At 72.8% G+C, this 54,421-nt stretch carries 56 protein-coding genes; 29 read left to right on the top strand and 27 right to left on the bottom strand.

The features are described from left to right. The first annotated feature begins 34 nt into the window (after positions 1-34). Entirely contained in the window at positions 35-991 is a 957-nt protein-coding gene (locus ACFV46_RS26525; RefSeq protein ID WP_385499997.1) for a helix-turn-helix transcriptional regulator, read from the top strand. Between the two features lie 16 nt (positions 992-1,007). On the opposite strand, the gene ACFV46_RS26520 is transcribed toward ACFV46_RS26525, so the two are convergent. Both ACFV46_RS26520 and ACFV46_RS26515 read right to left on the bottom strand, forming a co-directional pair. Further along, positions 1,008-1,745 (bottom strand): GAF domain-containing protein, encoded by a 738-nt coding sequence (locus ACFV46_RS26520; RefSeq protein WP_385499995.1) that lies wholly within the window; start codon positions 1,743-1,745, stop codon positions 1,008-1,010. A 52-nt stretch (positions 1,746-1,797) separates the two neighbouring features. Continuing rightward, positions 1,798-2,562, bottom strand: a complete 765-nt coding sequence (locus ACFV46_RS26515; protein WP_385499994.1) for a GAF and ANTAR domain-containing protein — start codon at positions 2,560-2,562, stop codon at positions 1,798-1,800. Between the two features lie 258 nt (positions 2,563-2,820). Here ACFV46_RS26515 and ACFV46_RS26510 point away from each other — a divergent pair, with 258 nt between their 5' ends. From ACFV46_RS26510 to ACFV46_RS26500, 3 genes are all read left to right on the top strand, one after another. After that, the gene (locus ACFV46_RS26510) at positions 2,821-3,561 is read left to right on the top strand and encodes an SOS response-associated peptidase (RefSeq protein ID WP_376727754.1); all 741 of its coding nucleotides are present in this window, start codon (positions 2,821-2,823) and stop codon (positions 3,559-3,561) included. A 48-nt stretch (positions 3,562-3,609) separates the two neighbouring features. After that, a complete protein-coding gene (locus ACFV46_RS26505; RefSeq protein ID WP_385499993.1) occupies positions 3,610-4,587 on the top strand; it encodes a threo-3-hydroxy-L-aspartate ammonia-lyase in 978 nt (325 codons plus the stop codon). Positions 4,588-4,721: 134 nt separating this feature from the next. Further along, positions 4,722-5,078, top strand: coding sequence for a cupin domain-containing protein (locus ACFV46_RS26500; RefSeq protein WP_361932911.1), 357 nt, complete (start codon positions 4,722-4,724; stop codon positions 5,076-5,078). Between the two features lie 20 nt (positions 5,079-5,098). Here ACFV46_RS26500 and ACFV46_RS26495 read toward each other — a convergent pair whose 3' ends face one another. Next, on the bottom strand, positions 5,099-6,076 hold the full coding sequence (locus ACFV46_RS26495) for an NAD(P)-dependent alcohol dehydrogenase (protein ID WP_385499991.1): 978 nt from the start codon (positions 6,074-6,076) through the stop codon (positions 5,099-5,101). Between the two features lie 221 nt (positions 6,077-6,297). Here ACFV46_RS26495 and ACFV46_RS26490 point away from each other — a divergent pair, with 221 nt between their 5' ends. Continuing rightward, positions 6,298-6,999, top strand: coding sequence for an SDR family oxidoreductase (locus ACFV46_RS26490; RefSeq protein ID WP_361932916.1), 702 nt, complete (start codon positions 6,298-6,300; stop codon positions 6,997-6,999). Here ACFV46_RS26490 and ACFV46_RS26485 read toward each other — a convergent pair whose 3' ends face one another. Together ACFV46_RS26485 and ACFV46_RS26480 are read right to left on the bottom strand one after the other, a co-directional pair. After that, the gene (locus ACFV46_RS26485) at positions 7,000-8,358 is read right to left on the bottom strand and encodes a VWA domain-containing protein (RefSeq protein ID WP_376727750.1); all 1,359 of its coding nucleotides are present in this window, start codon (positions 8,356-8,358) and stop codon (positions 7,000-7,002) included. Beyond that, positions 8,355-9,212, bottom strand: a complete 858-nt coding sequence (locus tag ACFV46_RS26480; RefSeq protein WP_361932920.1) for a MoxR family ATPase — start codon at positions 9,210-9,212, stop codon at positions 8,355-8,357. Before ACFV46_RS26480 ends, ACFV46_RS26485 begins: the two co-directional genes overlap by 4 nt. 124 nt (positions 9,213-9,336) lie before the next feature. On the opposite strand from ACFV46_RS26480, the gene ACFV46_RS26475 reads away from it, so the two are divergent. Next, complete coding sequence (locus tag ACFV46_RS26475; protein ID WP_376727749.1) at positions 9,337-9,906, top strand: TetR/AcrR family transcriptional regulator; 570 nt, start codon at positions 9,337-9,339, stop codon at positions 9,904-9,906. 15 nt (positions 9,907-9,921) lie between these two features. Here the strand turns inward: ACFV46_RS26475 and ACFV46_RS26470 are convergent, their stop codons facing one another. The 6 genes from ACFV46_RS26470 to rhaI form a co-directional block, all read right to left on the bottom strand. Continuing rightward, entirely contained in the window at positions 9,922-10,563 is a 642-nt protein-coding gene (locus ACFV46_RS26470) for a lactate utilization protein C (RefSeq protein WP_385499990.1), read from the bottom strand. Beyond that, on the bottom strand, positions 10,560-12,038 hold the full coding sequence (locus tag ACFV46_RS26465; protein WP_376727748.1) for a LutB/LldF family L-lactate oxidation iron-sulfur protein: 1,479 nt from the start codon (positions 12,036-12,038) through the stop codon (positions 10,560-10,562). The genes ACFV46_RS26470 and ACFV46_RS26465 overlap by 4 nt, the downstream gene beginning before the upstream one ends. Then, the gene (locus ACFV46_RS26460; RefSeq protein WP_385500055.1) at positions 12,035-12,790 is read right to left on the bottom strand and encodes a (Fe-S)-binding protein; all 756 of its coding nucleotides are present in this window, start codon (positions 12,788-12,790) and stop codon (positions 12,035-12,037) included. Before ACFV46_RS26460 ends, ACFV46_RS26465 begins: the two co-directional genes overlap by 4 nt. Before the next feature lie 71 nt (positions 12,791-12,861). After that, a complete protein-coding gene (locus tag ACFV46_RS26455; RefSeq protein WP_385499989.1) occupies positions 12,862-14,322 on the bottom strand; it encodes a rhamnulokinase family protein in 1,461 nt (486 codons plus the stop codon). After that, complete coding sequence (locus ACFV46_RS26450) at positions 14,319-16,355, bottom strand: bifunctional aldolase/short-chain dehydrogenase (RefSeq protein WP_385499988.1); 2,037 nt, start codon at positions 16,353-16,355, stop codon at positions 14,319-14,321. Before ACFV46_RS26450 ends, ACFV46_RS26455 begins: the two co-directional genes overlap by 4 nt. Positions 16,356-16,469: 114 nt before the next feature. Then, entirely contained in the window at positions 16,470-17,630 is a 1,161-nt protein-coding gene (gene rhaI / locus ACFV46_RS26445) for an L-rhamnose isomerase (protein ID WP_385499986.1), read from the bottom strand. 282 nt (positions 17,631-17,912) lie between these two features. On the opposite strand from rhaI, the gene ACFV46_RS26440 reads away from it, so the two are divergent. The 9 genes from ACFV46_RS26440 (at position 17,913) to ACFV46_RS26400 (ending at position 27,154) form a co-directional block, all read left to right on the top strand. Continuing rightward, positions 17,913-19,430, top strand: a complete 1,518-nt coding sequence (locus ACFV46_RS26440; protein WP_385499985.1) for a sugar ABC transporter ATP-binding protein — start codon at positions 17,913-17,915, stop codon at positions 19,428-19,430. Beyond that, the gene (locus ACFV46_RS26435; RefSeq protein WP_361932940.1) at positions 19,427-20,467 is read left to right on the top strand and encodes an ABC transporter permease; all 1,041 of its coding nucleotides are present in this window, start codon (positions 19,427-19,429) and stop codon (positions 20,465-20,467) included. The genes ACFV46_RS26440 and ACFV46_RS26435 overlap by 4 nt, the downstream gene beginning before the upstream one ends. After that, a complete protein-coding gene (locus tag ACFV46_RS26430) occupies positions 20,460-21,452 on the top strand; it encodes an ABC transporter permease (RefSeq protein ID WP_361932942.1) in 993 nt (330 codons plus the stop codon). Before ACFV46_RS26435 ends, ACFV46_RS26430 begins: the two co-directional genes overlap by 8 nt. A gap of 37 nt (positions 21,453-21,489) precedes the next feature. After that, complete coding sequence (gene rhaS, locus ACFV46_RS26425; RefSeq protein WP_385499984.1) at positions 21,490-22,572, top strand: rhamnose ABC transporter substrate-binding protein; 1,083 nt, start codon at positions 21,490-21,492, stop codon at positions 22,570-22,572. A 30-nt stretch (positions 22,573-22,602) separates the two neighbouring features. Continuing rightward, positions 22,603-22,923 (top strand): L-rhamnose mutarotase, encoded by a 321-nt coding sequence (locus ACFV46_RS26420; protein WP_283292211.1) that lies wholly within the window; start codon positions 22,603-22,605, stop codon positions 22,921-22,923. A 142-nt stretch (positions 22,924-23,065) separates the two neighbouring features. Next, a complete protein-coding gene (locus ACFV46_RS26415; protein WP_361932947.1) occupies positions 23,066-24,091 on the top strand; it encodes a LacI family DNA-binding transcriptional regulator in 1,026 nt (341 codons plus the stop codon). Between the two features lie 102 nt (positions 24,092-24,193). Beyond that, positions 24,194-25,498 (top strand): alpha/beta fold hydrolase, encoded by a 1,305-nt coding sequence (locus ACFV46_RS26410; protein WP_385499982.1) that lies wholly within the window; start codon positions 24,194-24,196, stop codon positions 25,496-25,498. A 28-nt stretch (positions 25,499-25,526) separates the two neighbouring features. Next, positions 25,527-26,273: a PIG-L deacetylase family protein gene (locus ACFV46_RS26405; RefSeq protein ID WP_385499981.1), complete on the top strand. Its 747-nt coding sequence runs from the start codon at positions 25,527-25,529 to the stop codon at positions 26,271-26,273. Positions 26,274-26,323: 50 nt separating this feature from the next. After that, a complete protein-coding gene (locus tag ACFV46_RS26400) occupies positions 26,324-27,154 on the top strand; it encodes a pentapeptide repeat-containing protein (protein WP_385499980.1) in 831 nt (276 codons plus the stop codon). On the opposite strand, the gene ACFV46_RS26395 is transcribed toward ACFV46_RS26400, so the two are convergent. Beyond that, a complete protein-coding gene (locus tag ACFV46_RS26395; protein ID WP_385499979.1) occupies positions 27,116-28,627 on the bottom strand; it encodes a cytochrome P450 in 1,512 nt (503 codons plus the stop codon). The genes ACFV46_RS26400 and ACFV46_RS26395 overlap by 39 nt on opposite strands. 108 nt (positions 28,628-28,735) lie before the next feature. On the opposite strand from ACFV46_RS26395, the gene ACFV46_RS26390 reads away from it, so the two are divergent. Both ACFV46_RS26390 and ACFV46_RS26385 read left to right on the top strand, forming a co-directional pair. Then, complete coding sequence (locus ACFV46_RS26390; protein WP_385499976.1) at positions 28,736-29,344, top strand: TetR/AcrR family transcriptional regulator; 609 nt, start codon at positions 28,736-28,738, stop codon at positions 29,342-29,344. A gap of 88 nt (positions 29,345-29,432) precedes the next feature. Beyond that, positions 29,433-30,155, top strand: coding sequence for a DUF2470 domain-containing protein (locus ACFV46_RS26385; protein ID WP_385499975.1), 723 nt, complete (start codon positions 29,433-29,435; stop codon positions 30,153-30,155). Here ACFV46_RS26385 and ACFV46_RS26380 read toward each other — a convergent pair. The 3 genes from ACFV46_RS26380 to ACFV46_RS26370 form a co-directional block, all read right to left on the bottom strand. Continuing rightward, complete coding sequence (locus ACFV46_RS26380) at positions 30,123-31,334, bottom strand: beta-propeller fold lactonase family protein (RefSeq protein WP_385499973.1); 1,212 nt, start codon at positions 31,332-31,334, stop codon at positions 30,123-30,125. The genes ACFV46_RS26385 and ACFV46_RS26380 overlap by 33 nt on opposite strands. Before the next feature lie 101 nt (positions 31,335-31,435). Beyond that, positions 31,436-32,686, bottom strand: coding sequence for an aromatic acid exporter family protein (locus ACFV46_RS26375; protein ID WP_361932967.1), 1,251 nt, complete (start codon positions 32,684-32,686; stop codon positions 31,436-31,438). A gap of 174 nt (positions 32,687-32,860) precedes the next feature. After that, positions 32,861-33,355, bottom strand: a complete 495-nt coding sequence (locus tag ACFV46_RS26370; RefSeq protein WP_361932969.1) for an FBP domain-containing protein — start codon at positions 33,353-33,355, stop codon at positions 32,861-32,863. A gap of 192 nt (positions 33,356-33,547) precedes the next feature. On the opposite strand from ACFV46_RS26370, the gene ACFV46_RS26365 reads away from it, so the two are divergent. After that, positions 33,548-34,822 carry an ROK family transcriptional regulator gene (locus tag ACFV46_RS26365; RefSeq protein ID WP_361932972.1) on the top strand — a complete coding sequence of 425 codons (1,275 nt, stop codon included), beginning with the start codon at positions 33,548-33,550 and terminating at the stop codon, positions 34,820-34,822. A gap of 56 nt (positions 34,823-34,878) precedes the next feature. Further along, a complete protein-coding gene (locus ACFV46_RS26360) occupies positions 34,879-35,124 on the top strand; it encodes a hypothetical protein (RefSeq protein WP_361932975.1) in 246 nt (81 codons plus the stop codon). A gap of 20 nt (positions 35,125-35,144) precedes the next feature. Here the strand turns inward: ACFV46_RS26360 and ACFV46_RS26355 are convergent, their stop codons facing one another. From ACFV46_RS26355 to ACFV46_RS26345, 3 genes are all read right to left on the bottom strand, one after another. Further along, on the bottom strand, positions 35,145-36,173 hold the full coding sequence (locus ACFV46_RS26355; RefSeq protein WP_376727733.1) for an SDR family oxidoreductase: 1,029 nt from the start codon (positions 36,171-36,173) through the stop codon (positions 35,145-35,147). Between the two features lie 66 nt (positions 36,174-36,239). Further along, on the bottom strand, positions 36,240-37,202 hold the full coding sequence (locus ACFV46_RS26350; protein ID WP_385499972.1) for an SDR family NAD(P)-dependent oxidoreductase: 963 nt from the start codon (positions 37,200-37,202) through the stop codon (positions 36,240-36,242). 291 nt (positions 37,203-37,493) lie between these two features. After that, entirely contained in the window at positions 37,494-38,519 is a 1,026-nt protein-coding gene (locus ACFV46_RS26345) for a PHP domain-containing protein (RefSeq protein ID WP_385499971.1), read from the bottom strand. Between the two features lie 90 nt (positions 38,520-38,609). On the opposite strand from ACFV46_RS26345, the gene ACFV46_RS26340 reads away from it, so the two are divergent. Continuing rightward, positions 38,610-38,846 carry a hypothetical protein gene (locus tag ACFV46_RS26340; protein WP_151787351.1) on the top strand — a complete coding sequence of 79 codons (237 nt, stop codon included), beginning with the start codon at positions 38,610-38,612 and terminating at the stop codon, positions 38,844-38,846. Between the two features lie 9 nt (positions 38,847-38,855). Here ACFV46_RS26340 and ACFV46_RS26335 read toward each other — a convergent pair whose 3' ends face one another. The 3 genes from ACFV46_RS26335 to ACFV46_RS26325 all read right to left on the bottom strand — a co-directional run bounded on the left by ACFV46_RS26335 (position 38,856) and on the right by ACFV46_RS26325 (position 41,606). Further along, complete coding sequence (locus tag ACFV46_RS26335; protein WP_376727730.1) at positions 38,856-40,088, bottom strand: ricin-type beta-trefoil lectin domain protein; 1,233 nt, start codon at positions 40,086-40,088, stop codon at positions 38,856-38,858. 176 nt (positions 40,089-40,264) lie between these two features. Next, positions 40,265-40,846 (bottom strand): VanZ family protein, encoded by a 582-nt coding sequence (locus ACFV46_RS26330; protein ID WP_361932989.1) that lies wholly within the window; start codon positions 40,844-40,846, stop codon positions 40,265-40,267. Positions 40,847-40,943: 97 nt separating this feature from the next. Beyond that, a complete protein-coding gene (locus ACFV46_RS26325; protein ID WP_385499968.1) occupies positions 40,944-41,606 on the bottom strand; it encodes a DUF4230 domain-containing protein in 663 nt (220 codons plus the stop codon). A gap of 175 nt (positions 41,607-41,781) precedes the next feature. On the opposite strand from ACFV46_RS26325, the gene ACFV46_RS26320 reads away from it, so the two are divergent. Next, a complete protein-coding gene (locus tag ACFV46_RS26320) occupies positions 41,782-42,732 on the top strand; it encodes a ribose-phosphate pyrophosphokinase (RefSeq protein WP_361932995.1) in 951 nt (316 codons plus the stop codon). Positions 42,733-42,739: 7 nt separating this feature from the next. Here ACFV46_RS26320 and ACFV46_RS26315 read toward each other — a convergent pair whose 3' ends face one another. Both ACFV46_RS26315 and ACFV46_RS26310 read right to left on the bottom strand, forming a co-directional pair. Next, positions 42,740-43,120, bottom strand: coding sequence for an anti-sigma factor antagonist (locus ACFV46_RS26315; protein ID WP_225994560.1), 381 nt, complete (start codon positions 43,118-43,120; stop codon positions 42,740-42,742). A 217-nt stretch (positions 43,121-43,337) separates the two neighbouring features. Continuing rightward, on the bottom strand, positions 43,338-44,288 hold the full coding sequence (locus ACFV46_RS26310) for an NADP-dependent oxidoreductase (protein ID WP_385499967.1): 951 nt from the start codon (positions 44,286-44,288) through the stop codon (positions 43,338-43,340). 71 nt (positions 44,289-44,359) lie between these two features. Between ACFV46_RS26310 and ACFV46_RS26305 the strand changes: the two genes are divergently transcribed. Beyond that, positions 44,360-45,331: a GlxA family transcriptional regulator gene (locus ACFV46_RS26305; RefSeq protein ID WP_385499966.1), complete on the top strand. Its 972-nt coding sequence runs from the start codon at positions 44,360-44,362 to the stop codon at positions 45,329-45,331. A 91-nt stretch (positions 45,332-45,422) separates the two neighbouring features. Next, a complete protein-coding gene (locus tag ACFV46_RS26300) occupies positions 45,423-45,815 on the top strand; it encodes a VOC family protein (protein WP_361933004.1) in 393 nt (130 codons plus the stop codon). Between the two features lie 40 nt (positions 45,816-45,855). On the opposite strand, the gene ACFV46_RS26295 is transcribed toward ACFV46_RS26300, so the two are convergent. Together ACFV46_RS26295 and ACFV46_RS26290 are read right to left on the bottom strand one after the other, a co-directional pair. After that, the gene (locus tag ACFV46_RS26295) at positions 45,856-46,164 is read right to left on the bottom strand and encodes a DUF4235 domain-containing protein (RefSeq protein ID WP_361933007.1); all 309 of its coding nucleotides are present in this window, start codon (positions 46,162-46,164) and stop codon (positions 45,856-45,858) included. 22 nt (positions 46,165-46,186) lie between these two features. Continuing rightward, on the bottom strand, positions 46,187-47,200 hold the full coding sequence (locus ACFV46_RS26290) for a glutathione S-transferase C-terminal domain-containing protein (RefSeq protein WP_361933010.1): 1,014 nt from the start codon (positions 47,198-47,200) through the stop codon (positions 46,187-46,189). Positions 47,201-47,384: 184 nt separating this feature from the next. On the opposite strand from ACFV46_RS26290, the gene ACFV46_RS26285 reads away from it, so the two are divergent. After that, positions 47,385-48,356 carry a cation diffusion facilitator family transporter gene (locus tag ACFV46_RS26285; RefSeq protein WP_376727726.1) on the top strand — a complete coding sequence of 324 codons (972 nt, stop codon included), beginning with the start codon at positions 47,385-47,387 and terminating at the stop codon, positions 48,354-48,356. A gap of 66 nt (positions 48,357-48,422) precedes the next feature. Here ACFV46_RS26285 and ACFV46_RS26280 read toward each other — a convergent pair whose 3' ends face one another. Both ACFV46_RS26280 and ACFV46_RS26275 read right to left on the bottom strand, forming a co-directional pair. Beyond that, positions 48,423-48,872 (bottom strand): nitroreductase family deazaflavin-dependent oxidoreductase, encoded by a 450-nt coding sequence (locus ACFV46_RS26280; RefSeq protein ID WP_361933014.1) that lies wholly within the window; start codon positions 48,870-48,872, stop codon positions 48,423-48,425. 148 nt (positions 48,873-49,020) lie between these two features. Next, the gene (locus ACFV46_RS26275; RefSeq protein WP_376727880.1) at positions 49,021-49,644 is read right to left on the bottom strand and encodes a LysE family transporter; all 624 of its coding nucleotides are present in this window, start codon (positions 49,642-49,644) and stop codon (positions 49,021-49,023) included. Between the two features lie 320 nt (positions 49,645-49,964). Here ACFV46_RS26275 and ACFV46_RS26270 point away from each other — a divergent pair, with 320 nt between their 5' ends. From ACFV46_RS26270 to ACFV46_RS26250, 5 genes are all read left to right on the top strand, one after another. Next, the gene (locus tag ACFV46_RS26270; protein WP_385499964.1) at positions 49,965-51,173 is read left to right on the top strand and encodes a cytochrome P450; all 1,209 of its coding nucleotides are present in this window, start codon (positions 49,965-49,967) and stop codon (positions 51,171-51,173) included. Positions 51,174-51,227: 54 nt separating this feature from the next. Next, positions 51,228-51,449, top strand: coding sequence for a ferredoxin (locus tag ACFV46_RS26265; protein WP_225994669.1), 222 nt, complete (start codon positions 51,228-51,230; stop codon positions 51,447-51,449). 34 nt (positions 51,450-51,483) lie between these two features. Continuing rightward, positions 51,484-52,026, top strand: a complete 543-nt coding sequence (locus ACFV46_RS26260; RefSeq protein WP_361933020.1) for a flavoprotein — start codon at positions 51,484-51,486, stop codon at positions 52,024-52,026. 41 nt (positions 52,027-52,067) lie between these two features. Beyond that, a complete protein-coding gene (locus ACFV46_RS26255) occupies positions 52,068-53,036 on the top strand; it encodes an aldo/keto reductase (protein ID WP_376727724.1) in 969 nt (322 codons plus the stop codon). A gap of 400 nt (positions 53,037-53,436) precedes the next feature. After that, positions 53,437-54,421: RNA polymerase sigma factor (locus ACFV46_RS26250; RefSeq protein ID WP_385499961.1), on the top strand; the 985-nt coding region annotated here is incomplete at its 3' end.

The raw sequence follows: 54,421 nt of genomic DNA, 5'->3' as shown, positions 1-54,421 counted from the left end.
GGTGGCGGCGTCGATTCGGGGCAGAAGTTCTCTCATGGGTTCGCTGATCTTCGACAGTGACGACCTCGAGGCGACCGAGGAGTTCCTCTGCCGCGCCTACGCCCGGATGCGCATCGGCAGCAGCACCCCCGGGTCCAGCAGGGCGCGCGTCCGCCGCGACGCCGGTGAATCGATGAGCGTGGACGAACTCGAGCTCGACTTCGAGATGACCTACTCGGTGGCCCCGCTCGGCCGGATCTGCCTGTGCGTCGTCCACGAGGGCACCGTCCGCGACCACGTCTTCCAGGGCGTCCGGGACGACTTCGGTCCGGGTGACGCGGTGCTGTTCGCGCCGCCGGACCTGTCGTTCGCGGGCCGGGTCGACAACGCCCGCTACAACATCACCATGCTCGACCCCGGCCTGCTCGACCAGGTCGCCGCCGGGTCCGGGAAGACGCTGCTCGAGCCCGTCCGGCTCACCGGGCACCGGCCGCACACCCCGGCCGTCGCCGAGCGGCTCAAGCGCACGATCATCTACCTGCGCGACCATGTGCTGAGCGACACCGACGCCGCCGCGGAACCGCTGGTCGTGTCGGCCGGCGCCCAGCTGCTCGCCGCGAGCGTCCTTGCGGCCTTCCCGAACAACGCGCGCACCGACCCCACCGCCCAGGACCGCGCGGACGCCCACTCCGCGACCCTGCGGCGTGCCGTCGCCTACATAGACGACCACGCGCACGAGCCGATCACCGTCGCCGACATCGCGGCCGCCGCCCACGTCACCATCCGGACGCTGCAGTACGCGTTCCGCCGGCATCTGGACACCACGCCGCTCGGCTATGTGCGTCAGGTCCGGCTCAGCCACGCCCACCGCGACCTGCTCGCCGCCGGACCGGGCGACGACACGTCGGTGGGTGCGATCGCCGCCCGCTGGGGCTTCCCGCACCCCGGGCGTTTCGCCTCCCTCTACCGCGCCATGTACGGCACCAGCCCGTCGCGTACGCTGCGCGGCTGAGCGGCGGCCGGGAGGGTCAGGCCAGGCGCTGGCCCTCGACGATGTCGGACAGCTCCAGCTCCCGTGCGACGAGGGCGTGCGCGGTGTCGGTGAGGCGGTACCGTCTCCGGGTCACGTAGGCGTTGAGCAGCCGTGCGGCCTCGGCGACGCTGACGTCCGCGTGCTGCGCGAGCATCCCCCGGGCGATGTCCAGCGTCGCCTTGGCGGCGATGACGCTCTGGACGCGGGTGATGACGTCGTCGCTCCGGGCGGGCTCGGTGGACCAGTGCATCAGCCCCAGGGTGGCCGAGTCCGCGAGGGCCTGCGCGAGGTGCACGTCGTTCTCGGGGAGGCGCCCGGTGCGGCCGCGCAGCAGGGTGAGGACGCCGATGGGGCGGTCGTGCAACGGCATCGGGACCGCCTGCAGGGAGCCGTAGCCGGTCTCCAGCATGACGCCGACCAGCTTCGGCCAGCGCGCGTACTCCACGGCGATGTCCGGGACGGACACCGGGCGGGCGGTGCGGTAGGACTCCATGCAGGGCCCCTGGCCGGTCTGCACCTGCAGCACCTCGATGAAGGCGGCCTCCTCGTCCGTGGTCGCCATCGTCTTGAGATGACCGCGCGCGTCACCGATCATCACGGCCGCAGCGTCCGTCTCCAGCAGGTCCACGCAGGCGTGCACCAGGCGCTGGAACAGCCGCAGCGGGTCGAACTCCGCCGCGTAGGTGTCGGACAGGGCGACGAACGTCTGCGCCAGTTCCCGCTCGCGGTTCATGCGCGCCTCCCCGGCGTGGTTCTCTCGGGCACTGATCATCGGTTCGGTCCGGTCAGTCGTCTCGCAGATCGAGGGAGCGGTTCAGAACGGCACGCGCGACCTCCACGGCCGTGCTGCTCTGGGCGAATGCCCGCGCCCGCAGACGGAGCAGCGCCTCCTCCGCGCTGACGCCGAGCTGGACCATGATCATGCCGGTGGCCTGATACACCTCCTCGCGGTCGGTCTCCGCTCCTGACAGCCACGTTACGACTCCTTCGGGGTCAGGCGAAGCGTGGTCGAGGGCGATCACCGTCAACGTGACCGCGTCGGCGACCAGAAGGGCGGTGCGCACCCGGTCCACGGGCAGGGAACCCGGCACGTCACGGTAGAGATCCAGAGTGCCCAGAGCCGCCCCGGCGCCCGTGAGGGGCAGCGAGAAGGCGGCCGCCGCGCCGGCTTTCGCGGCCTGCACGGAGAACAGGGGCCAGCGGCGTGTGTCGGGAGGTGTGCCCAGATCGGTGGCGAACACCGGGGCCCGCAGCCGGACCGCCTCCAGGCTGGGGCCCTCGCCGAGGGTGTACTGGATCTCCGCCAGGCGGGAGGCGACCTCGTCGCTGGCGCACAGCAGCACACCGGTGGAGGTGCCGGTGCCGAGGACCGACACCGACAGACCCGACATCTCGGGCAGCAGGGCGGCGCAGGCCCCGCACAGGGCCTCCGGCACGGCGGACGCCGGCAGGCCGTGCACCCGGCCGATGAGTTCGTGAGCGATCCGCGTCCGCTCGACGTCCATCGCCCGCTCGGCGTCCCCGTCCCCGAGGAGACCGTCATCGGCCACGACCCTCACCTCCCCGCGGCCGTGCTGGACAAGGCTTGTCCGATCTTGGCACAGGGAACTCCTCCCTCGTACCGCCCGACACCACGGCCCGCACCCGGCGGCCCGGTCCGCTCGCGTCGGTGCGGGGCGGTGGGAAGCTCCGGCGGTCGGCCCCGGCACGGTCAGCCGGGTTTCCTCGACGCGCCGGAGGGAAACGCGCGCCGCGGCCCCGTGAGCCGTTCGGCTCATCCGAGCCGCGACCCGTGGCACAGTGGCCCCATGTGCGGCCGTTACGCCTCCACCCGCAGCCCCCAGGACCTGGCCCAGCTGTTCCAGGTCGCCGAGTGGCACCCGCAGGAGGCTCTGGAACCCAGCTGGAACGTGGCCCCGACCGACGACGTGTGGGCCGTCCTGGAACGCCGGCCGCGCGGCGCCGGCGAGGACGCCCCGGCGCCGCGCGCACTGCGGCCGATGCGCTGGGGCCTGGTGCCGTCCTGGGCGAAGGACGTGAAGACCGGAGCCCGGCTGATCAACGCGCGCGTGGAGACCGTCCACGAGAAGCCCGCCTTCCGCCGCGCCTTCGTCAAACGCCGCTGCCTGCTCCCGGCGGACGGCTTCTACGAGTGGGAGCAGGTCCGCGACGACACGTCGGGGAAGGTCCGCAAGCAGCCCTACTTCATCCACCCCGAGGACGGGAGCGTCCTGGCCCTCGCCGGGCTGTACGAGTTCTGGCGCGACCCGGCCGTCAAGGACGACGACGACCCGGCGGCCTGGCTGCTGAGCTGCACCATCATCACCACCGAGGCCACGGACGCCGCCGGGCGCGTCCACCCCCGGATGCCGCTGGCCCTCCCGCCCGACCACTACGACGCCTGGCTCGACCCGCGGCACGAGTCGACGGACGGCCTGCGCGCCCTGCTGGTCCAGCCGGCGGAGGGCCACCTGGCCGCCCGCCCCGTCTCCACGGCGGTGAACAACGTCCGCAACAACGGCCCCCAGCTCCTGGAGGAACGGACGTAGGGTCGGGGACGCCGGGCACGACCGACCTCACCCCGCTGGAGGGCACGCGTGACGACCACCACCCCGACGGTCACCCTGGACGACGTCCGTGACGCGGCCGAGCGGCTCGCCGGCGTCGCCCACCGCACGCCGGTGCTGCGCTCACGCGTCCTCGACGCACGCGTCGGCGCCGAGGTCTTCCTGAAGTGCGAGAACTTCCAGCGGGTCGGCGCCTTCAAGTTCCGCGGCGCCTACAACGCAGCGTCCCGGCTGACCCCCGGGCAGCTCGCGCGGGGCATCGCCGCCTACTCGTCCGGGAACCACGCCCAGGCCGTCGCGCTGGCCGCCCGCGAACTCGGGACGACCGCGGTGATCGTCATGCCCGAGGACGCCCCGCCGTCGAAGCGGGCCGCGACCGAGGGCTACGGCGCCGAGGTCGTCACCTACGACCGCTACACCGGGGACCGGGTGGCGATCGCCGAGGCGCTGGCCGCGGAGCGGGGCCTGACCGTGATCCCGCCGTACGAGCACCCGCACATCATGGCCGGGCAGGGCACCGCCGCTCTCGAACTCCTCGAGGAGACCGGTGAGCTGGACATGCTGCTGGTGCCGGTCGGCGGTGGCGGGCTGATGGCCGACAGCGCCACGGCGGCCAAGGCCCTGTACCCGGGCATCCGGATGACCGGGGTCGAGCCGGAGGCCGGGGACGACACCCGGCGGTCGCTCGCCGAGGGGCGGCGCGTCACCGTCCCGGTGCCCCGCACCATCGCCGACGGGCAGGCCGTGCACACGCCGGGGGAGCTCACCTTCGCGGTGAACCGGCGGCTCGTCGACGACATCGCGCTGGTCGGCGACGACGAGATCCGCGACGCGATGCGGTTCGCCTTCGAACGCCTGAAGATCGTGGTCGAGCCGAGCGGCGCCACCCCGCTCGCCGCCCTCCTCTCCGGCCGGACCGGACCGCTCCCGCGCCGGGTCGGTGTGATCGTCTCGGGCGGCAACGTGGACGCCGGCCGGTTCGCCGCGCTGTGCGGGGCGGAGGGCTGACTCCCGGCTGGCGGGCCCCGGTGGCCGGGCGGACCATGGAGTGGTACAGGGGCCGGCCGTCGACGGCGGTGCCCAGGGCCGCTGGGAGACCGGCCCGGCCGCGTGCGCGGGACGCGGCCCGAAGGGAGCGCGCCATGCTGGAAGTGAAGATGCTCGAGAAGCCGGACGAGCGGCGTGATTTCCCCCGCGGCCACATCGAGGCGGTCCATCTGAGCGATCTGGACTTCGCCGTGGCCACCCTGGAGCCGGGCTGGCGCTGGAGCGAGTCGGTGGGCCCGATCGCGGGCACCTCCACTTGCCAGATGCACCACAACGGCTATGTCGTCCAGGGCCGCCTGCACATCCACATGGACGACGGCGCCGAGACCGAGATCGGCCCCGGCGAGGTCTATGTGTGCAGCCCCGGGCACGACGCCTGGGTCGCCGGCGACGAGCAGGTCGTCGTGTACGACTTCCAGGGCCAGACGGCCCGCGAGTTCGCCAAGCACTAGGCGGGACGCGTCCCGGTCCGTCAGACGGTGATGACGACCTTGGCGCGCGCGTGCTCGACCTCCAGATACCGGATCGCCTCGGCCGCTTCGCCCAGTTCGTAGGTCCGCTCGACGACCGGGGCGATCCTCCCCGACTCGGCCAGTTCCCGCAGGGCCGCCAGGTTGGCGCGGCTCTGCCGGGCGGAGACGTCCCGCAGCCGCTGCCCGCCCGCGAAGGGCGCCGCCAGCTGCCGCTTGAGGAACAGCGCCATCGGCCCCACGACGCTGCCTCCCTCGTAGACGCCTCCGCCGGACAGGACGAGCGTCCCGGTGGGCGCGAGGGCGCGCCGGAGGTCGCCCAGCGAGCGGTTGCCCACGAGGTCCAGCACCACGTCCCAGCGTTCGGCGCGCCGGGCGAAGTCCTCCCGGGCGCGGTCGATCACATGGTCGGCGCCCAGTGAGCGGACCAGATCGGCGTGGCGCGCGCCGCACACCGCCGTCACCTCGGCGCCGTACGCCTTGCCGAGCTGGACGGCGAAGGTGCCGACGCCGCCCGAGGCGCCGTTCACCAGTAGGGTCTGGCCCTCCTGGACGCGGGCGACGTCCCGCAGCGCCATCAGCGCGGTGTTCCCCGCCAGCGGCATCGCGGCCGCCTGCTCGAAGGTGAGCCCGGCCGGCTTGGGACCGATCTCGTCGGCCCGGGCGCACACGTACTCGGCGAAGGTGCCGCCGGCCTCGCCGTACACCTCGTCGCCGGGCTGGAGCCCCGTGACCCCGGCGCCCACGGTCTCCACCACACCGGCGAGGTCCCGGCCCCGGATACGGGTCCTCGGCCGGCGCCAGCCCATCGTGCCGCGCCCGATCAGCGGGTCGCCGCGCATGAAGTGCCAGTCGAGGGCGTTCACCGACGCGGCCCGCACCCGCACGAGCACCTCGCCGGCGCCCGGCACCGGCCGCTCGACGTCCGTGAACTCCAGGGTGTCCGCGGACCCGTACCGGTTCTGGACCACTGCCTTCATGGGATCCCCCCTCCACTCACGCCGAGCGTAGGAAAGCCCGCGGGACCTGGCCATCCGGGCCGCACCCTGATTTCTCCCCGGGCTCCCGGCGGCCGGTGGCAGGGGCACGTACCTTGCGCGCTTGCCTCGGGAAACCGATCGGTTTACGCTGCCGGATGTGGAAACCGATCGGTTTCCTCGCGCGTCGGCACGACACGCACCCCCGTTCCGAGGAGAGAGCCATGACCGCCATCGAAGGATCCGTCGCCCTGGTCACCGGAGGCAGCCGCGGCATCGGCCGGGCCCTGGTCGACGCTCTGTACGAGCGCGGAGCGAAGAAGGTGTACGCCACCGCCCGCGACCCGCGCACCGTCACGCACCCCGACGCCGTGCCGCTGGCCCTGGAGGTCACCGACCCCGCCTCGGTCGCCGCAGCGGCCGAGCAGGCCCAGGACGTCACCCTGCTGATCAACAACGCGGGCGCGTCCGTGAACGCGAACTTCCTCGACGCGCCCGTCGACGACGTGCGGCGCGAGTTCGAGACCAACTTCTACGGGCCGCTCCTGGTCACCCGCGCCTTCGTGCCCGTCCTCGAGCGCAACGGCGGCGGCCACATCCTGAACGTCCACTCCGTGCTGTCCTGGATCGGTCTCGCCAACTCCTACAGCGCCTCCAAGGCCGCCCTGTGGTCGCTGACCAACTCGCTGCGGCTCGACCTGCGCCCGCGCGGCATCGAGGTCACCGGCCTGCACGTCGGATACGTCGACACCGATCTGACCGCCCACATCGACGCGCCGAAGGTCACCGCCGACAGCGTCGCCGCGCAGGCGCTCGACGGGATCGAGGGCAACGCCTTCGAGGTGCTCGCCGACGACGTCTCCCGGCAGGTCAAGGCCGGACTCGCCGCCGACCCGGCCGTCCTCTACGGACGGTTCGCCGCCTGATCACACCGGCAGCAGGCGCCCCACCAGGGCGCTGAGCTGCCGGGCGGTCCGGCACTCGTGCATCTCCACCAGCTCGGCGTAGGCCGGGGCGGCGGAGTCGCCGGTGCCCCAGCGGGAGTGCTGCTCGGGGTTCAGCCAGTACACGCGGCGCGCCCGGCGCGCGATCCGGCGGACGGCCGGCAGGTTCGGGTCGCTCATGTTCGTCCGGGCGTCACCGAGGACGAACACGGTGGTCCGCGGGCCGACCGCCTCCTCGTACCGCTCGGCGAACTCGCCCAGCGCCATGCCGTAGTCGCTGCTGCCGTGGTAGCCGGTGATCCCGGCCTCGCCCTGGATGCGCGCGGCCAGCCCCTCCGGGTCGGCGGCCCCGTGCTCCAGGAGCCCGGTCACCTCGTCGACCCGGTTGACGAAGGCGAACACCCGCACCTTGGAGAACTGCTCGTGCAGCGCCTGCACGAGCAGCATCGTGAAGTCGGAGAACCCCGACACCGAGCCCGACACGTCGCACAGCAGCACCAGTTCGGGCCGGGCGGGCCGGCGGCGGCGCAGCACCGGCCGCATCGGCACCCCGCCCGTCGACAGCGAACCGCGCAGGGTCCTGCGCAGATCGATGCTGCCCCGGGAGGCCCGCCGCCGCCGGGCGGCCAGCCGCGTCGCGAGCTTGCGGGCGAGCGGCTGCACCGTCCGCCGCAGCTCCGCCAGCTGATCCCGGCCGGCGAACAGGAAGTCGACGCGGTCCGCGGTCGGCCGCACCGCCCGCCGCGCGATCTCGTCCCGGCCGCGCCGCTCGGCCACCCGGCGCCGCGCCTCGGCGGCCACCATCGCCCGGAAGGCGTCGATCCGGCGCCGGATCTCGTCCTCGAGGAGCCGGTCGGTGAACCCCGAAGCGCCGCCCCGCGCCCGCACGTCGTCCCGGACCCGCGCCATCAGCGTCTGCGGGCGCACCCGCTCCAGCGTCTGGTACGACGACCAGCCGTCCGACTCCGGCGCCGAGCCGTAGCCGCCGAACCCCTCGACCGCCTCGGCGGCGAGCCGCAGCATCAGCGCCCGGTCGTCGGCGGCGAGGGCGGCCGCCAGCCGCTCCCGCAGATCCTCGCGGCCCGCCGCCGGCTGCTCCGGGCCGCCGACCCCGCGCGGGAAGTACAGGTCGAAGACCGGGTCGAACACCTGCCGCTGCCCGGTGCCGTGCAGCAGGGTCGCGGCCAGGCCCTCCCGCAGCAGCTCCCGGTCCGCGAGACCGAGCGCCTCCACGGCCCGGGCCGCGTCCACGCTCTCGCCCGTGCCGATCCGCACGCCGTGCGCCCGCAACGCCCCCACCAGGGACGTCAGCCGCTCGGCCACCCCCGAGGGCGTGGTCACAGGGCGTCCAGGTCGAGCTTGGCGGTCGCCTTGAGCACGTCGTCCTGGTGCTTGAGCAGCACTCCGAGGGTGGACCCCACGACCGCCTCGTCCAGCGTGCCCGCGCCGAGGGCGAGCAGCGTGCGCGCCCAGTCGATGGTCTCGGCGACCGACGGCACCTTGCGCAGGTCCATGGCCCGCAGCGCGCCCACGACCCGGACGACCGAGCGGGCCAGCGCCTCGTCGAGCCCCGGCACCTTCAGGCGGACGATGCGGCGCTCCAGCTCCTCGTCCGGGAAGCCGATGTGCAGGAACAGGCAGCGGCGGCGCAGCGCCTCGGACAGCTCCCGGCTGGCGTTGGAGGTGAGGACCACGAAGGGCCGGCGGGTCGCGGTGATGGTGCCGAGCTCCGGGACGGTCACCTGGAAGTCGCTGAGCACCTCCAGCAGCAGGCCCTCCACCTCGACGTCGGCCTTGTCGGTCTCGTCGATCAGCAGCACCTTCGGTTCCTCGCCCCGGATGGCCGTCAGCAGCGGCCGGGTGAGCAGGAACTCCTCGCTGAAGATGTCCGTGCGCGTCTCGTCCCACGTCTCGTCGCGGCCCGCGCTGATGCGCAGCAGCTGCTTGGCGTGGTTCCACTCGTACAGCGCCCGGGACTCGTCGACCCCCTCGTAGCACTGGAGCCGTACCAGCCGGGCGTCCGCCACCTCGGCGACGGCCTTGGCGAGTTCGGTCTTGCCCACTCCGGCCGGGCCCTCCACCAGCAGGGGCTTGCCGAGCCGGTCGGCGAGGAAGACGGTCGTGGCGACGGCCGGCGAGGCGAGGTAGCCGGTCGCGGCCAGACGCGCGGAGACGTCGTCGACGGAAGTGAACAACGGGGCCTCCGAGGGGAGCTGTCCAAGCGCTTGTTCAGTGGATGATGCCACGGGCCTTCCCGGCACCGGAAGACGGTACACCGATCGGTTTCCTCGCGACCCCGCGCGCGGTACCCTCACGGGTATGGCCACATCAGACAAGGCGTCCACCCGGGACCGGCTCCTCGACGCGGCGTCCGAGCTGTTCTACCGCGACGGCGTCTCCATCGGCGTCGAGGCGCTGTGCCGTACCGCCGGCGTCTCGAAGCGGTCCATGTACCAGCTCTTCGCGTCCAAGGACGAGGTCCTGGCGGCCAGCCTGGAGCGCCGGCTCCCGGCGTACGAGGCCCGGCTGATCCTCCCCGAACAGGAGCCCGGCACCCCCCGCGAGCGCATCCTGCACGTGTTCGCGTGCCTGGAGAAGAGCGCGGCCGAGCCCACCTTCCAGGGCTGCCCCTATCTGGCCGCGCTGGTCGAGCTGAAGGATCCCGAGCACCCCGCCAGCGTGGTCGCCCGGGGCGTCAAGGACGGGATGCGGGACTACTTCCGTGGCCTGGCCGAACAGGGCGGCGCCCGTGACCCGGACCTGCTGTCCCGTCAGCTCATGCTGGTCTTCGACGGCGCCAACGCGCGGGCGGGGGCCCGCGTCGAGACCCTGGACGGGCTGACCACGGACACGGTGACCCTGCTCCTCGACGCGTCCGGTCTGGCCTGACGGACCGGCGGCCCGTCAGCTCAGCAGGACCACCTCCAGGGTGCGTGGACCGTGCACCCCCTCCACCCGGTCGAGTTCGATGTCGCTGGTCGCCGACGGCCCGGAGATCCAGGTGAGCGGGCGGGCCGGGTCCAGGCGTTCGAGCGCCTGGGGGACGGACGACACGACCTGCTCCGGGACCCGGACCACACAGATGTGGTGGTCCGGGACGAGGGTGATCCGGCGCCGGCCCTGGTCGGGGGAGCCGTCCAGGACGATCGTGCCCGTCTCCGCGACGGCGACCGCGCAGCCGGTGACCACGCTCCCCACCCGGTCGAGTTCCTGCGGGGTGCTCACGGCCCGGTCGTGGATACGCGTGGGATCGGCGGCCGACATCCATTCCGGCGGAAGGCCGGGCGGTACGAGCACGTACGGTGAGCCGCGCTCGGCGAGCAGCCGCATGACGAGGTACGGCAGCTCTTCGAAGTCCGTGCGGTGCACCACCGCCCGGTAGTCGGCCAGGTTCTCCGCGAGGAGGTCCACCGTCCGCTCGACGGTGCGGTCACCGTGCTCGCGCAGATAGTCACGGACGACCGCCCGCTCGTACGGGGTGTCGTCCTTCGGCACGTCGGCCAGCGCCCGCCGCACCCGGCCCAAGATCCGCTCCCTGGAGCTCACTTCGCCCCGTCCTTTCCGCCGTTCGTCCGCCGCCACCAGTCCCGGAACGGCTCCGCGGGCACCGCCGGCAGATCCCGCGTCCCGCTCCACGCCCGGCCCGGACCTGGCAGCGTCCGCGGATGCAGCCGCCGGGTGCGCGAGGCGATCCGCTGGCCGGTGCGCAGGGCGCCCGGACGGCTGAACGCCCAGCGGGCCGCCCGCATCGCCGCGCGCTCGGCCGCGTGCCCCTTCGCGGGCTTCAGGACCACCTTGTCGCCCCGCGAGGTCACCTGGCCGCCCTCGACGACCCGCTCCCGCAGATGCACCAGCACCTCCGGGATGTCGATGGCGACCGGGCACACCTCGTAGCAGGCGCCGCACAGCGACGAGGCGTACGGCAGCGACGCGTCGATCTCACTCCCGGTGCCCCGCAGCTGCGGGCTGAGGATGGCGCCGATCGGACCCGGATACACCGAGCCGTAGGCATGCCCGCCCGCCCGCTCGTACACCGGGCACACGTTGAGGCAGGCCGAGCAGCGGATGCAGCGCAGCGCCTGCCGCCCCACCTCGTCGGCGAGCGTGTCGGTGCGTCCGTTGTCGAGCAGCACCAGATGGAAGGCGCGCGGCCCGTCCCCGTCGGTCGTCCCGGTCCACATCGAGGTGTACGGGTTCATGCGTTCGGCGGTGGAGGAGCGGGGGAGCGTCTGCAGGAACACCTCCAGGTCCCGCCAGGTGGGCACGATCTTCTCGATGCCGACCACCGAGATCAGCGTCTCGGGCAGCGTCAGGCACATCCGCCCGTTGCCCTCGGACTCCACGACGACCAGGGTGCCGGTCTCGGCCACCATGAAGTTGGCGCCGGAGATCCCCACCTTCGCGCGCAGGAACTTCTCCCGCAGATGCAGCCGGGCCGCCTCGGCCAGCTCCGCGGGCGTGTCCGTCAGCCCGTCCGGGGCGGGACGGCCCCACGCGCCCATCTCGCGGCGGAAGATGTCCCGGATCTCGCCCCGGTTGCGGTGGATCGCCGGGACGAGGATGTGTGAGGGCCGGTCCCGGCCCAACTGCACGATCAGCTCGGCGAGATCGGTCTCGTAGGCGCGGATGCCCTCCGCCTCCAGCGCCTCGTTCAGGCCGATCTCCTGCGTGGCCATCGACTTGACCTTCACGACCTCCGACTCGCCGGTCGCCTTGACCAGATCCGCCACGATCCGGTTGGCCTCCTCGGCGTCCGCCGCCCAGTGCACGGTGCCGCCGGCCGCCGTGACCGACGCCTCCAACTGCTCGAGATAGCGGTCGAGATGACGCAGCGTGTGGTCCTTGATCCGCTTGCCCGCCTCCCGCAGCGCCGCCCAGTCCGGCACCTCGGCGACCGCCTTGGCGCGCTTGGCGCGGATGGTGTGCGTGGCATGGCGCAGATTGCCCCGCAGCGTCGCGTCGTGCACCGCCTCCCGGGCGGCCTCGGGGAACGCCGGCATCCCGACGAACGTGCCACTCATACGGCCGGGTCCTCCTTCGTGCTCGCCAGGATCTCCGCGAGGTGCACCGGCCGCATCCCCGTGCGCAGCCGGGCCATCGTGCCGCCGATGTGCATCAGACAGGAGTTGTCGGCCGCGCACAGCACCTCGGCACCCGTCGACGCGGCGTTGCGCACCTTGTCCGCGCCCATCGCCGCCGAGACGTCCGCGTTCTTCAGCGCGAACGTGCCGCCGAAGCCGCAGCACTCGTCGGCGCCCGGCAGTTCGGCCAGCTCCAGGCCCTCGACGGCCCGCAGCAGCCGCAGCGGGCGCTCGCCGAGCCCCAGTGACCGCAGCCCGTGACAGGTCGGGTGATACGTCACCCGGTGCGGGTAGTACGCCCCGACGTCCGTCACCTCCAGCACGTCCACCAGGAACTCCGTCAGTTCGTACGTCCTGGGCACCACCGGTGCCAGCGTGGCCGCGAGCGAGTCCCCGCGTCCCTCGGCCCGCGCCCGCTCGCCCATCCGCGGATACAGCTCCCGCACCATGGCCGCGCACGACCCCGACGGGGTGACGATCGCGTCGTACTCCCCGAAGACATCGGAGAAATGCCGGGCCAGCGGCTCGGCCTCATGCCGGTAGCCGGTGTTGTAGTGCGCCTGCCCGCAACAGGTCTGCGCCATCGGGAAGTCGACCTCGACACCCAGTCTGGTCAGCAGTTTCACCACGGCACGCCCGGTGTCCGGATAGAGCGTGTCGTTGACGCAGGTCAGGAACAGGGCGACATGCATCGCGGCTCCCTCGGGGTCGGTCATCGGACGAGTGCAGGGTAGTGCGGCGGCACGCTCGCGGGGAGACCCGCTCACGCCCTGGCGAGCCGGGCCTCCGCCGCCGCCCAGCGCGCCGGGTCCCCGCCGGGCTCGTACCGGGCGAGCGGCTGGGTACGGCGCAGCAGGCGCCGCCCGTCGGACAGACCGCCCACCAGCCCATGGGCCCGTGCCTGGACGAGGACGTTGCCCAGGGCGGCCGCCTCGGCCGGGCCGGCCACCACGGGCAGCCCGCACGCGTCGGCCGTCAGCCGGCACAGCAGCGCGTTGCGCGCCCCGCCCCCGACGACGTGCACGACGTCGACCGGGTGACCGGTCAGCCGCTGGGCGTCCAGGACGGCCCGCCGGTGCGCCAGGGCGAGGGAGTCGAGGATGCACCGTGTGATCTCGGCGGGTGACGTGGGCACCGGCTGCCCCGACGCCCGGCAGGCCGCGGCGATCCGCTCCGGCATCCGGCCCGGCGCCAGGAACGCCGCGTCCCCCGCGTCCACGACCGACCGCAGCGCGGGCGTTTCGGCCGCCTCGCGCAGCAGTCCGTCCAACTCCGGGTCGCCCCAGGCGCGCAGGCACTCCTGGAGCAGCCAGAGCCCCATGATGTTCCGGAGATATCGGACCGTGCCGTCCAGGCCCAGTTCGTTGGTGAAGTTGGCGGCCCGGCTCTCCTCCGTCAGGACCGGCGCCCGCAGTTCCAGACCGGCCAGGGACCAGGTGCCCGTGCAGATGTACGCGAACCGCTCGCCCTCGGCCGGTACGGCGGCCACCGCGGACGCCGTGTCGTGCGAGCCGACCGCGGTCACCGGCACCGGCCCGGTGAGCCCGGTCTCCTCCAGCACCCCCTCGCGCAGCAGCCCCGCCGGGTCGCCCGGGGCGCGCAGCGGCGGAAAGAGGGTCAGGTCGACACCCAGCCGGGCGGCGACGCCGTACGCCCAGTCGCGGGTGCGCGGGTCGATCAGCTGGGTGGTGGAGGCGTTGGTCAGCTCGGTGCCCTGCTCGCCGGTCAGCCAGTAGGACATCAGGTCCGGAATGAGCAACAGCCTTCTCGCCTGCGTCAGCTGGGGGGAGTTCCGGGCGGCGGCCAGCTGGTACAGGGTGTTGAACGGCGCGTACTGCAGCCCCGTCGCCGCGTACAGCTCGGCGGCCGGCACGGTCTCCCACACCGTCCGGGCGACCCCGTCCGTCCGGTCGTCACGGTAGTGCACCGGGTTGCCCAGCAGCGCCCCGTCCGCGTCCAGCAGCCCGTAGTCCACGGCCCAGCCGTCGATGCCGACGGAGTCGACCTGCCCGGCCGCCCGCAGCCCGTCCAGCACCCCGGCGTACAGCCCGAGGACGTCCCAGCGCAGCCCCTCCGGCACCCGTACGGGCCGGTTGGGGAAGCGGTGTGCCTCGGTCAGCTCCAGGGTGCCGGGGCCGACCCGGCCGACCATGACGCGCCCGCTGGACGCGCCGAGGTCGACCGCCGCGTACGCCCGCGCGTCCGCGCTCGTCTCCGCGCTCATCGCAGGAACGCCGCCGCGACCCCGGCGTCCACCGGGATGTGCAGACCGGTGGTGTGGGTCAGCTCGCCGCCGGTCAGCGCGAACACCGCGTTGGCGACGTGCTCGGGCAGCACCTCCCGCTTGAGCAGGGTCCGCTGGGCGTAGAACTCGCCCAGCTTCGCCTCCTCCACCCCGTACACCGCGGCCCGCTGGGCGCCCCAGCCGCCCGCGAAGATCCCCGAACCGCGCACCACACCGTCCGGGTTGACCCCGTTGACGCGGATGCCGTGCTCACCGAGCTCGGCGGCGAGCAGCCGCACCTGATGGGCCTGATCGGCCTTGGTGGCGCCGTACGCGATGTTGTTCGGGCCCGCGAACACGCCGTTCTTGGAAGCGATGTACACGATGTCACCGCCCAGCCCCTGCGCCGTCATCACCCGGGCCGCCTCCCGGGACACCAGGAAGGAACCGCGCGCCATGATGGCGTGCTGGAGGTCCCAGTCCCGCGCCGAGGTCTCCAGCAGCGGCTTGGAGATGGAGATGCCCGCGTTGTTGACGACGAGGTCGACGCCGCCGAACGCGAGGACGGCCGACCGGAAGGCGGCGGCGATCTGCTCCTCGTCGGTGACGTCCACGGTCACGGCGACGGCCCGGTCGGGGCCGCCCAGCTCCTCGGCGACGGCGGCGGCGCTCTCGCCGTCCAGGTCCGCGACGACCACGCACGCGCCCTCGGCGGCCAGCCGGTGCGCGATGGCCTTGCCGATCCCGCTGCCGCCACCGGTCACCAGCGCCACCCGGGTCGCCAGCGCCTTCGGCGGCGGCATCCGCCGCAGCTTGGCCTCCTCCAGCTCCCAGTACTCGATGCGGAACTTCTCCGCCTCCTCGATCGGCGCGTAGGAGGAGACGGCCTCGGCGCCGCGCATCACGTTGACGGCGTTGACGTAGAACTCGCCCGCCACGCGGGCGGTCTGCTTGTCCTTGCCGAAGCTGAACATGCCGACCCCCGGCACCAGCACGATCGCCGGGTCCGCCCCGCGCATGGCGGGGGAGTCCGGCAGGGCGTGCCGCCGGTAGTAGGCGGCGTACTCCTCGCGGTACGCGGTGTGCAGCTCCGTGAGCCGGGCCAGGGCCTCCTCCAGCGGCACGGTGGGCGGCAGGTCCAGGACGAGCGGCCGCACCTTGGTGCGCAGGAAGTGGTCGGGGCAGGAGGTGCCCAGCGCGGCGAGCCGCGGGTGCCCGGCCCGCGCCAGGAAGTCGAGCACCGCCGGCGAGTCGTCGAAGTGCCCGACCTGCGGCCTGTCCCGCGAGGCGACGGCCCGCACGTACGGCGCCAGCGCCGCCGCCCGCTCCCGCCGCTCGGCCTGCGGCAGCGGCTCGAACCCGGAGAGGACCGGCCCGAAGGGCTCGGGCTTCCCCCGCTCGGCGAGAAACGCCTCGGCGGTGCGGATGATGTGCAGCGCGTTGCGCTCGCACTCCTCGGAGGTGTCGCCCCACGCGGTGATGCCGTGCCCGCCGAGCACACAGCCGATCGCGCGCGGGTGGGCCTCCTTCACGGCGGCGATGTCCAGGCCGAGCTGGAACCCGGGCCGCCGCCACGGTACCCACACCACGCTGTCGCCGAAGCACTCCGCCGTCAGCTTCTCCCCGTCGGCCGCGCACGCGAGGGCGATCCCCGAGTCCGGGTGGAGATGGTCCACGTGCGCGGCGTCGACCAGCCCGTGCATGGCGGTGTCGATGGAGGGCGCGGCACCGCCCTTGCCGTGCAGGCAGTAGTCGAACGCGGCGACCATCTCGTCCTCGCACTCCACGCCGGGATAGACGCCCTTCAGCGCCCGCAGCCGGTCCAGCCGCAGCACGGCCAGCCCGTCCTCGGTCAGCGTCCCGAGGTCGCCCCCGGACCCCTTGACCCACATCAGCTCGACGTCTCCGCCGGTGACGGGATCGACCGCACGGCCCTTGGCGGAGGCGTTCCCCCCGGCGTAGTTGGTGTTCCGGGGATCGGCCCCCAGCCGACGAGACCGAGCAAGCAGAGCAGCGACTTCACGGTGAACCATGACAACCAGTCCTTGAGGAAGAGGGTGAGCGGAACGCGCCTCAAGGGCGCGGGGAACTGTGCGGCAAGCCCCCATGAACCCGCGGTTGGCGACGGACGAGAAGACGGCGGACGCCTATGCCCCCCACCCCGCCTGCTCCCCGCCGACCCGCTCGGCCACGATCCTCTCCGCCCACCCCGAACGGGCGTACGCGGCGAGGGGCTCCGGGTCCAGCCCCATCTCCTCGCGCACCTCGCGCAGCAACGGCCGCACATCGGTGTCGTACGCGTCCATCAGCACGGCGTTCGCCCCGAGCACGTCCCCGGCGGCCTGCGCGTCGGCCAGCGCGGCGCGGTCCACGAGCAGCGCCTTCGCGGTGGCCTCCTGCACGTTCATCACCGACCGGATGATCGCCGGGATCTTCGCCTCGATGTTGTGGCACTGGTCGAGCATGAAGGCGACGCCGGAGCCGAACCCGTCGCCGCGCACCACCTCGTACATGATCCGGAACAGCTGGAAGGGGTCGGCGGCGCCCACCATCAGGTCGTCGTCGGCGTAGAAGCGGGAGTTGAAGTCGAACCCGCCGAGCCTGCCCTCGCGCAGCAGCGTCGCGACGATGAACTCGATGTTGGTGCCCGGCGCGTGGTGCCCGGTGTCGACCACGACCTGCGCCTTCGGGCCCAGCTTCAGGCAGTGGGCGTACGCGGTGCCCCAGTCCGGGACGTCGGTCGTGTAGAAGGCCGGCTCGAAGAACTTGTACTCCAGCAGCATCCGCTGCCCGTCGGCGAGCCGCCCGTACACCTCGGCCAGCGCCTCGGCCAGCCGGTCCTGGCGGGCGCGGATGTCGTCCTGGCCGGGGTAGTTGGTCCCGTCGGCGAACCACAGCTTCAGGTCCCGGGACCCGGTGGCGTCCATGATGTCGACGCACTCCAGCAGATGGTCCACGGCCTTGCGGCGCACGCCCGCGTCGGGGTGGCAGACGCTGCCCAGCCGGTAGGCGTCGTCCTGGAAGGTGTTGGAGTTGATCGCGCCCAGCCGCAGCCCGCGGTCCTCGGCGTACCGGGCCAGCGCGGCGTAGTCGTCGACCCGGTCCCACGGGATGTGCAGGGCGACGGTGGGCGCCACCCCGGTGAACTCGTGCACCTTGGCGGCGTCGTCCAGCTTCTCCCGCGGCGACCGCGGCACGCCCTGCTGGGCGAAGACCTTGAAACGCGTCCCCGAGTTCCCGTACGCCCACGACGGCGTCTCGACGGCCTGGGACTTGAGTGCGGCCTTCACCGCGGCGAGCTCGGTCACTGAGGGCTCCTGTGACGTCGGGACCTGGATCGGTGGGGGAGCGGTCTGAACGCTTCGCTGTGAAACGATTCAGAACGGGAACGTATGAGCCTCCCGGAGGGGTGTCAACCCCCGTGTCGCCGCCACTTTCCCGTGACGTGGCAGCGATCAACCGGTGCCGCAACATTTCGCCCCGCACCCATTGACGTGACATGGGGTCCGTGCCTAACGTCCCGGCAACCGAGTTGAAACCTTTCACGATGCCGGGAGGGCCGTCCCGCCGGTGTCGTCGAGGAGCCCCCAATGACCCACCCGTCCACCACGGGTCCGGCCCCGGTTCTGGCGCTCAGGGACGTCTCCAAGTCCTTCGGCGCGGTCCGCGCCCTGCGGGACGTCTCCCTGGAGCTGTTCCCCGGGGAGGTGCACGCCCTCGCAGGCGAGAACGGCGCCGGCAAGTCGACCCTGATCAAGACGCTCGCCGGTGTGCACCGGCCCGACAGCGGCCAGGTGCTGCTCGACGGCTCGCCCGTCCTCTTCCACGGGCCGGGCGGCGCGCGCGACGCCGGCATCGCCGTGATCTACCAGGAACCGACCCTCTTTCCCGACCTGTCGATCGCCGAGAACATCTTCATGGGCCGCCGGCCGCGGCGCTCCCTCGGCCGGATCGACCACCGGGCCACGCACGACGCCACGCTGGCCCTGATGGCACGCCTGGGTGTCACGCTCGACCCCGACCGCCCCGCGCGCGGCCTGTCCATCGCCGACCAGCAGATCGTCGAGATCGCCAAGGCGCTCTCCTTCGACGCCCGCGTCCTGATCATGGACGAGCCGACCGCCGCCCTCACCGGCAGCGAGGTCGCCCGCCTCTTCGGCGTCGTGCGCACCCTGCGCGACCAGGGCGCCGCCGTCCTGTTCATCTCCCACCGGCTGGAGGAGATCTTCCAGATCTGCCACCGGGTCACCACCCTGCGCGACGGCGCCTTCGTCGCGAGCGAGCCGGTGGACGGCATGACCGAGGACGACCTGGTGCGCCGTATGGTCGGCCGGGACCTCGACGCGCTCTACCCGAAGCAGGACGTCACACCGGGCGAAGTCGCCCTCAGCGTACGGCGGCTGACCCGCGAGGGCGTCTTCACCGACGTCTCCTTCGACGTGCGGCGCGGCGAGATCGTAGGCCTCGCGGGACTCGTCGGCGCCGGGCGCACCGAGGTCGCCCGGGCCGTGTTCGGCATCGACCGCTGGGACGCCGGCGAGGTCCACGTCGCCGGCCGGCCCCTCACCAACGGCGCCCCCTCCACCGCCATGGCCGGCGGGCTCGCCCTCGTCCCCGAGGACCGGCGCGCCCAGGGCCTGGTGATGGACCTGTCCATCGAGCGCAACATCGGCCTCACCGGGCTGCGTTCGACCGTGCGGGCCGGCCTGATGGACCGCGGCGCCGAACGCAGCCGTTCCCTGGACTGGGCCGTCAAGCTCCAGGTCAAGTACGCCCGGATCGCCGACGCCGTGTCCACCCTGTCCGGCGGCAACCAGCAGAAGGTCGTCCTCGCCAAGTGGCTGGCCACCGGCCCCCAGGTGCTGATCGTCGACGAACCCACCCGGGGCATCGACGTCGGCACCAAGGCCGAGGTGCACCGGCTGCTCGGCGAACTCGCCGCCGACGGTGTCGCCATCCTGATGATCTCCTCCGACCTGCCCGAGATCCTCGGCATGGCCGACCGCGTGCTCGTCATGCACGAGGGACGGCTCACCGCCGAGCTCCCGCGCTCCGAAGCCACCGAGGAAACCGTGATGGCCGCAGCCACCGGGAGGGCCGCCGCATGACGGTGACCACCCCCGACAAGGCCCCCGTGACCGACGTGCCCACGTCCAGCGGCACCCGCCTGGTCGACCGGGTCTTCAAGATGCGCGAACTCGCCATCCTGGCCGTCCTCCTGGTGATGATCGCCGTCACCCAGCTGGGCAACAGCGAGTTCCTCACCGAGCAGGGCATCAAGGACCTGCTGCTGAACGCCACCATCCTGGTCCTGGTCGCCACCGGGCAGTCCCTGGTGGTGATCACCCGGAACGTCGACCTGTCCGTCGGCTCCACCCTCGGCATCAGCGCCTTCGCCGCCGGCCTCCACCTCCAGAACGGCGGAAGCCCGGTCGTCGCCGTACTGCTCGCCGTGCTCATGGGCGTCGGCTTCGGCCTGCTGAACGGCCTGCTCGTCAGCCTCGGCCAGGTCCCCGCGCTCGTCGTCACCCTCGGCACCCTCTACATCATCCGCGGCCTCGACTCCATCTGGGTGGGCTCCCGCCAGATCGTCGCCTCCACCCTCCCCGACGGCTTCGTCGACTTCGGCTCCGGCGGGGTGTGGGCGGTGCCCTGGCTCGCGCTGATCGCCCTCGCCGTCCTGGTGGCGACCGCGTACCACCTCAAGCACTACGGCAGCGGACGGGAGCTGTACGCCCTCGGCTCCAACCCCGAGGCCGCACGCCTCGCCGGCATCCCCGTGCGCCGGCGGATCCTCGCCGCCTACACCTTCTGCGGCGCGCTCGCCGGACTCGCGGGCGCCCTGTACCTGGCCCGCTTCGGCAATGTCGACTCCGGCACGGGCAGCGGCTACGAACTCACCGTCGTCAGCGCGGTCGTGGTCGGCGGTGTCGTCTTCACCGGCGGCTCCGGCAGTGTCTACGGCGCCGCCCTCGGCGCGCTGCTGCTCACCTCGATCAACAGCGTGCTGCCCGCCCTCGGCGTCAGCTCCGTCTGGGTGCTCGCCATCAACGGCATCCTGCTCCTCCTCGCCATCGCCGTCGACCGGATCGTCGCGCTGCGCGTGGCCACCGCCCTGAAGAAGAGGAACGCCCGCCATGGCTGACTCCCCCCTCGCGCGCGCCGTTCGCTGGGACACGGTCGTCGGCGCCCTCCTCGTCGTCGTGCTCCTGCTGTCCTTCGGCACCGTCGACGGCTTCGGCAACGCGCTCAACCTGTCGTTCCTGATCGGCAACACGCTCCCCATCGCCCTCATCGCGCTGCCGATGACCCTGCTCGTCGTCTCCGGGGAGATCGACCTGTCGGTCGCCTCGACCGCCGGCCTGTCCGGGGCCGTGATGGGCGCCCTGTGGAACCAGGGCATGGCGATCGAGACGATCATCCCGGTCTGCCTGCTGCTCGGCGTGGTGTGCGGCCTGGTCAACGGCCTGCTCGTGACCCGGCTGGGCCTGCCGTCCCTCGCCGTCACGATCGGCACCCTCGCCGCGTACCGCGGAATCGCGCAGATCGTGCTCGGGTCGGACGCGGTGACCGACTTCCCGGCGCGGTACCTGGACTTCGCCGCCGGGCGAATCGGCGACACCTTCCTTCCGTACGCCTTCCTGCCCTTCCTCCTGCTGCTCGCGATCGCCGTCGTCGCCCTGCACGCCACACCGTTCGGGCGCGCGCTGTTCGCGATCGGCGCGAGCGAGGAGGCCGCCCGGTTCGCCGGGATCCGGGTGAAGCGGCAGAAGCTGGTCCTGTTCACGGTGACGGGCCTGATGGCCTCGCTCACCGGGATCTTCTGGGCGCTGCACTACGCGTCCGCCCGCTACGACAACGCCACCGGGCTCGAACTGTCGGTCGTCGCCGCCGTCCTGCTCGGCGGGATCGACTTCGACGGGGGCAAGGGCACGCTGGGCGGTGCCGTCGCCGGGGTGTTCCTCCTCGGTGCCCTGCAGAACGTGATGAGCCTCAAGGACGTCTCCGCCCAGTCGCAGATCGTCGTCACCGGCGTCCTGCTCGTGCTGTCCGTGCTCGGCCCCCGGGTCGCGCGCCAGGTCTCCGTGGCGAGGGCGGGCCGCAGAGCCGCCTCGACTCCGACCTCGTAACGTCCAGCCCCTCCCTCCCCGCAAAGGACCCACCGCCATGCGCAAGTCATCCCTGAGCCGTGCCTGCGCCGCCCTCGCCGCCGTCACCTCCCTCGCCCTCGCGGCCACCGCCTGCGGCGGCACCACCAAGGAGGACGTCGAGAACGAGGGCGGCTCCGCCGCCACCGCCGGCAAGGCCGACCCGAACGCCGAACTGAAGAAGGGCCTGACCGTCGGCTTCCTGCCCAAGCAGGTGAACAACCCGTATTTCACCTCCGCCGACAAGGGCGGCGAGGCGGCCCTGAAGGAACTGGGCTCCGGCTACAAGGAGATCGGGCCGAGCAGCGCGACCGACACGGCCGGGCAGGTGTCGTACGTCAACACCCTCACCCAGCAGCAGGTCGACGCGATGGCGGTCTCCGCGCAGGACCCCGGCGCGCTGTGCACCGCGCTCAAGCAGGCCATGAAGAACGGCATCAAGGTCGTCACCTACGACTCCGACACCAAGCCCGACTGCCGCAACGCCTTCGTCTCGCAGGCGTCCGCCGAGGACCTGGGCCGCACCGAGGTGCGGCTCCTCGCCGAACAGATCGGCTACAAGGGCGAGATCGCGATCCTGTCCGCCGCGCAGACCGCGACCAACCAGAACGTCTGGATCGACTTCATGAAGGAGGAGCTGAAGGACCCCAAGTACAAGGACGTCAAGCTGGTCAAGGTCGCCTACGGTGACGACGACGCCCAGAAGTCCTTCCAGCAGACCCAGGGCCTGCTCCAGGAGTACCCGAACCTGAAGGGGATCATCTCCCCGACCACCGTCGGCATCAAGGCCGCCGCCCAGTACCTGTCGGGCTCCAAGTACAAGGGGAAGGTCACGTTGACGGGCCTCGGCACCCCCAACGACATGCGCAAGTACGTGAAGAACGGCACCGTCGAGGCGTTCGAGCTCTGGGACCCGGCGAAGCTCGGCGAGCTGGCCGCGCGGACCGCCGTCGCCCTGGCCTCCGGGCAGATCACCGGCAAGGAGGGCGAGACCTTCACCGCCGGCGGCATGGGCGAGTACACGATCGGCAAGGACGGCGTGATCAGCCTCGGCAAGCCGACGGTCTTCGACGCGAAGAACATCGACCGGTTCGACTTCTAGATTCGACTTCCAGAGGGGGGAGGGGCGTTGATGCAGCGCGTGTGCTTCCTGCTGAAGGTCAGGGCGGACCGTCTCGACGCGTACCGCGAGCGGCACGCCGCGGTGTGGCCGGAGATGCGCGCCGCGCTCTCGGCCACCGGCTGGCACAACTACTCGCTCTTCCTGCGGGAGGACGGCCTGCTGGTCGGCTACCTGGAGACCGAGGACTTCGCCGCCGCCCGGGCCGGTATGGCGGCCACCGAGGTCAACGCCCGCTGGCAGGCGGAGATGGCGCCGTTCTTCGAGTCGCTGGACGGCGCCGGACCCGACGAGGCCATGAAGCCGCTCACCGAGGTCTTCCATCTGGCCTGAGCCGGAGAGGCCTTCGTTCCCGGCACGGCGGACGGGCCGCCGGCCCCGGCCCGACCACCGTCGTCATGGGCGGCATGACGGTAATGTGAAGCCCTTCCCGCCGCTCCTGTCGTGTTCCGTCTTCTCTGGAGGTCCCTGCCCGATGGCCCAGTCGGTGGGTATCAAGGACGTCGCCCGCGCCGCCGGAGTCTCCGTCGGCACGGTCTCCAACGTGATCAACCGTCCGGAGACGGTAGCGACCGAGACCCGGGCGCGGGTGCAGTCCGCGATCGACCGCCTCGGCTACGTCCGCAGCGAGTCCGCCCGGCAACTGCGCGCGGGCCGCAGCCGGATCATGGGCCTGCTCGTCCTCGACATGGGCAACCCCTTCTTCGTCGACGTGGCCCGTGGCGCCGAGCGGACGGCCCGCGACGCCGGGCTCGGCGTGATGGTGTGCAACAGCGCGCAGAGCGCGAGCGAGGAGGCCGACTACCTGTCGCTGTTCGCCGAGCAGCGGGTGCGGGGCGTGCTGCTCACCCCGGCCGACGCCACCGGCCGCAACATCGAGGCGTTCCGGCGGCACGACATCCCGTTCGTCCTGGTCGACCGGGTCGCCGAGGGCACCACGGAGTGCTCGGTCTCCGTGGACGACGTCGCGGGCGGCGCGCTCGCCGTACGGCATCTCGTGGACGCCGGACACCGCTCCCTCGCCTACGTCAGCGGCCCGCCCGGCCTCCACCAGGTCCGCGACCGCCGCACCGGCGCCCTGAACGCCCTGGAGGAGGCGGGCCTCGGCCCCGAGAACCTGCGCGAGCTGCCCACCGAACGGCTCGACGTGGCCGCCGGCCGGGACGCCGGGGCGCGTCTGCTCGGCCTCGCGGACCGGCCGACCGCCGTCTTCTGCGCCAACGACCTGCTCGCCCTCGGCGTCCTCCAGGCCATGTACGCGGCGGGCGTCGGCGTCCCCGACGACCTGGCCATCGTCGGCTACGACGACATCGAGTTCGCCGCCGCGGCGGCCGTCCCGCTGACCTCCGTACGGCAGCCCGCCGTCACCATGGGGACGCTCGCCGCGGAGATGCTGCTGGAGGAGACCGAGGCGCGGACGGGCGCCCGGACGCACGAGCACCGCAGGGTCGTCCTGCAGCCGGAACTGGTCGTGCGGCGGTCCTCGCTCGCCGCCCGCTGATCCGCCGTTCAGTACGATCTCATGATCCCAGGGGTCACCCGGCGAAGGAACATGTGCTGAACTGGGACGCGGCCCGAAAAAACCTCCGTCCCGGGAGCACCGTTGTCCGTCAGCTACCGCCAGCCCGGCGTCGTCCTCACCGACCGCCGCTTCACCGTGCCGCTCGACCACGCCCGCCCGACGGGCGAGACGATCGAGCTCTTCGCCCGGGAGGTCGTCGCCGGGGACAAGGCACACCAGGACCTGCCGTGGCTGGTCTACCTCCAGGGCGGCCCCGGCTTCGGGGCGAACCGTTTCGTCGGGAAGGGCGGCGCCTGGCTCGGCCGCGCGCTCAAGGAGTTCCGGGTCCTGCTGCTCGACCAGCGTGGCACCGGGCTCTCCACGCCCGCCAACCGCCAGACCCTCCCGCTGCGCGGCGGCCCCGCCGAACAGGCCGACCACCTCACGCACTTCCGCTCCGACGCGATCGTCCGCGACTGCGAGCTGATCCGCCGGGAGGTCACCGGCGGCGCCCCCTGGACCGTCCTCGGCCAGAGCTTCGGCGGCTTCTGCACGGTCAACTATCTGTCCACCGCTCCCGAGGGGCTGACCGCCGCCGTCATCACCGGCGGGCTGCCGTCCCTGGACGCGCACGCCGACGACGTCTACCGGGCCGCCTACCCGCGCATCGAGCGCAAGGTCGCCGCGCACTACGCCCGCTACCCGCAGGACGTCGAGCGGGCCCGCCGGATCGCCGACCACCTCCTCGCCCACGACGTCGTCCTGCCCAACGGCTACCGGCTGACCGCCGAGGCCTTCCAGTCGCTCGGCATCCTCCTCGGCGGCAGCGAGGGCAGCCACCGGCTGCACTACCTGCTGGAGGACGCCTTCGTCCGCACCCCGAACGGCACCGCCCTGTCCGACGCGTTCCAGGAGGAGGTCCAGGGCCTGCTGTCGTACGCCGGGCATCCGCTGTACGCGCTCGTCCACGAGGCGATCTACGGCCAGGACGCCCGGCCCACCGCCTGGGCCGCCGAGCGGGTGCGCGCCGAGTTCCCGCAGTTCGACGCGGCGAAGACGCTCGCCGGGGACGGGCCGCTGCTCTTCACCGGCGAATCGATCCACCCCTGGATGTTCGACTGCGACCCGGCGCTGCGCCCGCTGCGCGAGACCGCCGAGATCCTCGCCGCCCGCACCGACTGGACCCCCCTCTACGACCCGGCGCGCCTCGCCGTCAACGAGGTGCCGGTCGCGGCGGCCGTCTACCACGACGACATGTACGTCGACACCGCCCACTCCCTGGCCACCGCCCGCGCGATCCGGGGACTGCGCACCTGGGTCACCGACGAGTTCGAGCACGACGGCCTCCGCGCCGGCGGCCCGCGGGTGCTGGACCGGCTGCTCGCCCTCACCCGTGACGAGGCGTGACGCGCCGCCCACCGGTTAGGGTGCGGACATGACCGAGCCGACGCCTCCTCAGCTGCAGCCGATGCCCGAGGACTGGCGGCGGGCCCTCGCCGTCGTCGCCCACCCGGACGACCTGGAGTACGGCTGCTCCGCCGCCATCGCCGCCTGGACCGACGCGGGCCGCGAGGTCGCCTACGTTCTCGCGACCCGGGGCGAGGCCGGCATCGACACCCTGGAGCCGGAGAGGTGCGGCCCGCTGCGCGAGCGCGAGCAGCGGGCCAGTGCCGCGGTCGTCGGTGTCACGGAGGTCGAGTTCCTGGACCACGCGGACGGGGTGATCGAGTACGGGACCGCGCTGCGCCGCGACATCGCCGCCGCGATCCGCCGCCACCGACCCGAGCTGGTGATCACCCTCAACCACCGGGACACCTGGGGCGGCGTCGCCTGGAACACCCCGGACCATGTGGCGGTCGGGCGGGCCACGTTGGACGCGGCGGGCGACGCCGGCAACCGCTGGATCTTCCCCGAGCTCACCGAGCAGGGGCTCGCCCCCTGGGACGGCGTCCGCTGGGTCGCGGTCGCGGGCTCCAGCTCGCCCACGCACGCGGTGGACGCCTCCGCCGGCCTCGACCGCGCGGTGCGCTCCCTGCTCGAACACCGCACCTACATCGAGGTGCTGACCGACGAGGACCCGGAGACCTACGCCCGCCGCTTCCTCAGCGCGAACGCCACCGCCACGGGCGAACGGTTCGGCGGCCGCCCGGCGGTGGCCTTCGAACTCTTCCCACGCGGCTGAGGCGTCCGCCGCCGCATGAGCGCCGGTTCGCGGCGCCTAGGATGAGAGGCATGCACGATCACCCCGGTGCCCTCGCCGAGCTGCGTGGCGACTGCGCGAACTGTTTCGGGCTGTGCTGTGTCGCGCTGCCCTTCTCCGCCTCCGCGGACTTCGCGATGGACAAGGCCGCCGGGACGCCCTGCCGCAACCTCCTCGACGACCACCGCTGCGGCATCCACGCCCGGCTGCGGGAGACGGGCTTCACCGGGTGCACGGTCTACGACTGCTTCGGCGCCGGGCAGAAGGTCTCGCGGGTCACCTTCGGCGGGGAGGACTGGCGCACCGGGCCTGCCGACCGCGCCCGGCGGATGTCCGACGTGTTCCCCGTCGTCCGCCAGCTGCACGAACTGCTCTGGTACCTCACCGAGGCCCTGTCCCTGCCCGCCGCCCGCCCGCTCCGCGCCGACCTGCGCGCACTCCTGGACGCGACCGAGGCCCTCACCCTCGGGACCCCGGAGGAACTGGCCGCGCTCGACGTCGCCGCCCACCGGCAGCGGGTGAACGTGCTGCTGCTGCGGACGAGCGAGCTGGCCCGTGCCGGGGTGCGGGGCCGGGGGAGGAACCGCCGGGGCGCCGACCTGATGGGCGCCCGCCTCCGGGGTGCCGACCTGCGCGGTGCCGACCTGCGCGGCGCCTACCTGATCGCGGCCGACCTGACCGGTGCCGATCTGCGCGGAGCCGACCTCATCGGCGCCGACCTGCGCGACGCCGACCTCACGGACGCCGATCTCACGGACGCCTTCTTCCTGACCCAGCCGCAGGTGAACGCGGCGCGGGGGAGCGCCGGGACCCGGCTGCCCGGCTCAGTCTCCCGCCCGGCGCACTGGACAGCGCGGGGCTGAGTCCTCGACGGACATGGGGCCCTCGGCGGGCGCGGGCGCGGCCGTCCGCCGCTCCAGGCCCAGCCGCAGTCCGTCCGGCATCAGGGTCAGCCGTTCCGTGACCCGCAGCCGGTACGCGGGATCGGCGCGGAAGTCGTACCGCCGCAGCAGCAGACCCAGCACGAGCGTCGCCTCGTGCAGCGCGAACTGCCGTCCGATGCAGGCCCGCGCGCCCGTCCCGAACGGCTTGAAGGTGTGCGCCGCCCGCGTCCGCACGGCCTTCGGGTCGAACCGGTCCGGGTCGAAGCGCTCCGCGTCCGCGCCCCAGACCTCCGGGTCGCGGTGCACCGTCGGCGTGAGCACCAGCGCCCAGGCGCCCCGCCGCATCGGGTACTCCCCGCCCAGCATGGTGTCCTCACGGGCCTCCCGGGCGAAGGCGGGCGCCGTCGGCCACAGCCGTAGCGCCTCGTCCAGCACCCGGCGTACGTGACGCAGCCGGGCCACCTGCTCGTACCCGGGTGTGCCCGTGGCGCCCCAGACGCGGTCCACCTCGGCGCGGGCGCGGGCCGCGATGCCGGGGTGCAGGGAGAGGTAGTGCAGCGCGAAGGACAGCGCGCCCGACGTGGTCTCGTGACCGGCCACGAGGAAGGTGATCACCTGGCGGCGGACGTTGAGCGCGGACAGCCGTTCGCCCGTCTCCGGGTGCGCGGTCGCGAGCATGCGGTCCAGCAGGTCCCCGTCCCCGGGCCCGCCCGCCCGGCGCGCGCGGATCAGCTCGTCGACGGTGTGGTTGAGGAACGCGATGTCGGCGTCGTTGCGCCGGGCGGCCCGCCGCAGCAGCCACGGCACCGGTACGGAGTTCAGGCGCTGGGCGTGGGTGAGCGTGCCCACCATCGCCGTCACGAAGGGATGCGGCCGGGACCGCTCGAAGGAGCCGAAGTCATGGCCGAACCCGGTGCGGGCGATGGTCTCCAGGGTCAGCCTGGTCATGTCGCCGGGCACGTCGACCGTCCGGCCGGCCTCCCGCGCCCGGTCCCAGTGGTCCATGAGCCGGCCGGCCACGTCGAGCATCATCGGGTGGTACCCCGCCATGGCCTCCCGGCTGAACCCGGGGGCCAGGACGTCGTGCGCGAGCTGCCAGTTGGGCTCGTGGTTGTACGCCGTGAACAGCCCGTCGCCGGCGACCGGCCGAAGATTGGCGATGCCCAGGCCGACGTGCTTGGCGAAACGGGACTCGTCCGCCATGTCGGCGGCGAGCGCGGCGCCCGCCACGAACACGAACTCCCGGTTCAGCACCCGGCGCCGGAAGATCGGCCCGAGCCGCCGCGCGAGCCGCAGGGAGTCCTGCAGCGGGGTGTGCCGGCTGGCCCCGACCACATCGCCGAGCAGCGGGACGCGGTACGGGGGGTGGGGTATCCGCGACAGCTCCGGCCAGCCCTGCTCGGCACCGCGGAACCCCTTCGGCAGACCGGTGCCGGTCGTCGTCTCCGCCATGACGCGATCTCCCTCGGTGGGGCGGCAGTTCGGGCTCGTTGTACGTGGGTTCAATAACGGGCCACAGTCTGGGCCCGCCGTCGAAGCGCCGTCAAGTAAGGTGCGCGCATGGCCGGGAACCAGGGGGATCGCCCACGCCGCCGGCTCGGCACCGAGGAGCGGCGGGCCCAACTGCTCGCCGTCGGCGCCCGTCTGTTCTCGGAGCACCCGTACGACGAGGTGTGGATCGAGCAGGTGGCGGAGATCGCCGGCGTCTCGCGCGGGCTGCTCTACCACTACTTCCCGACCAAGCGGGACTTCTTCGCGGCCGTCGTGGAGCGGGAGAGCGAGCGCATGCTGCGGATGACCGCGGCCGAGCCCGGCGTCCCGGTGCGCGAGCAACTGGCGGCGAGCCTCGACACGTTCCTCGGGTACGTCGAGGCCCACGCCCACGGCTACCGGGCCTTCCACCGTGCCGACGCGGCGGGCGACCAGGCCGTGCGCTCGGTCTACCGGCGCGCCCTGGCCGCGCAGGAGAGGCAGATCCTGGAGGCACTGGCCGCCGACCCCGAGTTCGGCCCGGCCACCCGGGAGCGCCCGGAGGTACGCCTCGCCGTGCGGGGCTGGCTGGCGTTCACGACGGCCGTCTGCCTGGAGTGGCTGCGGCGCGAGGACCTGACCCGGGACCAGGTGCGGGACCTCTGTGTCCGCGCGCTGCTGGGCGTGCTCACCTCCTGATCCAGGACGGCCCGTACGTGCGGGGCCGGTCGACGTGCGCCCGGATCTCCGATAACTTAGGCAAGGCTTACCTAAGAGGAGGTTGGGGATGGGTGACAGCCAGACCTGGACGGCCGCTCCTTCCGCGGCACAACGGGCCCGCTCGGTGCTCGCCGCCGCGTGGTCCTGCGCGGTGACGACGGAGGGCTGCCGGGAGGAGCTCGTCGGCTCGCACCGGGTGGCCGGTGACGGACGGCTGCTGCTGGCCGTGCCGCAGGACAGCGCCCTGCGTACGGCCGCGATCTGCGCGCCCCGCGGGGAACCGTCCGCCGTCCTGGAGTTCGCCGACGTCGCCCCCGTGCCCGTCCGGACCCGTATCCGCGCCCGGCTCTGGCTCTCTGGCTGGTTCACCCCCGAGGGCGACGAACTCGCCTTCCGGCCCGTACGGGTGGTGCTGCGCCGGCCCCGCGGACCCGAGGTCGTCGACCTCGCCGAGTTCGCCGTGGCCCAGCCCGACCCGCTGGCCGAGGCGGAGGCCCGGCTGCTCACCCATCTCGCGGACTGCCACCCCGACGCCGTGGAGCGCCTCACCCGGCTCGTCGACCCCGGCAGCCTGCACGCCGCCGTCCGGGTGAGGCCCCTCGCGGTCGACCGTCATGGCCTGACCCTGCGCATCGAACGCGCCCGTACCCACGGCGACGTGCGCCTGATCTTCCATCGGCCCGCCGACGACCTCGCCCAGCTCACCGAACGCGTCCACGCCCTGCTCGCGCAGGCCGCCGCCGGCTGCCCGCGGACCCTACAGCGGCAGCGCGCAGACGGCGACGGGTGACGCGAACGGCTCGTCCGCGAGGCGCAGCCCGCCGTCCGCCGCGTCGACCTGGAAGACGGCGACGGTGCCCGACTTTTGGTTCGCGGCGAACAGCAGGGTCCCGTCCGGGGACAGCGTGATCTGACGCGGGAAGTCGCCGCCGGCCGGCACCGTGCCGAGCAGCCGCAGCCGGGCGCCGTCCTCCTCCACGGCGTAGCGCGCGAGGCTGTCGTGCCCCCGGTTGGCCAGCCACGCGTGCCGGCCGTCCGGCGCGACCGCGATCTGCGCCGGGTAGTTGGTGCCCCCGCCCGACCCCGTGGCCTGCCCCGGACCGATCGTCAGCCGTCCCGTCGGCGGGTCGTAGGCGCAGACCGCCACGGTGTCGTCGACCTCGTTCGCCAGATAGGCGTACCGCCCGCCCGGATGGAACGTCAGATGGCGCGGCCCCGCACCGGACGCGGCCCGCGCCCGGGAGACCTCGGTGAGCCTTCCGGCGTCCGGGTCGAGTCGGTAGGTGTACACGGTGTCGGTGCCCAGGTCGACGGCGAGGACATGGCGGCCGTCCGGGCTCGTGACGATCTGGTGGGCGTGCGGACCGTCCTGGTCCGGGCCGGGCGGCGGAGAGGAGTGCTGGACGAGGTCGCTGCGCTCCCCGAGCCCCCCCGACGCCTCGATCGGGTGCACGGCCACGCTGCCCGTGCCGTAGTTGGCACTCAGCAGCCACCGCCCGCTCGGGTGCACCGACAGATGGCAGGGCGCCGAGCCACCGGTGCTCCGGCTCCCCAGCACGTTCCGGTCGGCCAGGCGCACGGCGGTCACCGCGCCGTCGTCGCGCTCGTCGACCGCGTACAGCGTGCGCCCGTCCGGATGGACGGCCAGATACGACGGATCGGGGACGCCCTCGATCGTGCCGCCGCCCGTGACCCGGCCCGTGACCGGGTCGTACGTGGCGACGCCGATGCCCCGGCCGCCGCCGTCGACGGAGGTGTAGGTGCCGAGGTACAGCGGGCGCGGCCCCGAGGGCGCGCGGCTCTCGGCCTGTGGGCTCGGACGGGTTCCCGGGGCCGACGCCCGCGCGGCCGGCGTGTCCGAGGGGCCGGGCGCGCCGTCGCAGCCCGTGACCGCCGGCAGGGCCGCGCCGGCGGCCGTCCCCACGAGCGCCCCGACGAACCGGCGCCTGCTCAGCCCACCCGTGCCCATGTCCCACCTCAGGTCGTCGGTCGTCGTGGTCGCCCGGTCACCTTGACGCGCGGCCGCCGCCCGGCGCAAGGACGGCACCGGCCGTCGCGCGCGTCGCCCGCCTACCGGGAGCGTCCGCTCACCCCGGTACGGTTCCACAGCTTCTCCTGCACCCCCATGCGCTCCCGCACCCGGGTCAGCCGCGGCATCCTGGCGCGCTGCTCCTGCGACACGCGGTCCAGTTCCTCCAGCAGACGGCGGGAGCGGTGCTCGGTGTTCATCTCGTCGATGATCCGGTTCACCTCGGTGAGGACGGCGCCGTACAGCTGCCAGTGCTCCGGGCGGCGCTGCGCCTCCTCGTGCAGGAGCGGGGCCAGCCGGTCGCGGGTGGCGGCCGCCGTGTGCAGCTCCGCGGACAGGCGGGACTCCGCCGCGTCGGCGTTGCTGCTGACATGGGTGGTGACCAGGACGGCGAAGCTGACCACCGCGTCGGCGATCTCGGAGAGCAGTTGGTCGAGGACCGCGCCCGTCTCCTTCTCGAACAGCGAGTCGGGTTCGCGATCCTTGGCGAGGTCGGTGAGGGTGCGGGCGAGGACGCGCAGCACCACCGTGCAGATCTCCAGGGTGTCGAGCCCCGTGCGCAGCACCACGCGGTGCAGCAGGCCCTCGCGGACGCGCGGGTTCAGCCGCAGACTGTCCTCGGCCTGCCTGAGTGCCGCGTCCACCTCGATGATGTCGTGGTCGAGCCGGCGCGCCTCGTGCAGCCGGGCCGCCGCCTGCTCGTACGGCTGGCGGCCCGCCGCCTCCTCGCCGATGCGCAGCATCAACTGACGCAGCCGCCGGGACAGGTCCACCAGGGACTCACCGGCCTCGTCCACCCAGACGGGTGGTGCGAGCAGCAGGTTGAAACCGAGGCCGACGACGGCGCCGATCAGGGTCTCCAGCACCCGCGCCCAGGCCACGTCGCCGACCGAGGTGACGCCGAGGACCAGCATCGCGCTGATCGCGACCTCGGGGACGTACTCGTGGACCCGCACCAGATGGCCGACCCCCAGCGCCGCCACGATCAGCAGGCCGAGACTCCACCAGGTCAGACCCACCAGGAGGCTGAAGGCGATCGCCACCAGCACGCCGGCCACCACGGAGTTCACCCGGCGGATGCCGTTGGTGAGCGTGGCGTAGAAGGTGACCTGGACGACCAGCAGCGCCGTCAGGGGAGCGGTCAGCGGCGCCGCCTCGGGGCTCAGGCGCAGCGCGATGACATACGCGATCGTCGCCGCGGCCGCCGACCGCAGCGTCTGCACCACCACCGGGTCCCGGAGGGCCTTGGCCAGCCGCTCGCGGGACCACTGCCCCTCACGTGCCTCACGCATCCTTGGGCTGTTCCCCTCTCGCCGTCCCCGCACACCGCTCGCGGATCATGATGTTCCGCGAGAAACCCCAGGGTGGTCGCAGGGGCCGGGCCACAGCAAGGAGCGGGGCCGGTGACCGCCGACACCCGGGCCGGAGGTCGGCCGAACGGGCTCACGGGGGAGCGGGGCGAGGACTCAGGCGCCCAGCTTGTCGAGGAAGGCGTGCAGATTCCCGGTCGTGCGGGCGATCTGCTCCTCCAGGGTCAGGCTCTCCTCGAACCGCCCACCCGACGCGGGGACCTTCTTGCCGCGTACATAGAGGGAACAGGCCAGGTCGGTGCACATGTACAGACCGACCGAATTGCCCTCGCGCCCGGCGGGCCCCGCCTTGCGGGCCGTCATCAGGGAGACGCCCCCGCCCGGGTGCGTCGTCAGGCACAGGGAGCACAGGCTGCGGTGCGTGAAACCGCGCTGCTGCGACGGGAAGCGCAGCGAGATGCCCACCGGCCGCCCCTCGCGCTCGGCGACCAGATAGCTGCGGTCGGGGGCGCCCGGCTCGCGCCAGCCGAGGAAATCGAGATCGGCCCAGGGGCGTTCGTCCAGGTCGCGCGGGACCGACAGGCGCTTCGCCTCGCCTTTGGAGCAGTTGACGAACGAAGCGCGGATCTCTGCCTCGGTGAGCGACCTCATGGGAGCCTCCAGGGGGAGCTGGTACGGAAACGAAAACCTAGGGGCTCTAGGTTCAGGGCTAGGTTAGGAAGGATGACAGACCGGGGCCAGCGAATTTCCCCGGCCGCCGGGGCCCGGCCGAGCACCTGACGTCGTGGTTCACAATGGAGGCGTTCCATCGGGGCGGGAAACGGCAGGTCGGAAGGGAGCCGCATGGCGGGGCGGAACGGGCGAACGGTACGGGACCTCAGACGGGGCAACCGTACGGCCGTACTCCAGCGCCTCTACTTCGACGGGCCCCTCAGCCGCTTCGAACTCGGCCCGGCGACCGGACTCAGCTCCGGTTCCGTCAGCAACGTCGTCGCGGAGCTGATCGGCGACGGCCTGGTCGAGGAGGCCGGCAGTGTCGACTCCGACGGCGGCCGGCCCCGCATCCTGCTGCGGGTCGCCCCCGGCAGCGGCCACATGATCGGCGTGGATGTCGGCGAGACCCGGGTGCGCGTCGGCCTGTTCGACCTCACCCTCACCGAACTCGCCCGCGCCGAACGGCCGCTGGAGCAGCAGCGCTACGAGGTCGACGGCATCGTCCGCCATGTGCGGGACGGCGTCGCCGAGGTGCTCGAGGGCGCCGGCATCGGACCCGGGCGGCTCCTCGGCGTCGGCATAGGGGTGCCCGGCATCGTCGAACGCACCCCGGACCTCGGTGCCGTGGTGCACGGCCAGACCATCGGCTGGGACGCCGTCCCGCTGGAGCGGCTGCTGCGCGACGGCTCCGAACTCCCCGACAGCGTCCCCTACTTCATCGACAACGGCGCCCGGACGCTCGGCCAGGCCGAGATGTGGTTCGGCGCCGGCCGGGGCGCCGGGAACGCGCTGGTCGTCCTCTTCGGCTCCGGCGTCGGCGCCTGCCTCGTCACCCCGGAGGTGGAGCACGGGCGGGCCGTCGAGTGGGGCCATCTGACGGTACGGGTGCGCGGCCGGCGCTGCCGCTGCGGCGCCCTGGGCTGCCTGGAGGCGTACGCGGGCGCCGAGTCGCTGCTCGCCCGCTGGATCGAGGCCGGTGGCAGCGTTCCACGGGGCGCCGACGAGGAGACGGCGCTGTCCGTGATGCTCTCCGGTGCCTATCCCGCCGACGGCGGTCCGGCCGACCCGGTGGCGCTGGCCGTGCTGGAGGAGACCGCCGAGTACGTCGGCGCGGGCCTGTCCGACCTGATCAACCTCTTCCAGCCGGAACGGATCCTGATCGGCGGCTGGGCGGGCCTCCAGCTCGGCACCCGCTTCCTGCCCGCCGTCCGCCGTCACGCCGCCTCCTACTCGCTGCGGCACCCGGCCGAGAAGGTCGGCATCGAACTGGGCAGACTCGGCCCGGACGCGGTGACCGTCGGCGCCGCGATCCTGCCGCTCGCCGACTTCTTCGCGCACGGCGGGCGCCGCCCGGGCCCCGTGCCGGAGTCCGGCGGCACCCCGGCCCGGTCCGTGCCGCGCTGACGTTTGCCGGGGCCGGGGGACGGTACTCGCAGCGTCCGACACGCGGGAGGCGCACCATGGACGACCATCGCCGAGAGGCACCCGGCGAGAGCCCGGACCCCATCCCCAGGGACCTGCCGGACCAGCAGGCGCGCGACGGGGAGGACCCGTGGGAGGTGCCCGTCGGGCCCACCCGCGACGCCTCCGAGTCCGAGTCCGACGACGTCCCGGAGACGGACGAGGCGGGCACGGGCCGGCAGGGCGAGCCCCAGACCGGCGCGGTCCACCCCGAGCACCCGGCCCCGGAGGAGTCGGCGGGCTGATCCGCCCGGCGGCATCCGCCTCAGCCGACCTTCCGGCCCCGGAGGTTGGCCGTGTCCGCGCCCGCCCCCTCCCGCAGGCCCCCCAGGAACTCCTCGAGCACCTCGGGCGCCGTGCGGGACGGCTCCCAGCCCAGCTCCGAGCGGGCGCGGGAACAGTCCATCAGCGGCACCCTCAGCACCGCGTCGAACAGGTGCGGGGACGCAGGGAGCAGCCGCAGCCCCCACGCGGCAGCGATCGCCGAGCGGGCCGCGGTGCGGGGGAGCCGGACCGTGCGGGCGCCGAGCATCTCGCCCAGCAGCTCCGCGTCGACGGGTGGGTCGGCCGCCAGATTGAAGGCCCCGCGCACGTCGGACTTCACGGCGAGCCGGTAGGCGTGCGCCGCGTCGTCGGTGTGCAGGGCCTGCACCCGCAGCCCGGGGACGTCGGGCAGGAACGGCAGCAGGTCGGGCCGCAGGAGCGGTCCCGGCAGATAGCGGCCGCCGAAGATCCGCCGCTGTTCGCTCGCGGACGCGCGCTTGAACAGGAACGCCGGCCGCATCCGCACGACCCGGACCTCGGGATGCTCCCGCTCGAAGATGTCCAGGTTCCGTTCCAGGTACGCCTTCTCCCGGCAGTACGCGGCGTCCGGCCAGCCGTGCGTCGGCCACGACTCGTCGACGGGGTGGTCCTTGGGCCCCGGCGAGTACGCGCCCACCGACGAGGCGTGGACCAGCGCGGGCACCTTGGCCTCGGCCACCGCCTCGTACACGCGCAGGCTGCCCAGCACGTTGGTGCGCCAGGTCGTCGCCGGGTCGTGCGTCGGCTGGAAGGCCCAGGCCAGATGGACGACGGCGTCGGCGCCGGCGAAGATCCGCGCGAGGTCCGTGTGCCGCGACGCCAGGTCGGCCGCCGTCCACTCGGTCTTCGCCGGTCCCACGTCGGGTTTGCGGCGGGCGAGGCCCACGACGGACCCGACCTCCGGGTCCTCCGCGAGGAGCCGCACCACGCTGGTGCCGACGTTGCCGGTGGCTCCGGTGACCACGATCCTGCGTTCCGGTCCGCTGCTCACGTGCGGCTCCTCCCGGACGGTGGGGACGGGAGCGCCCGAGTACCCCGTGCGCCCGGGGGCACGCCGTCACCCGGCGAAGGCGTCCACGCCGGTCAGCTCCGCGGACAGGGCCCACAGCCGGGCCGCCTGCTCGGGGTCGGTCGCCCAGTCCTTCACCCCGACGCGCCGGCCGTCGGCCGGGGCCGGCTCGGCGACCTCGCAGTCCTCCAGGTACAGGCCGCCCAGGCCCGCCAGCTGGGGGGAGGTCGCCGCCCAGACCTGGGTCGCGGCGCCCTGCTCGGGCGTCTTGAAGCCGGGCTGGGGGATCTCGTTGCCGTCCTCGTCGATCCAGCCGTTGGCGATCATCTCCTCACGGGGGAGATGCCGCTGGAGGGGGGTGAGGATGCCGCCGGGGTGCAGTGAGAAGGCCCGGACACCGCGGTCGGCCGCGAGCCGGTCGAGGTGGACGGCGAACAGGGCGTTCGCGGTCTTGGCCTGCCCGTAGGCATGCCACTTGTCGTAGCCCCGGTGCCACTGGACGTCGTCCCAGCGGATGCCGGAGTAGTGGTGGGCGCGCGAGGACACCGACACCACCCGGGCGCCGCCCGGCTCGATCGCCGGCCACAGCCGGTTGACCAGGGCGAAGTGCCCGAGGTGGTTGGTGGCGAACTGGGCCTCCCAGCCGGGTCCGACCCGGGTCTCCGGGCAGGCCATGATGCCGGCGCTGTCGATCATGATGTCGATCGTCCGGCCGCCGGCCAGGAACCGTTCGGCGAAGCCGCGGACGCTGTCCTGGTCCGCCAGGTCGAGTTCGTCCACCTCGACGCCGCTCAGCCCGGCCAGCGCCTCGTCGGCGGTGGACCGGCGGCGGGCGGGGACGACGACGTGGGCGCCCGCGCGGGTCAGGGCCCGGGTGGTCTCCAGGCCGATCCCGGAGTAGCCGCCCGTGACGATCGCGAGCTTCCCGGTGAGGTCGACGCCCGCGAGGACCTCGTCCGCGGTGCTGGTCGCTCCGAAGCCGGAGCCGATCTTGTGCTGTGCAGTACTCATGTCCGGAACGCTACGAATTGGAGTGCTCTCGAAGTCAAGCGGACGGGGGCCGCCGTGCGCCCGGACAGGAAAAAGCCCCGGCCGGACGGGGGGTTCCGGTCGGGGCGTCGAGGGTGGGTGCGCATGGCGGTCGCCTCTCGGCGAAAGGCTCCACAGGGCTTCAGCCGAACGATCTTCCCTGTGGGCGAATGGTGAGGCCCGGGGACACTGTCCCATCCGCACCCACGGCTGGTTCAACGGTGAACTACGGGTGGATGTTCCCGGACCCGCCGCCTCGGACGGTGAGGTGCGTCACGCCCGGGAGTGCTGCTTCTCGCGCGTCCACGCCAGCAGCTCGTCGGCCGTCCACGTGGTGACGACGCGCTCGGCGGACACCCCGCACTCCTCGGCCCGCGCACAGCCGTACCGCTGCCAGTCGAGCTGCCCCGGGGCGTGCGCGTCGGTGTCGATCGAGAACAGCGTGCCCGCGGCCACCGCCCGGCGCAGCAGACGGCGGGGCGGGTCCAGCCGTTCGGGCCGGCTGTTGATCTCGACGGCCGTCCCGGACTCGGCGCAGGCGGCGAACACCGCGTCCGCGTCGAACTCCGACTCCGGGCGTCCCCGCCCGGTGATCAGACGGCCGGTGCAGTGCCCGAGGACGTCCGCGTGCGGGTTGCGCACGGCCGCGATCATGCGGCGGGTCATGGAACGGGCGTCCATGCGCAGCTTGGAGTGCACCGACACCACGACCACGTCCAGACGCTCAAGGAGCTCGGGCTCCTGGTCCAGCGAGCCGTCGTCGAGGATGTCGCACTCGATGCCGGTGAGCAGCCGGAAGGGCGCCCAGCGGGCGTTCAGCTCCGCCACCACGTCCAGCTGCTCGCGCAGCCGGCCGGCCGACAGCCCCCGGGCGACGGTCAGCCGGGGCGAGTGGTCGGTCAGCACCGCCCACTCGTGCCCGAGCTCCGCCGCCGTCCGCCCCATCTCCTCGATGGGGCTGCCCCCGTCGGACCAGTCGGAGTGCAGATGGCAGTCGCCGCGCAGCGCCTCCCACAGCTCCCGGCCTCCCTCGGGCGGGCCCGCGGCGGGCCGGTTCTCCAGGTCGGTGAGATAGCCGGGCACCTGTCCGGCCAGGGCCTCGCGCGCCACTCCGGCCGTCTTCGGGCCGACGCCCTTCAGCTTCTCCAGCGTCCCGGCCTCCGCCCGCGCCCGGACCTCGTCCGGGGGCAGCCCGGCCAGCACCCGGGCGGCCGTACGGAACGCCCGGACGCGATACGTCGGCTCCAGGGACCGCTCGAGCAGGAAGGCGATCCGGTTCAGGGCCTCGACGGGATCCATCGCCACCTCCTCCTCCAGGGTTCCCCGGCACCGCCGCCCCCGCACGGCGACGGCGGGCGGGACGTCGCGGACCCGGCCTAGGCTCTATGCATGACCGAAAGCGCGAGCCCGCACATCGCACAGCCGCGGATCATGGTGCTCGGGGTCCAGCCGGGCACGCCCCCGTTCCGCATCATGGAGATCGACGGTGAGGTCGTCTGCGAGGCCAGGACCATCACCGACGTCCTCACCACCGCCGCCCTCTACGGCATCACCGTCCACGACCTCGACGACCCGGACGTGGTCCGCTGGGTGGGTGGCGACAAGTTCACCTGGCACCACCGCTGAGGGACCGGCTCAGCCGACCGTCCACTTCTGGTTGGCCCCGCCCGAGCAGGTCCACAGCTGCAGCCGCGTGCCGTTGGCCGAGCTGTTCCCGGTGGCGTCCACGCACTTGTCGGCCTGCGGATTGACGATGTCGCGCGCCGCGGAGACGGTCCACTTCTGGTTGGCGCCTCCCGTGCAGTCCCACAGTTGCAGCGGTGTGCCGTCGGCGGTGCCGTTGCCGGTGGCGTCCAGGCACTTGCCGAGCGCCCGCAGCGAGCCGTCCGAGCCGGCCGTCCACCGCTGGGCGGCGGTTCCGTTGCAGTCGTAGAGCTGGACGGGGGTGCCGTTGGCGGTGTTCGCGCCCGCCACGTCCATGCACTTGCCGGCGATCCCGCGCACGGTGCTGCCGCCGGTCGGGGTGTCCCCGGTGGTCACCGAGACGTGGTCCACGACCAGTTGCTGCGGGAAGGCGGTGGAGCCGTCGGGGTCGCCGGGCCAGTAGCCGCCGACCGCGAGGTTCAGGATGAGGAAGTACGGCCGGTTGAACACCCACTGCCTGCCGCCGAGGTCGGCGGGGGTGCGCCGCTGGTAGACGTTGCCGTCCACGGACCAGGTGATCGAGTCCGGCGCCCAGTCGACGGCGAAGGTGTGGAAGGCGTCCGCGAACGCCTGCCCGTTCGGCAGCGTGTAGCCGGCGCCGATGCCGCCCGACCCGGAGTAGCCCGGGCCGTGGATCGTGCCGTGCACGGTGGACGGCTCGAAACCGACGTTCTCCATGACGTCGATCTCGCCCGAGTCGGGCCAGTTGACCGGTGTGCCGAGCATCCAGAACGCGGGCCACATGCCCTGGCCCCGCGGCACCTTCATCCGCGCCTCCACGTGCCCGTACTGGGCGGTGAACTTGCCGGAGGTGTTCAGCCGGGCCGAGGTGTACTGGCAGGTGCCGTACCAGCACTGGTAGTTGGCCGGGTTCTCGCGCCGGGCCGTGATCACGAGGTGGCCCTGGCCGTCCAGGGCCGCGTTCTTGTTGCCGGAGGTGTAGTACTGCCGTTCGTGGTTGTTGACGTTGTCGCCGGTCTCGATCTGCCACTTCGACCCGTCGACGGCGGCGCCCGCGGGACCGTCGAAGGTGTCGGAGAAGACGACCGCGGCGGCCGCGGCGCGCGGTGGTTCCGCCTGGGCGGGCGCGATCGCGGCGGCCGCGACCAGGACCGCCGAGAGGGCGGCGAGCAGGGCAGAGCGGATCAGCCGTGGGGAGGCCATCGTGCTCCCTTCCGTGCGACGCCCCGCTGGGCGGGCGCGTCGACCGTGGTGGGGGGTGAAGGTGTCGCCACTTGATTCAAGACGTGAGTTAAGGGGGCGTCAATACTTTGGTACGGACCAGTGGACAGGGGTCCGCCCCGCACCCGGCGGACCGGGGCGGGGCGGCACGGGATGTGTCAGGTCCGGACCCGCCTGGCGTGCACCGCACGGCTCAGCCGCCGGCCCAGTAGGAGGTAACCGATGAGCGCGCCCGACGTGTTGAGGATGACGTCGTCCACGTCGAAGGCGCGACCCGTCACCAGGGCGCCCTGCGCGAACTCCACCAGCAGCATCACGGTCGCCGTCAGCAGCAGCACCCGCAGCACCCCCCGGGTCCGCGGGGCAACGATGGGGACCAGGACGCCGAACGGCACGCCCAGCAGCAGGTTGCCGCCGATCTGCCGCACGGCGTCGCGCAGTTCGGGCTGGTCCAGATAGGCGCGCAGTGAGCGGCCGGGGTGCAGGTTGGTGTGGGTGAGGCTCTCCGACGCGGGGGAGGGCTGCAGGGTGAGTTTGGCCAGGACCACCGCGAAGGCGACCATGAACGCGAAGGCGCACACCATCGCCACACAGCGGGCGAGCAGACGCAGCGGGCCGCCCCCGGACCCGGGGCCGTCCCGGTCCGCCGCCTTGGACTCGGGTCCGGGGCCGGCGGCGCTCTTCGTCCTGGGTGCGCCGAGGCGCGACGCGACACGCGCTCGCGAGATCCCACCGGCCATCATGTCCTCCACTCGTCAAGGTCCGGGCGTGGTCACGCGCTTACCCCCGTACCGCCCCGGGATGCGGTCGCTTTCGGCCGCCGGCGGGCCGGGTCCGTCATGCCCCGTACGTCACCTTCACCTCCTCGAAGCCCAGGGAGTGCAGCAGTCCTTGGAGCATGTCGGTGGTGTTCTTCTCGGCCCGCGCGGTCAGTCCGCTCTTCTTCGCCGCGTCCCCGATGTGCCGTACCGCCAGCTTCTGCACGGCCTGTTCGCTGTTCGGGTTGTCGGAGAACAGGTCGCCGAGGCGGTCGAACAGCCCCCGCTGCTTGGAGACCGCGTAGGAGCGGTCGGGGTCGAGCGCCGGGGTGCCGAGCACGGCGTGCGGCAGACGCAGCGTGGCGGACGTACGGTCCTTGTCGACCGTGACGTCGTCCTCGCCGACCTTGCCGAGGTTCACATAGGCGTCCACGGTGCCCGCGCCGACGTACAGGGTGCGGGTGCCGCGGATCGCGTCGGGCAGGAACTTGGCGTCCTTCTCCAGATCCACGACGATCTGGAAGTTGCCGGAGGCGGCGTCGTAGCGGCTCATGTCCTGGATGGACCGGAGCAGCGCGGGTCCCGACCGGTCCCGGGTCTCGGTGCCGAACAGGTCCTTGAGCCCCGGGAGCACGCTCAGCCGGATCCCGGCGAAGAACACGCCCAGCACCAGGACGACGGCGGTGACCGCCTTGGCCCAGCGGGGCATGCGCCGGTCGATGCGCTTGATGGGAGTCGTCATGTCGACGTCCCTCCTTCCTGCTGACCGGATACCCCCAAATCCCGTACTGAGCGGGTCTGTTGGCCGAATTCCGGGGTGCGCCGGGCGCGGGCGGCGGCTGGACGGCGGGACCAACGTTTCTGCAGTCTCAGTAGCATGTGGCCGCCACCCGTGATGATCATGCGAGGAGCGGATCGTGCGAGAGATCGCCGTGTTCAGCGGCAGTGCCCATCCCGAACTGGCGGCGGAGGTCTGCGCCCAGCTCGGGGTGCCCCTCAGCCCCACCCGGGTCAGCCGGTTCGCCAACGACTGCCTGGAGGTGCAGCTCCAGGCCAACTGCCGGGAAAGGGACGTCTTCCTGATCCAGCCCCTGGTGCGGCCCGTCCAGGAGCACCTGGTCGAGCTGCTGCTGATGTGCGACGCCGCGCGCGGCGCGTCCGCGCGCCGGATCACCGTGGTGATGCCGCACTACTCCTACGCGCGGTCCGACAAGAAGGACGCGCCCCGCATCTCCCTCGGCGGCCGGCTCGTCGCCGATCTGATGGTGGCGGCCGGCGCGAGCCGCGTCCTCGCCATGACCCTGCACGCCCCCCAGGTGCACGGCTTCTTCTCGGTGCCCGTCGACCATCTGCACGCGCTGCGGGAACTCGCCGCGCACTTCCGGCAGTACGACCTGAGCCGGACCACCGTCGTCTCGCCGGACCTCGGCAACGCCAAGGAGGCGGCGGCGTTCGCCCGGATGATCGGGGCCCAGGTGGCCGCCGGCGCCAAGCAGCGGTTCGCGGACGACCGGGTCAGCATCTCCTCCGTGATCGGCGAGGTGAGCGGGCGCGACGTCATCGTCCTGGACGACGAGATCGCCAAGGGCAGTACCGTCCTCGAACTGCTCGACCGGCTGCGTGAGCTGAACCCGCGGTCGATCAGGGTCGCGTGTACGCACGGCCTGTTCGCCGCCGGTGCCCTCAAGCGGATCGGTGAGCAGCCGGACGTCCTGGAGATCGTCTGCACCAACACCGTGCCGGTGCCCGAGGAGGAGCGCACGGACAAGCTGCGGATCCTGTCGATCGCGCCCGCGCTCGCGGAGGCCGTGCGCCGCATCCACAACGGGGAGTCCGTGAGCGCCCTGTTCGACGCGGCGGAGGACTGACGGGGGGTCAGGAGGCGCCGGAGGCCGTCCCGGCGGTGTCGAGGGCGGCGTCCGGCGTCGGATGCGGGGGCAGCAGCCGGGACAGGCCGGTGATCCGCAGGATGCGTAGGATCAGCGGCTGGGTGCACACCAGGTGCAGCCGGCCGCCGTGGTCGAGCACCCGGCCGCGGGCCCGGTACAGCAGCCGCAGCCCCGAGCAGTCGAAGAACTCCACGCTCCGCAGGTCGATCACGACGCGCGCCTCCGGGTCCGTCGTCACCCGGTCCAGGTAGGGGCCGATCTCCGCGGCCGCGGCGATGTCGATCTCACCGAGCAGCTCCAGCACCAGATGGTCCCGGTGGCGGTGGGTGCGCAGATGCCGGGTGAAGGGCGCAGGTTCCTGCCGCACGACCACATCGCCTCCAACCCGTTCCCCTGCCGCGGGTGCCCAAGTCCGGCTCCCGCACTGCAAGTTACCCCCGATCGAGCGAATCTGAGCATGTTCGATTGACATATGTCTTGGATTTGCGACACAGGTTGCGCCCGATGGCGGGGCGGTGATCCTCGGCGAAGCCCAGCCCCCCGACCGCACGGCGCGGCCGGGGGGCTGGTCACGCGAGGCCGGCTCAGTCGACGGTCAGGATCAGCTTGCCCGTCACACGGCCCTGCTCTCCGAGGGCGTGCGCCTCGGCGGCGTCGGACAGCGGGAAGGTCCGCTCGATCGCGGCGCGCAGCTTGCCCTGCTCGATCAGGTCCACCAGGGAGCGCAGGTCGGCGCGGTCCGCGTCGACGAGCATCCGGACGGCCCGCACACCGAGCCGCGCCGCCTCCTCGGGGAACTCGTCCGACCCGACCGGGATGATGGAGACGACGACGCCGCCCGGACGCAGGACGCGCAGCGAGCGCAGGGCGGTTTCGCCGCCGAGCGTGTCGAGGACGACGTCGACGTCCTTCACGGCCTCGGCGAAGTCGGTCTCCCGGTAGTCGATCGTCTCGTCGGCGCCGATCTCCCGCAGGAAGTCGTGCTTGCCGGCGCTCGCCGTGCCGATCACGTACGCGCCCCGCGCCTTGGCGATCTGCACGGCCGCGTGCCCGACCCCGCCGGCCGCCGCGTGGATCAGCACCCGCTGCCCGGGCCGCAGGTCCGCGTGCTCGACCAGCGCCTGCCAGGCGGTGAGGGAGACCAGCGGCAGCGCGCCGGCCTGCGTGTGGTCGATCGAGTCCGGCTTGTGCGTCAGCGCGCGGACCGGGGCGATCACGTACTCGGCGTGCGAGCCGTGCCCGTACGGGTACGGCAGCATCCCGAAGACCTCGTCGCCGGGCTGGAACGCGGCGACGCCGACCCCGGTCGCCTCCACCACGCCGGAGACGTCCCAGCCGAGGACGAAGGGCGGGTCGCCGAGGAAGCCGCCGGTCGCCCGGTGCTTCCAGTCGGTCGGGTTGACGCCGGCGGCGCGGACCCGGACCAGGACCTGGTTGGGACCCGGCGCCGGCCGCTCCAGCCGTACCTCCTGGAGGACCTCGGGACCGCCGAGGACGTTCTGGCTGATGGCTCGCATCGTGTGCTCAGTGCTCATGGTTCCTCAGCCTGCCCGGAGCGAGCCCTCGGGAAAATGGCACGATTGCCAACCTTCGATATGATCGTGCCATGAGTGAGCGAGGAACCCCCGGGCGGACCGAGCGGGTCGTGGTGCTGGCACTGGACGGCGTCTACCCCTTCGAGCTGGGCATCCCCAGCCGGATCTTCGGCGCGGCCGACGGCCACTACCAGGTGCTGACCTGCAGCGTCGACGGCCGCCCGGTGCGCAGCAACGCCGACTTCACGATCGGCGTGCAGCACGGCCCGGAGATCCTCGCCACGGCCGACACGGTGGTCGTCGCCTCCATGGCCACCGCGTACATCCCCACCGAGCTGTCCCCCGAACTCGCCGGAGCGCTGGCGCTCATTCGTCCGGACGCGCGCATCGTGTCGATCTGCACCGCCGCCTTCGTCCTCGCCGCCGCGGGGCTCCTCGACGGGCGCAGGGCCACCACCCACTGGCAGGTCACCGAGGCGTTCAGCCGCATGTACCCGCGGGTCGACGTCGACCCGGACGTGCTGTTCGTCGACGACGGCCGCGTCCTCACCTCCGCCGGCGCCGCGTCCGGCGTGGACGTCTGCCTGCACATCGTGCGCACCGACCACGGCAGCGAACTCGCCAACGCGGTCGCCCGGCGCTGTGTCGTCCCGCCCTTCCGCGACGGCGGACAGGCGCAGTACATCGAGCAGCCGGTCCCCGAGAGCGGGGCCGCGAGCACCGCCGCCACCCGCACCTGGGCCCTGGAGCACCTGGAGGAACCCCTCACCCTGTCGGACCTCGCCCGGCACGCCCGGATGAGCCGGCGCACCTTCGCCCGCCGCTTCGGCGACGAGGTCGGCCTCAGCCCCGGCCGCTGGCTGATCCAGCAGCGGGTGGCGCGCGCCCGGCACCTTTTGGAGTCCACCGATCTGCCGGTCGACCAGATCGCCGCGCAGGTCGGCTTCGCCACCGGCGCCTCGCTGCGCCAGCACCTGCACGCCGCGATCGGGGTGTCCCCGCAGGCCTACCGCCGCACCTTCCAGTCCGCCACCGTCCGTTGACGGGCCGGACACGGACTGAAACCACCCCGGCGGGTTAGACGGGAGACACAGGGCAGCGGGGCAGGCCGCGCCCCGGATCTTCGGAGGAGCCATGCCGCTCGTGAAAGCCGGGTTCGTCGTGCTCGACTGTGCCGAGCCCGAGAAACTCGCCGAGTTCTACAAGGAGTTGCTGGAGGCCGAGCAGACCGGCGCCACCGCCAACCAGGTCGAGATCCGTGGCGCCGACGGCATCCGGCTGGCGTTCCGCCGCGACATGAACGCCACCCCGCCGAGCTGGCCGCGCCCCGAGAACTCCCTCCAGGCGCACCTGGACTTCGTGGTGGACGACCTGGACGAGGCCGAGCGCCGGATCGTCGGCCTGGGAGGGCGTCCGGTGGAGGCGAAGGACGCTCCGGGACCGTACGAGGAGCGCGGCTTCTCCGACCCGGCCGGGCACTCCTTCACCCTGCGCCGCACGCCCGGTACGGCCCCCAAGCAGGGCTGAGGCCCCGGGCGGACGTGTCACCCGGGGCCCCGGCCCACCGTCAGTCCCGTCCGCCCTTGTCGGCCGAGGGCCAGACACCGGTGGACCGCTCGACCGCCTTGGCGCCCGCGCGGTCCGCCAGGCTGCGGGCCATCGCGAACAGGGCGCCCTGGACCGCCGCGGCGAGCAGTACCTCACCCCAGCCGCGGTCCCGGTCCAGGGCGTCGGGGGCGTCCTCCTCGTGCCGGATCGCCATCCACGTCTTGCGGAAGGCGAGCCCCGCCAGGGCGCCGCTCGCCCAGCCGAAGGCGAACCCCAGCGGTTTGTAGGCGAGCGGGAGCTTCGCCTTCTTCTGCTTCTTCTTGCCCATGTGCCTGTGCCTCCTCGGTAGTTCAGGGACGGGCGTGCGCCGGCACCCGCTCGGCCTCGGGAACCGGACCGGGCGGCGTCCCGTCGCCGAACGGCCGGCCGCCCAGCTCCGCACGGTGATGCGGGGCCAGCCAGCCCGACAGGTCCGGTCCCACGGGGACGATGCCGGTCGGGTTGATCCCGGTGTGCACCTGGTAGTAGTGCCGTTTGATGTGGTCGAAGTCGACGGTGTCGCCGAACCCCGGCGTCTGGTAGAGATCACGCACGTACGCCCACAGCACCTGGTTCTCCGTCAGCTTCCAGCGGTTGCACTTGAAGTGACCGTGATAGACGGCGTCGAAACGGACCAGTGTGGTGAACAGCCGGATGTCCGCCTCCGTGATCGTGTCCCCGACCAGATAGCGCTGCCCCGCGAGCCGCTCGGTCAGCAGGTCCAGCCTGCGGAAGAGCCGCGTGTACGCGCTCTCGTACTCCTCCTGCCCGGTGGCGAAGCCCGCCCGGTAGACGCCGTTGTTGACGTCCTCGTACACGTCGGCCATGACCTGGTCGATCTCGTCCCGCAGCGCCTCCGGGTAGAGATCGGGCGCGCCCTGCCGGTGCAGGGCCGTCCACTCGGTCGCCAGGTCCAGCGTGATCCGCTGGTAGTCGTTGGTGACCAGCTCGCCGCTGGGCACGTCCACGATCGCGGGGACGCTGACGCCGCCCGGGTAGCCGGTCTCCCGCCGGTCGTACGCCTCGCTGAGGAACCGGATGCCGAGCACCGGGTCGCGGCCGTCGGGGTCCAGGGTGAACCGCCAGCTCCGGTCGTCCTGCACGGGATCGGTGATCGCCATGGGCAGAGCCTCCTCCAGGCCCAGCAGCCGCCGCGCGACCAGCGCCCGGCTCGCCCACGGACAGGCGCGGCTGACGACCAGTCTGTACCGGCCCGCCTCGACCGGCCAGCCGTCCCGGCCGTCCGCCGTGATCCGGTCCGTGAAGTGCGCCCTGGACCGCTGGAACGCCTTCCGGCCATAGGCGGTGTTGCCCCCGCCGCTCATGATCGCTCCCTTCCGCCGGCCGCCGGTCCGTCCGGCCGATGCCGGGTTCCTCCGTTCGCGCCCGCCATGCGGCGGGCCCGCCCGTACGCCGTCGTCGGGACCGTACGCCCGGTCTCCCACCGAGTCCCCCGTTTTCCGCCGACGGCACGGTGTGAGTGGGGGAGGCCGGGGCAGTCGGCGTTAGGTGAGCAGCACACCGGACACCTCGACATCGGACCGCAGGACCCGGATCACGGTCCTGGTCGCCCTCGCCGCCAACCTCGTCATCGCCGTGGCCAAGGCCGTCGGAGGGCTCCTCGCCCATTCACCCGCCCTGCTGTCGGAGGCGGCGCACTCCGTGGCGGACAGCCTCAACGAGGTGTTCCTGCTGGCCGCGCTGCGCCGCAGCCGCCGCCCCGCAGACGCCCGCCATCCCTTCGGCTACGGCAAGGAGCGATTCTTCTGGTCGCTGCTGGCCGCCGTCGGGATCTTCGTGATGGGCGGCTGCTTCTCCGTCTTCCAGGGTGTGGAGGCACTGCGCGGCGGCTCCGAGGAGTCGTTCGGCGGCTATGTCGCGGGCATGATCGTCCTCGGCGTGGCCTTCCTCGCCGAAGGGGCGTCGCTGGTGCGGGCGCTGCACCAGGTGCGCCGGCAGGGCGGACTCGCCGACGGGATGCGCGACCCGGCGCTGCGCACGGTCGTCGCCGAGGACGGCACGGCGGTGCTCGGCGTGAGCCTCGCCCTCGCCGGCATGGCCCTGCACATGGTCACCGGGCAGGTGGTGTGGGAGGCGTCGGCCTCGCTGGCGATCGGCGCCCTGCTCGTCTACGTCGCCTACCGGCTGGGCCGCGAGGCCCGCGACCAGCTGATCGGCGAGGCCGCCGACCCGGAGGCGGCCGCCCGGATCTGCGCGCTGCTGGAGGCGCAGCCCGAGATCGACAGCGTGGAGGCGCTGTTCACGATGAAGACGGGCCTGGAGAGCGCGCTGGTGGCGGCACGGATCGACCTCGTGCCGGGACTGGACAGCGAGCGGGTCGAGGAGGTCGCCGTCCGGATCAAGCGGTCCATCGGCCACACCGTCGCCGAGGCGGACCAGATCTTCCTCGACATCACCGAGCGGTCCGCGCGCGAGGCACACGGAAGCCCCGCCGCGACGGGGGAACGCGGCGGGGCCTGACGCTCGGGTGCCCCGCCCTCGCGGGGTCATGCGTCCCGATGAGAAAATACTTCGCAGTCCCCGGCCCTACTGCCCGTCGAGCGGCTCCAGGACGAACACCGGGATCTCCCGGTCCGTCTTCTTCTGGTAGTCGGCGTACGGCGGATAGGCGGCGACGGCCCGCTCCCACCACTCCGCCTTCTCGGCGCCGGTGACCTCACGGGCCCTCATGTCCCGCTTCACCGGACCGTCCTGCAGCTCCACATGCGGGTCGGCCTGCACGTTGTGGTACCAGACGGGGTGCTTCGGCGCCCCGCCCTGGGAGGCGACCACGGCGTAGAGGCCGTCGTGCTCGACGCGCATCAGAGGCGTCTTGCGGATCTTGCCGCTCTTGGCGCCGCGGGTCGTCAGCAGGATGACGGGCAGCCCGGTGTCCTGGAGCGTGGTGCCCTCGGTGCCGCCGGACCGCTCGTACAACTCCACCTGGTCGCGCACCCACTTGCTCGGGCTGGGCTCGTATTCGCCCTCGAGAGGCATGACATCCATCCCATCGTCGTGTACGAGAACTGACACTCCCTTCAACAGTGGCACAGGCGCCGATCATCCGTGCCCCGCCGCACCGCTAGGGGGCGTCTTGTCGATCAGGCCGGACGCCGGGAGCCCGCCCTGATCGACAAGACACCCCCTAGACCAGCATCCGCACCGCCAGCGCCAGCATCACCGCGCTCGACACCAGCGCGGTCACCAGTCGTCCCCTGAGCCCGGTCAGCAACCGCCCGAGCAGGGCGCCGCCCCCGGCGAGCAGCACCTGCCAGCTCGCCGAGGCGGCGAACGCGGCCAGGACGAACACGGCCTGCCCGGTGGCCGGCACGGAGTCCGCCGCGCGGGTGCCGAGGACCAGGGCCGTGAAGTAGACGACCGTGGTCGGGTTCAGCAGGGTGATGCCCAGCAGTGAGAGATAGGCGCGGCCCGGACCGGGCGGCGGGGGAGCGGAGCGGGTGGCCAGGCGATGGGCCCGGTACTGGCGGACGGCCAGGGCGGCGCCCCGCACGGCGAGCACCGCCAGCACCAGGGCCGAGGCCCAGCGCAAGGGCACCAGCACCGGGCGCAGGGCGGACGCGAGCGCGGAGCCGCCGAGGGTGGCCAGCAGGGCGTACAGTCCGTCGGCCGTCGCCACGCCGAGCGCGGCGCAGACACCGGTGCGCAGGGAGGTACGGGCCGTGAGGGAGACGAGGTAGGTCGCGACGGCGCCGACGGGTACGGCGATGCCGTACCCGGCCAGCAGGCCCGCGACGAGCGCCGCGGTCACGACGTGGGCGGCGTCGGTCCCCACGGTCGGCCGGGCTGCTGCTGGGACCGCACCGGACGGACGGCGGCGGTCGGCGGCAGGAAGGCGATGTTCTTCGGCATGGCCGGATTCTGTGGTCCCCGCCCTGCCCGCGACAAGCGAATTTCCCCCGGGAACGCCGCACGCGGAGATTCACGTCCCTTGTGGGCGAAGCCTTGTGCGACCATCCCCGGCCAGATTTCCGTGGCCGGAGTTCTGGCCGAACTTGACGTCGTCATGTAGGTGCCTCGGGCATCTAATAAAGATCGGCACGACGCACCCTTCGTCTGCGAGGTCTTTTCATGACGGACATGACGGAACCCCCCACCGTCGCCTTCCCCCAGAGCCGGACCTGTCCCTACCACCCGCCCGCCGCCTACGACCCCCTGCGCGACACCCGCCCGCTGACCCGCGCGCGGCTCTACGACGGCCGCGTCGTGTGGACGGTCACCGGTCACGGCCTCGCCCGCACCCTGCTCGCCGACCCCCGGCTGTCCACCGATCCCACCCGCCCGGAGTTCCCCGCCACCACGGAACGCATCGCCCGGATCCGGCGCCGGCGGTCCGCCCTGCTCGGCGTCGACGATCCCGAACACCGCGTGCAGCGGCGCATGATGATCCCCAGCTTCACCCTCCAGCGCGCCACCGCGCTGCGCCCGCACATCCAGCGGATCGTCGACGAACGCCTCGACGCGATGATCGCCGGCGGCCCGCCCGCCGACCTGGTCCCCGCGTTCGCGCTGCCGGTGCCCTCCATGGTGATCTGCGCCCTGCTCGGTGTGCCCTACGAGGACCACGACTTCTTCGAGGGGCAGTCGCGCCGGCTGCTGCGCGGCCCGACGGCCGCCGACTCCATGGACGCCCGCGCCCGCATGGAGGAGTACTTCGACGAGCTGATCGACCGCAAGCAGCGGCAGGACGCGCCCGGTGACGGCGTCCTGGACGAACTCGTCCACCGGCGGCTGGCCGAGGGCGAACTGGATCGCGAGGGGCTCATCGCGCTCGCCATCATCCTGCTGGTCGCCGGGCACGAGACGACCGCCAACATGATCTCCCTGGGCACCTTCACGCTGCTCAGGCACCCGGAACGGCTCGCCGAACTGCGCGCCGACCCCGACCTCGTGCCCGCGGCCGTCGACGAACTGCTGCGGATGCTGTCCATCGCCGACGGACTGCTGCGCGTCGCCGTCGAGGACATCGAGGTGGCCGGGGAGACGATCCGCGCGGGCGACGGCGTCGTCTTCTCCACCTCGGTCATCAACCGGGACGAGACCGTCTACGCCGACCCCGACACCCTGGACCTGCACCGCCCGGCCCGGCACCACGTCGCCTTCGGGTTCGGCATCCACCAGTGCCTCGGGCAGAACCTGGCCCGCGCCGAGATGGAGATCGCGCTGCGTACCCTGTTCGGCCGTCTCCCCGGACTGCGCCTCGCGGTCCCCGCGGAGGAAATCCCGTTCAAAGCCGGCGACACGATCCAGGGGATGCTGGAACTCCCCGTGACCTGGTAAGAGGCTCCGGTCATGCACAACGAAACGCATGAGACACACGAGACCACGGCGACCGTGCCCGGCGAGGCGTCCGGGACCCGCATCGACATCGACCACGACCTCTGCATCGGCGCCGGACAGTGCGCCCTGGCCGCCCCGTCCGTCTTCACCCAGGACGACGACGGCTTCAGCGCCCTGATCCCCGGCCGGGAGGACGGCGGCGGCGACCCGATGGTCCGGGAGGCCGCCCGCGCCTGCCCGGTCAGCGCCATCACCGTCTCCGAGGCCACCGCCTGACGGGCCGTCGGGGCTGTTGAGTAGGGTTTCCCGGATGACCGAACAGGCCGGGAAACCCTTCCTCTACGTCGTCGTCTGCGCCGCCGGGATCGCGGCGGACGTGGACAGGCTGGCCGGCGCCGCCCTGGAGCGGGACTGGGAGGTCGGGGTCATCGCGACCCCGGCCGCCCTGAACGGCTTCTTCGACACCACCGTCGTCGAGACCCTGACGGGCCGGCCGATCCGCTCCACCTGGCGCACTCCCGCCGACCCCCGCCCCTTCCCGCCGCCGGACGCCGTCGCCGTCGCGCCGGCCACCTTCAACACGATCAACAAATGGGCGGCCGGCATCGCCGACACCCTGGCCCTGGGCACCCTGTGCGAGGCGACCGGGCTCGGCGTGCCCGTCGCCGTCCTGCCCTGCGTCGCCGACGCGCTCGCCGCCCACCCGGCCTACCGGGACAGCCTGGAGCGGCTGCGCGGCATGGGGGTGCGGTTCGGGGAGCCGTACACGGGCGAGCCCGCGCCGGACGGCACGCGGCCGGACTTCCGGTGGGAGCGGGCACTGGACCTGCTGACGGGGCCGGGAGCGCCGTAGGCTCGCCGGGTAACGCCCTCCCGAAGGCAGGAGCAGCAACGATGCAGTATGTGAAGCTCGGTTCGACGGGCCTGGACGTGTCGCGGATCTGTCTGGGGTGCATGACCTACGGGCTCCCGGACCGTGGCGCGCACGAGTGGACCCTCGACGAGGAGGCGTCGCGGCCGCTGATCCGGCAGGCGCTCGACGCGGGCATCAATTTCTTCGACACCGCCAACGTCTACTCCGACGGCACCAGCGAGGAGATCGTCGGCAAGGCGCTGCGCGACTTCGCCCGCCGGGACGAGATCGTCCTCGCGACCAAGGTCCACGGCCGGATGCGCCCCGGCCCGAACGGCGCCGGGCTCTCGCGCAAGGCGATCATGACCGAGATCGACCACAGCCTCGCCCGCCTCGGCACCGACCACGTCGACCTCTACCAGATCCACCGCTTCGACCCGCACACCCCGGTCGAGGAGACCATGGAGGCGCTGCACGACGTGGTGAAGGCGGGCAAGGCCCGCTACATCGGGGCGAGTTCGATGTACGCCTGGCAGTTCTCCAAGATGCAGTACACCGCCGAGCGCAACGGCTGGACGACGTTCGTGTCCATGCAGAACCACTACAACCTCCTCTACCGCGAGGAGGAGCGCGAGATGCTGCCCCTCTGCGCCGACCAGGGCGTCGGGGTGCTGCCGTGGAGCCCGCTGGCCCGCGGCCGGCTCACCCGTGACTGGGGCACGGCCACCGACCGCAGCACCCACGACGAGTTCGGCAGCAGGCTGTACCCGGACAGCGACCGGGTCGTCGTGGAGGCCGTCACCCGGGTGGCGAACGAGCGCGGTGTGCCGCGCGCCCAGGTCGCCCTCGCCTGGCTGCTGCACCAGGACACGGTGACGGCCCCCATCATCGGCGCCGCCCGGCCGGGGCACCTTCAGGACGCGGTCGCCGCCGTCGAACTGGAGTTGAGCGACAAGGAGTTGGCGGCGCTCCAGGAGCCCTACACGCCGCACCCGGTCATCGGTCACTGAGCGCGCCGCGGACGGAGGCCCCGCCGGAGCGCGCCGCAAAGGTTGGCGCCCCGGTTGTGAAGGCCCGGTGAAGGGGCCTTCGTCCGCATGACCAGCGGAGAATGCCGTGGCGCGGCGGTTCAATGGTTTGCGATGAAGTCGGCGGAGTGGCGAGTGAATCCGTTTTCCCATTGCTTCGCCGATAGCCCGCAATGCGGATCACCCGGCTATTGACAATGCGTCAAACACTGCTGGCCGCGTATCCGGTGCACAATAAGCGGAGCGGCTTGTTCTCTGTCCCTGACCTGTGCAAAGGTGTGGCTCGCTCCTTTACGCCCTCGCGCTTCACCAGAGCCGCACCCGGAGCATACCCATTGGTATGGACCCTTCAAGCCGCAGTGCCCTCCGGAGGAATGCCCCCGTGCATGACGCAGGCCTGTCGAATTCACCAGGCGCCGCCCGCTTCTTTGAAGTGCCCGACGCTCAGCTGAGCGCCGAACTCAAGAAGTGGACGGGAGCGGCACCGGCGCTCCACCCCGTCGGGGAACTCCTCGACCGGCACTGGGAGGCGGGCTTCGCCTACGCACGGCTGTGCACCGCCGACACCCGCTCCGCGGGCATGCTCACCACGGCGGCGTTCACCCGCCTGTTCGGCGAGACCCTGCGGCAGACCGGGCCGAGCGCCGCCTGGCGCCCCCGGCTCCTCGTCACCGTCGGCCGGATCGCCGCGGAATGGGACGCCGACCACCGGCGGGAACTCCTCCACCCCGGGCTGCGCTCGGGCCCCGACGGCGTCGGAGCCGCCGCCCGCCTGCTGCCGCCGGAGCACCGCTGGCTGCTCTCCGAGGCCTTCGCACGGCTGCCCCAGGCGGCCCGCTGCCTGCTCTGGCACACCGAGGTCGAGGCCGAACCGGCGTCCGTACCGGCCGCGCTCCTCGGCATGGACGCGGAGACCGGACGCCTGGAGCTGGAGCGCGCCCGCGACCGGCTGCGCGAGGAACTGCTCCAGGTCCACCGCGAACTCGCCCCCGAGCACGAGTGCCGCCAGTACCTGCGGATGCTCGACGTCACCTACCGGCGCGGCGGTGTCGACGTCGACCCCGACCTGCGCGCGCATCTGAACCGCTGCGCCCACTGCAGCGGCACCGCGGATCAGCTGGGCGTCTTCAACGGCGGACTGGGCATCGCCCTCGCCGAGTCCGTGCTCGGCTGGGGCGCGCGGGCCTATCTGATCGCCCGCGTCAGCCCCGGCGCGCAGCCCCCCGTGTCCACGCCGGCCCCGCACCGCCCGATCGCGGGCGAGTCCTTCTTCGCCGACACCGGCGCCGCCGCCTCCGCCGCGCGCCCCCACCCTTCGGCGTTCGCCTCCGTCACGGCCCCGGACGCCGCCGGGACGCCCGCCGGCG

Source organism: Streptomyces sp. NPDC059852 (assembly GCF_042731455.1).
Lineage (GTDB): Bacteria > Actinomycetota > Actinomycetes > Streptomycetales > Streptomycetaceae > Streptomyces.
This window is presented reverse-complemented; position numbering and strand designations above follow the sequence as displayed.

What these genes read in the sequence shown, in the direction of transcription:
- ACFV46_RS26365 (WP_361932972.1), top strand. Translation starts at nt 33,548, where the DNA reads ATGGCGGGGCGGAACGGGCGAACGGTACGGGACCTCAGACGGGGCAAC.
- ACFV46_RS26330 (WP_361932989.1), bottom strand. Translation starts at nt 40,846, where the DNA reads ATGGCCGGTGGGATCTCGCGAGCGCGTGTCGCGTCGCGCCTCGGCGCA.
- ACFV46_RS26465 (WP_376727748.1), bottom strand. Translation starts at nt 12,038, where the DNA reads ATGAGTGGCACGTTCGTCGGGATGCCGGCGTTCCCCGAGGCCGCCCGG.
- ACFV46_RS26375 (WP_361932967.1), bottom strand. Translation starts at nt 32,686, where the DNA reads ATGCGTGAGGCACGTGAGGGGCAGTGGTCCCGCGAGCGGCTGGCCAAG.
- ACFV46_RS26295 (WP_361933007.1), bottom strand. Translation starts at nt 46,164, where the DNA reads ATGGGCAAGAAGAAGCAGAAGAAGGCGAAGCTCCCGCTCGCCTACAAA.
- ACFV46_RS26475 (WP_376727749.1), top strand. Translation starts at nt 9,337, where the DNA reads ATGGCCACATCAGACAAGGCGTCCACCCGGGACCGGCTCCTCGACGCG.
- ACFV46_RS26490 (WP_361932916.1), top strand. Translation starts at nt 6,298, where the DNA reads ATGACCGCCATCGAAGGATCCGTCGCCCTGGTCACCGGAGGCAGCCGC.
- ACFV46_RS26360 (WP_361932975.1), top strand. Translation starts at nt 34,879, where the DNA reads ATGGACGACCATCGCCGAGAGGCACCCGGCGAGAGCCCGGACCCCATC.
- ACFV46_RS26370 (WP_361932969.1), bottom strand. Translation starts at nt 33,355, where the DNA reads ATGAGGTCGCTCACCGAGGCAGAGATCCGCGCTTCGTTCGTCAACTGC.
- ACFV46_RS26335 (WP_376727730.1), bottom strand. Translation starts at nt 40,088, where the DNA reads ATGGCCTCCCCACGGCTGATCCGCTCTGCCCTGCTCGCCGCCCTCTCG.
- ACFV46_RS26415 (WP_361932947.1), top strand. Translation starts at nt 23,066, where the DNA reads ATGGCCCAGTCGGTGGGTATCAAGGACGTCGCCCGCGCCGCCGGAGTC.
- ACFV46_RS26430 (WP_361932942.1), top strand. Translation starts at nt 20,460, where the DNA reads ATGGCTGACTCCCCCCTCGCGCGCGCCGTTCGCTGGGACACGGTCGTC.
- ACFV46_RS26440 (WP_385499985.1), top strand. Translation starts at nt 17,913, where the DNA reads ATGACCCACCCGTCCACCACGGGTCCGGCCCCGGTTCTGGCGCTCAGG.
- ACFV46_RS26310 (WP_385499967.1), bottom strand. Translation starts at nt 44,288, where the DNA reads ATGAGCACTGAGCACACGATGCGAGCCATCAGCCAGAACGTCCTCGGC.
- ACFV46_RS26270 (WP_385499964.1), top strand. Translation starts at nt 49,965, where the DNA reads ATGACGGACATGACGGAACCCCCCACCGTCGCCTTCCCCCAGAGCCGG.
- ACFV46_RS26510 (WP_376727754.1), top strand. Translation starts at nt 2,821, where the DNA reads ATGTGCGGCCGTTACGCCTCCACCCGCAGCCCCCAGGACCTGGCCCAG.
- ACFV46_RS26300 (WP_361933004.1), top strand. Translation starts at nt 45,423, where the DNA reads ATGCCGCTCGTGAAAGCCGGGTTCGTCGTGCTCGACTGTGCCGAGCCC.
- ACFV46_RS26345 (WP_385499971.1), bottom strand. Translation starts at nt 38,519, where the DNA reads ATGGATCCCGTCGAGGCCCTGAACCGGATCGCCTTCCTGCTCGAGCGG.
- ACFV46_RS26385 (WP_385499975.1), top strand. Translation starts at nt 29,433, where the DNA reads ATGGGTGACAGCCAGACCTGGACGGCCGCTCCTTCCGCGGCACAACGG.
- ACFV46_RS26290 (WP_361933010.1), bottom strand. Translation starts at nt 47,200, where the DNA reads ATGAGCGGCGGGGGCAACACCGCCTATGGCCGGAAGGCGTTCCAGCGG.
- ACFV46_RS26455 (WP_385499989.1), bottom strand. Translation starts at nt 14,322, where the DNA reads ATGAGCGCGGAGACGAGCGCGGACGCGCGGGCGTACGCGGCGGTCGAC.
- ACFV46_RS26380 (WP_385499973.1), bottom strand. Translation starts at nt 31,334, where the DNA reads ATGGGCACGGGTGGGCTGAGCAGGCGCCGGTTCGTCGGGGCGCTCGTG.
- ACFV46_RS26420 (WP_283292211.1), top strand. Translation starts at nt 22,603, where the DNA reads ATGCAGCGCGTGTGCTTCCTGCTGAAGGTCAGGGCGGACCGTCTCGAC.
- ACFV46_RS26495 (WP_385499991.1), bottom strand. Translation starts at nt 6,076, where the DNA reads ATGAAGGCAGTGGTCCAGAACCGGTACGGGTCCGCGGACACCCTGGAG.
- ACFV46_RS26280 (WP_361933014.1), bottom strand. Translation starts at nt 48,872, where the DNA reads ATGCCTCTCGAGGGCGAATACGAGCCCAGCCCGAGCAAGTGGGTGCGC.
- ACFV46_RS26340 (WP_151787351.1), top strand. Translation starts at nt 38,610, where the DNA reads ATGACCGAAAGCGCGAGCCCGCACATCGCACAGCCGCGGATCATGGTG.
- ACFV46_RS26350 (WP_385499972.1), bottom strand. Translation starts at nt 37,202, where the DNA reads ATGAGTACTGCACAGCACAAGATCGGCTCCGGCTTCGGAGCGACCAGC.
- ACFV46_RS26395 (WP_385499979.1), bottom strand. Translation starts at nt 28,627, where the DNA reads ATGGCGGAGACGACGACCGGCACCGGTCTGCCGAAGGGGTTCCGCGGT.
- ACFV46_RS26255 (WP_376727724.1), top strand. Translation starts at nt 52,068, where the DNA reads ATGCAGTATGTGAAGCTCGGTTCGACGGGCCTGGACGTGTCGCGGATC.
- ACFV46_RS26525 (WP_385499997.1), top strand. Translation starts at nt 35, where the DNA reads ATGGGTTCGCTGATCTTCGACAGTGACGACCTCGAGGCGACCGAGGAG.
- ACFV46_RS26405 (WP_385499981.1), top strand. Translation starts at nt 25,527, where the DNA reads ATGACCGAGCCGACGCCTCCTCAGCTGCAGCCGATGCCCGAGGACTGG.
- ACFV46_RS26260 (WP_361933020.1), top strand. Translation starts at nt 51,484, where the DNA reads ATGACCGAACAGGCCGGGAAACCCTTCCTCTACGTCGTCGTCTGCGCC.
- ACFV46_RS26520 (WP_385499995.1), bottom strand. Translation starts at nt 1,745, where the DNA reads ATGAACCGCGAGCGGGAACTGGCGCAGACGTTCGTCGCCCTGTCCGAC.
- ACFV46_RS26435 (WP_361932940.1), top strand. Translation starts at nt 19,427, where the DNA reads ATGACGGTGACCACCCCCGACAAGGCCCCCGTGACCGACGTGCCCACG.
- ACFV46_RS26500 (WP_361932911.1), top strand. Translation starts at nt 4,722, where the DNA reads ATGCTGGAAGTGAAGATGCTCGAGAAGCCGGACGAGCGGCGTGATTTC.
- ACFV46_RS26325 (WP_385499968.1), bottom strand. Translation starts at nt 41,606, where the DNA reads ATGACGACTCCCATCAAGCGCATCGACCGGCGCATGCCCCGCTGGGCC.
- ACFV46_RS26305 (WP_385499966.1), top strand. Translation starts at nt 44,360, where the DNA reads ATGAGTGAGCGAGGAACCCCCGGGCGGACCGAGCGGGTCGTGGTGCTG.
- ACFV46_RS26390 (WP_385499976.1), top strand. Translation starts at nt 28,736, where the DNA reads ATGGCCGGGAACCAGGGGGATCGCCCACGCCGCCGGCTCGGCACCGAG.
- rhaS (WP_385499984.1), top strand. Translation starts at nt 21,490, where the DNA reads ATGCGCAAGTCATCCCTGAGCCGTGCCTGCGCCGCCCTCGCCGCCGTC.
- ACFV46_RS26460 (WP_385500055.1), bottom strand. Translation starts at nt 12,790, where the DNA reads ATGCATGTCGCCCTGTTCCTGACCTGCGTCAACGACACGCTCTATCCG.
- ACFV46_RS26400 (WP_385499980.1), top strand. Translation starts at nt 26,324, where the DNA reads ATGCACGATCACCCCGGTGCCCTCGCCGAGCTGCGTGGCGACTGCGCG.
- ACFV46_RS26450 (WP_385499988.1), bottom strand. Translation starts at nt 16,355, where the DNA reads ATGGTTCACCGTGAAGTCGCTGCTCTGCTTGCTCGGTCTCGTCGGCTG.